The following is a 57,671-nucleotide window of genomic DNA, read 5'->3' on the forward strand; positions in this document are numbered from 1 at the left end:
CCGGGGCTACTGGCATTACTGGAGCCACTGGCGTTACTGGGACTACTGGCGCTACTGGTGTTACTGGGGCTACTGGTGTTACAGGAGCTACTGGTGTTACTGGGGCTACTGGTGCAACCGGGGCTACTGGTGTTACTGGTGTTACTGGCGCTACTGGCGCTACTGGCGCTACTGGTGTTACTGGCGCTACTGGTGTTACTGGCGCTACCGGGGCGACTGGCGCTACTGGCGCTACTGGTGCAACCGGGGCTACTGGCGTTACTGGAGCCACTGGCGTTACTGGGACTACTGGTGTAACTGGTTCTACTGGCGCTACCGGCGTTACTGGCGTTACTGGGGCTACTGGCGTTACGGGAACGACTGGGGCATTTGGAGCTACTGGAGCTACCGGCGCTACGGGGGTTACTGGCGCTACGGGTGTAACTGGTTCTACTGGCGCTACCGGCGTTACTGGAGCCACTGGCGTTACTGGTGTAACTGGGGCTACTGGCGTTACTGGGGCGACTGGGACTACTGGTGTAACCGGGGCTACTGGCGCAATTGGACCTACTGGGATGACTGGTACTACTGGGCCTGCATTTACTGAAGGGTTCTCTGCCTTTAAAAACTCGTTGACTGTTAGTGGATCTACTCCAATCACTAACTGGAGTGTCGCTTCACCATACTTTACAACACCTGCTTTCAATCCAACAACTGGTATATTCACTGTACCAACTACAGGTAGGTATTCCTTTGAAGCAACCATTAACTACTCCACTGCTGCGGCTATTACCGTTACTTTAGGAGCAGGAATAAACCCTTCATTTGCAATTAGACAAAATGCTACTACAAATTTAATTAGTGGCTTGTTCCCTGTACTAAACGTCAATGTGGCACTTGTATTAACATTACGCGCAGTTCTTGGAAATGGCACAATCACTTTAGCAGGAGAAGTGGATTTAAATGCTGGAGATACGATCGATTTGTTCTATGAAGCCAATGGATTGACCATCTCTCTTACACTAGGCGGCGCTAACTCTGGTGGTATTGTTTGGTCATGTCATCGAATTTCTTAGGGCTAGGACATTAATAAGCAATACAATTCTTAGAAGAAATAGCCAACCTCAAAATAGTGGTTGGCTATTTCTTTGACAATATAAAGGATGGTACAAACATTGATAATAAATGTTTGTACCATCTAATTTGTATTACTTGAAGATTTCCATTAATACTTCATTTGCAACCTGTTTACCTTGCTGCACACACTCTGGAATCGATATCCCTTCAAACGAGCTTCCTGCTAGCTTTACTGTTGGAAAATGTTCTTGTAGTTCCTGCTTGATACGAAGGACTTTCGCCTCGTGTCCAACTGTATATTGTGGCATCGCATTTTTCCAACGTGTTACAACAGTTGTAATAGGTTCGCCATCGATACCAATCGTTTTCTTTAAATCCTGAAGCACAGTTTTTTCAATCTCCGTATCCGATAAAGCCACAATCGCTTCGTCGCCCACTCGACCAATATAACTACGTAATAATACATAATCCTCTGGTGAAGTACCTGGCCATTTTCGATTCATCCAAGTACAAGAAGTAATCGAAAAATCACTATTTCTAGAGACATAAAAAGAAAGAGCATCTAAATCACCGAGCTGTTCCTTTTTAAAGGCCATTGTAACGGTAGCAATAGTCGCAGCCTTCATTGTCCCCAATTCATGTAATAGACTTAGCTTGCTAAACATTTTTTCAGCCATATTAAAAGGGGTAGCAATAATAACAGCATCCGCTTTGATATGCGAGAAATTATTGAGCATCACCTGAACTGAGCCATCCTTACCATGCTCTATTTCCTCTACTTTGACACCCTTCATCACGGTCCCCGGAAGTAGTGATTCTTCTATACTTTCGATGAGTGTTTCTAGGCCATTGCTAAAGGTTTGAAAGATTCCTTTATTTTCAGCTATCTGATGATTGCTTAAGAAATTCGTTCCTGACTTCTTCATACCAATCAGCAAACTACGATATTTTTGTTCTAAACTATAAAGCTGTGGGAATGTTGAACTCATACTTAATTGCTCAATATCCCCTGCAAATGTACCCGCTAGTAAGGGCTCTACTAGATTTTCCACAACCTCCGCACCAAATCTTCTTCTAAAAAACGCTCCTAATGGTTGATCGTCATCCTGTGTTGAACGGGGAATGAAAAAGTCCCCCGCCGCACGAACTTTACCACTAAGTGAAAACAAGCCTGACGTTATAAATGAAGAGATATGGGGTGTCTCTCCTGATAGGAGATGACTAGGTATTGGATATAACTGACTACCAACAGCAACATAGTTTGGCCCCGCATTACTTGTTAATAGTTTCTGTTCGATCCCGAGATCCTTTGCTAAAGCATTGACATAATTTTCACGATCAAAAAAAGATTCTGGCCCACGCTCAATAATAAAGCCATCTTTTCTTAGAGTTTGAATTTTTCCGCCAAGACGTAATGACGACTCGACAAGTACGATATCTAATGGCAATTCTTTTGTGCTTGCTTCTTTTTGCATATAGAACGCAGCTGTAAGGCCTGTAATGCCACCGCCTACGACAACTACCTTTCGTCTTTTCTGAGTCACCAACATCATCACTTTCTTTTCGCTTAGCTTAATTTTTTATGAATCGCCTCTACCATCGCCTCAATAAATAATGGGTGTGTATTTGGCATTGCTGGACGATAGTATTTTGCACCAAGTTCATCACAAACAACTTTACATTCAAAATCGTTGTCATACAACACTTCTAAATGCTCTGTTACAAAACCTACTGGTGTATAAACAAATGAACGGAAGCCTTTTTCTTCAAATAGCTCACGTGTTAAGTCTTGAACATCTGGACCAATCCAAGGCTCTGGTGTTTGGCCTGCTGATTGCCAGCCAACCTCTACATTTTTTAAACCTGTCGCAGCTTGAATAAGACGAGCTGTTTCAATAAGTTGATCTTCATATGGATCACCTAAGTTTTTAATTTTTTCAGGCAATGAATGTGCTGACACAATTAGACAAGCTGTTTCACGTTCTTCTTCTGACATTGCATTGAATGTCTCATTCACTTGTTGTTTCCAGTACTCAATGAATTTCGGCTCGTCATACCAAGATTCTACAGAAGTAATCTTTAAGCGACCTCCTGCTGCCTCTTCAGCACGACCATTATAAGACTTAATAGAGAAAGTAGAGAAATGAGGAGCTAAAACAATAGAAACCGCTTCTTTTATGCCCTCTGCTACCATTTGCTCAACTGCATCTTCTATAAATGGATGAATATGTTTTAAACCAATAAACAATTTATATTCTACAGCATCCTGTACTTCGTTCAAACGTGCACATAATGCTTCAGCTTGTGCTTCTGTTGCCGCAGCTAATGGAGATAAACCACCGATTGCTTCATAGCGGCTACGTAAATCTTCTAAATGCTCTGCAGAAGGTTTACGTCCATGACGAATATGCGTATAGTAAGGTTCAATATCTTCTTCTTTATAAGGTGTTCCGTATGCCATTACTAGTAAGCCTTTAACTTCTTTCATTACCCTTTTCACCTCTAAAATTGTTTTATGTTTTCATACATTATGTGATAAAAAGAAGCTGCCCAATCTTGATTATTGGACAGCTCCTTTTCTACATTGAAATTAAAATTTCCTATATAGAAAAGGACATATTATTCACATTTGATTGACTTCTATAAAGAACGAGCATGAATTTGTTGAGCACTATATTCATGAATAAGCGTTGTAAGACGTTTTAAGACATCCGGGTCAACCTCTGGGAAAACACCATGGCCTAGATTAAAGATATGACCTGGCATTTCTAGACCTTGATCGATAATATCTTTTGTTCGTTTTTCAATAATTGACCAATCTGCAAGTAATAGGGATGGATCTAAGTTTCCTTGTACAGGTTTTGTAATACCATTGGCACGCGCGTCTTTAATAGGTAAACGCCAGTCTAAGCCCACAACATCAATCGGTAAATCATTCCATTCTTTTGCCAAATGGCTAGCACCAACTCCAAATTGAATTAGTGGTACATTTTCTTTTTGCAACTCTGCAAAAATACGAGTCATAATCGGTTTAATGAATACACGGTAATCCTCTACATTTAAGGCTCCAACCCATGAGTCGAACACTTGGATAGCTTTTGCACCAGCTTTAATTTGAGCCGTTACATCTGCAATAATCATGTCAGCGAGTTTATCCATTAAAGCAAACCAAGCTTGAGGTTCTGATACCATAAATGACTTTGTTTTATTATAGTTTCTTGAAGGACCACCTTCAATCATGTAGCTTGCAAGTGTAAATGGGGCTCCAGCAAAGCCGATTAAAGGCACATTCAATTGCTCTTCTGCAAGTAACTTGATTGTCTCTAAAACAAATGGTGTATGCTCTTTGGCATTGAATTCACCTAATTTTTCTACATCTGCTACTGACCGAATAGGATTAGAAATAACAGGACCAACACCTGCCTTAATTTTCACATCTATCCCGATTCCAGGGAGAGGTGTGACAATATCTTTATATAAAATTGCAGCATCCACATTGTAATTCTCTACAGGTAGACGAGTGACATACGCACATAGCTCTGGTTGATGTGTAATTTCCTCTAAGGAATACTTTTCTTTAATTGCACGGTATTCTGGCTGAGAACGTCCTGCCTGACGCATATACCAAACAGGTGTATGTGCGGTCCTTTCTCCACGTGCAGCACGTAGAAGTGTATCATTAAAAGTTGTCATGAATAATTCCTTCCCCTCGTTAAATTCTTACTATAAAAAATCGCTTGTTTATTCCTTTATTATTGATATCCGTTTCCAATAGTAAACGCTTCCTCTGTTATTGTATAGTTTTCCTAGTGAAATGTCATAAAATTGTTCTTTCTCGACATATTCTTTTTGAACGGAGCGTTAGACTTACACCAGAAAGGGTATAATCACGCTATATTAGTAAGATTCATAAGGAGGATAAATTCATGTATATTTATTTAACTTCTGGTACTGGTGATTTTTTGGAGCAGGTAAAAAATAAGTATCCTAATGAGCATATGATTTTAATTCATGGGGAAGGAAACTCTGTACTGATACATGAAACCGAAGGAAAAACAGTATTTGCGACACCCCGTAAATTTGAAGTGCTGGATGCAGTAAATGATTTAGAGGAACGTGGTTTCTTTGTTTTCAATAATATTCCTGTAACAGATGAAGGACGGCCAGTTTTCGAGCACCGCTTTTTAGAACGATCACGCGCTATTGAAAATGAGCCTGGCTTTGTTGCATTTCGTTTATTACGTCCAATTAAGAGTGAGACTTATATTGTCATGACTCAATGGAATGGACCACATTCATTTGAAGCTTGGAAAAGCTCGAAAGCATTTGAATCAGCTCATGCTAAAACAGATGACTCAACTGCCGTACGCCAGCAAAATATCTTTTCAGCAGCTTCTTATGTCACAACTTACAATGCAATACCAAAAGAAGATATTGAGTAGCTAATATAAAAGCTCATTTTCCGAATGTTTGCATTGGAAAATGAGCTTTTCAATTTGTCAGCTATAGCCTCTTCATTTGGACATTTTGGCTGTTAATTCACTAATCACCAAAACTATAATAACGGCTATATAAAACATCGGCTGTGTAATGGCGCACAAACCTACAATAATGGCTTGAGTAATCATTGCTAAACGCACAATTTGCTTCACAGCTAGTTGACGAGCATGCTCTGGTAACGGATAGAGCATGTCCATTCGAAATTCGCCACTGGATAGCAAAGCTTGTTTTAACTGAATTGTTGTGGCAAAGCTTAGTGCACCCGCTACAATCCATGTAACGACAGGAATGTCTACAAAAGCTGCAATGATTGCTGAAATGGCCGTAAGACGAAGCCATAAATAGAAATGGTCATCTGTCCGGACAAAGGTACGAAACACCAAATACTTTTGAGCATTCCCCTTACCATACGGTACAAATCGATAAAGCCAGTCCATCCAGCTTCGACGTCGAATGCTACCGTGTAAATGAGGTACGTCTGTAAAATAATTGGCAAAACGATAGAAGCTCATCATACGATTTTGTTCAAGCTTGACAAAATGCTCATACGGCACAGGTTCGCCAGCTGATTTTTTACTAAAGACAATAATATATATAACACTAATAATTGTAGCTACTACTGCTAATAGCAACTGCGCATGGAGCGCCATATAAATAGCAGCCACAAAAATGACAGCTCGAATAAACCTGTCCACCCAAACCATTTGCCCTCGTTCACTATAACGATAGCTGAATTCTCCTCGAACACTTAGATATTTCAATACAATGGTAAGTAAAAAGATCGTCCATATTTCCACCGTGGATAATTCCGTCACGGCTTTTAATAATGGAATACTAACAATATAGACAATCGCTACAATCCACACCTGAGACCAAAACGTCCAAGCCAGCGCCTTGCTGAAGTACAGAGACATTTTTGATTCTAAAGGTAATAAGTATACTTGATCTGGCTCTCTCAACAATGTAGTTGGACGGCTAAAGGCCAATATCGCCCCAATGATAACAGCTATCACGATTTCTGCTGGAAAGTCTTTTTGAACAACTTTCAGCCATTCGCTATATTGATAGCCCCCTGCTCCTATTAGAAATACAAGTACAATGACTATATGCCCTGTAAATATAAATTGCATATATTTTTGTACTTCTCCTATATAATGCATGAAGCGAGAGGACCATACATCACGCAAGTTCTTCATGGTCCCTCTCCTTTGTCATAGCAATATAAAGGTCATCTAATGTTGCATACGGCATAGCAAATGATTGACGTAAATCAGCCATTGTTCCTTGTGCTCGAACTCTTCCTTCATGCAATAAGATAATGCGATCACAATGCTTTTCAGCTGTTGATAGAATATGTGTAGACATTAATATAGAAGCGCCTTCTTTTTTCTTTTCATCCATTTGATCTAATAACGATTGAATACCTAATGGGTCCAATCCCACAAAAGGTTCATCAATAATATATAGACTTGGATTCACTAAAAAGGCACACATAATCATAACTTTTTGACGCATTCCCTTTGAAAAATGTGAAGGGAACCAATTTAATCTTTTCTCCATTCGAAATTCTTTTAACAGTACATCAGAACGAGCATCGAGTGTTGCTTTGTCAATACCGTAAGCCATTGCAGTTAATTCTAAATGCTCTCTTAATGTTAGCTCATCGTATAATACAGGGGTTTCAGGAATATAGGAAAAGGCTGTACGATACTTGTCCGTATCTTCCTTTAATGTTACACCATTTAGACGTATGTCCCCTTCCTTTGGCAACATTGTTCCTATAATATGTTTAATCGTTGTACTTTTACCCGCTCCATTTAAGCCGATTAAGCCAACTAATTCACCTTTTCCAATCGTAAAAGATAGATCTCTAATAACAGGTTTTCTTGTATAACCACCTGTTACATGCTGTACCTCTAATACTGACATATTCTCACTCCTCTTCTTGTTTTATATTTTATCAAAAATTAGCAAATGATACAGGTTTGAGTATGATAGAATGTACTTACATATACGTTAAGGGGGAAATTCTTATGAGCGATTGCCTATTTTGCAAAATTATTGACGGATCAATTCCAAGCACAAAAATTTATGAAGACGATCATGTCTATGCATTCACGGACATTTCACCTGTTGCAAAAGGACACACACTATTAATTCCTAAGCATCACTGCCAGGATCTATTCGAAATGCCAGAGGAAGTAGCACGTCATTTATATGCTGTTGCACCAAAAATCGCGAATGCTATAAAAGCAGCGTTTCAGCCAATTGGTTTGAATACAATTAATAACAACGGTGCTGCTGCTGGACAAACTGTTTTCCACTACCACTTACATTTTATTCCGCGTTACGATGAAAAAGAAGGGCTAGGCTTAATTTGGCAAACACAAACATACGCACCAGAGCAGTTGGCAGAAGTAGCAGAAAGTATTAAAGCCAATCTATAAGCCATTTGTAATATATTAACATCTGAATGTTCAGAATGCTGTATTGCAAATTTTTAAAATTTAGCGTACAATCACAAATAAGTTTCGCTAGCGGTCAAGAGGACACGCTAGGAGACAAATAGATTAGCATAGTCGAGGAGAGATTCAAATGAATACAAAGAATTTAGTATTAATGGCACTGTTAGTAGGTGTCGGTGCTGCTCTTTACGTGGTTACACCAGGAATGGTGAATGGGATGAAGCCTGATTTTATGTTAACCATGATGTTTATTGGTATTTTATTATTCCCAACAGTGAAAGAAACGTTCCTACTTTCTCTTTCAACAGGGGTACTTTCAGGTTTATTTACAACATTCCCAGCAGGTCTTGTTCCAAATATTATTGATAAAGCTGTTACTGGTTTTGTATTTTTAGCTGCTTTACTCATTCTCAAAAAACTGGCAGGTCACTTCGCCGTATCTGCTGTATTAGTTGGTTTGGGAACGATTCTTTCAGGAACTGTCTTTTTAGCAGTTGCACTTTTTGTATTCAATGCAAATGTTGGTGCAACGTTTGCGATGCTATTTATTGGCGTTGTCCTTCCAGCTGTCGTATTTAACGTTGTTGCTTTTGCAGTGATATATCCAATTGTTTCAAAATTAGTGAAGCGCTCCAAGTTCAATACAGCTATTTCTCAAATATCATAAATAAACACTTAAATAATCCAAAGAAACTAAACTGTGATGGCCAAATCACTCGTTTAGTTTCTTTTTTCTTTTTGTATTTATGCATTTCATGGTTTAATAGTAAATAAACATGACTAGAAATGAGGTATCTAATATGAAAGCAAAACCATTTTTACTAGGACTAACAACAGGAATTATCGGCGGGACAATTGCTGTGCTTTTCTCAACGCCGCAATCTGGGCAACAGCTACGTGCTTCTGTTAGACAAAATGTTTACCAAACAAAAGGTATGCTCCTTGATGTAAAACAACAAGTAGGAACTGTAAAACAATCTGTTAATACACTAACAAATGAAGTAAAAAATAATATCCCACAAATAATAAATGATTTAAAGCAAACAATTACGACTTTTACTGAAGAAATCGAACCAACGAAAAATAATTTGCAACAAGAATTAGATGCTTTACAGAATTCGATAAGCGAAATCGAGAAAAACATTGCACAAATTACGGAAAACAAGAAAAAACCTCAAGAAAAAGTTAGCGACTAAAGTCCTTATTCACAGTCGGATAATCTATTTTTTTACCAAAAACTATTGCTATAATATTATTTTTTAACCACTTTTCAATTTTTTAATTTTTCTAACTTTAAACTTTTTTTCTTTACTGCTATAATATTTTTAAAAATGTGAAAGAAAGCAGTAGGTGATGGCTTTGTCAGAGGAATTATATACACAAAAAGAAGCGATGCTTTATAGTCAAAGAATCGCACAGTTATCAAAAGCGCTGTGGAAAGCGGTTGAAAAGGATTGGCAACAATGGATTAAACCTTATGATTTAAATATTAATGAACACCATATTTTATGGATTTCATACCATTTAAAAGGTGCTTCCATTTCTGATGTTGCGAAATTTGGCGTTATGCATGTTTCTACAGCATTTAATTTCTCCAAAAAATTAGAAGAGCGTGGCTTTCTTAAGTTTTCCAAGCGTGATGACGATAAACGTAATACGTATGTTGAGCTTACAGAAGCCGGCACAGAGCTCATTGTAGAGATGAATAAAAACTACCATAATACGTACCATTCTGTACTTGAAGGGTCATTAGCATTAAAAGATTTATACGGCCGTTTCCCTGATTTTTTAGATGTAATGGCTGTTATTCGCAATATCTATGGTGAGGATTTCATCGATATTTTCGAACGCTCTTTCCAACATTTCCGTGATTCCTTTGACACGCTAGAAGAACGCACACCTGTAAAAGGATAAGACGAAGCTTCAAACTGCACATAATTTTTCCTGCAATTATTTATAAGTTGAACAAAAATGAGTTATACTGTTCATTCAGGAATGAGTCATGTGAAGGAGGTATTTCAGAAATATTTCTGAAGTGCCTCCTTTTTCTTGCATTCTAACATAATTCAATTTACATTAAATAGGACACTTCCTATTTCGGAGTTGATAAAAAACCATGCATTGCTGGAAAATTTTAAATTTAGAACATCATTACGGTACTACGCGTATTATTATAATGGGTGTCATTACTTTTTTAGTGGTCTTTTCTGTTTCGTATGTAACGTTTAATTTATTCAATGAAGAGCATTATACAGATCGACTATTCTGGCTCTTTGTAATAGCTGTGCTAACACTTTATCCCATTCATAAATTTTTGCACTTTGTGGCTCTATTTGATTTACGCCAGCATTTAAAATTACGCGTACGTAGTCAGTTTTATATAATTCCTGTTTTACACATGCGAATTCGAGAGCCTTTATCTAAAAATCGATACATCTTAGCATTACTTACGCCTTTTATCGTTCTAAATACTAGTATTATAGTTGGAACATGGCTTTTACCAGCCTATACCCATTATGGGACATTGCTGTTAGCCTATCACTGTAGTCTATGTCTGATTGATATCCTTTACGTGAAATATCTATTGAATTCACCTAAAAATTCGCAAATAGAAGAAACACCTAAAGGCTATGAAATTTTAGTTCCACCGACCGTTCACTAAATTGCTTGTACTTGTTTTTTATTGACGTTCTTTGTTATGCTATTACTATTGAAAGAGGGGAGGAATAGACTTGCTATTAATGATTGTAGTTCTATTCTCGGTATTCTATTTATTTCAAATTAATCGCATGACCTATGCTCTATGCATGCGACGTGAAATTCCCGAAGAAAACCAACCAAAAATATTCCGAACTATAAATATACTTATTACTATCCTACTTGTCTCATTCTACATTGAAATTTTATATGCAGTATAGCAGAAAAATCCATTACGCCTCGGCGTAATGGAATCTAATTTTTTCTGGCTTTTTTTGAAAAGCTCCTTTCAAAAACATGTGACATCCGCGCCCGTCCGCACGCTCGAAGATAAGTCGAGCCCCCCATGCAACAACTTTTACTAATCAATTAAATTGTTTAGAATCTAAGGCATGCGGCGCGAATGCCTACATTGTCAAGAAAAGCTAAGAGTTAAAGCTCTTAGCTTTTCGCTGTTTTATTAATTAGTATAGGAACGCTGCACCAACGATAATTAATAAAATAAATAACACAACTAATAAAGCAAAGCCTGAGCCGTAGCCACCGCCACCGTATCCTCCGTTGCCCATAACTTCACCCCCTTTCTTTTCTATATCCTATGCGCTTCAAAATTTGAAATATAGGCAATACTCAAGGGGGAACCATTTTGTTTTTAAATCGTTTATGTTATAGTAAAAAATGGACGAAACCATGTTAGGAGAGAATATCCACTATGAAAAAGACAGTTTTATCTTTAACTCTAGCTGCATCTGTATTAGCGCTTGGTGCTTGTAGCGGCGGAGACAGCAAAGCAATCGTTACTTCTAAAGTGGGCGATATTTCAGTAGCTGATTTTAATGAAAAGGCAAAAGCTTTAACAGGCTCATATGTAATGCAGCAAATGGTGACTGAAAAAGTTTTAGCTGACAAATATGAAGTAACAGATAAAGAAATCAAAGAAGCTTATGACACTACTGCATCACAATTTGGTGATGGCTTTTCACAAGCGCTTGCTGAAAGTGGCTTAACTGAACAGGGCTTTAAAGATTCTTTACGTGTTCAACTTCTTCAAGAAAAAGCTTTAAAAGATCAAGCAATTAAAGAAGAAGATGTGAAAAAATACTACGAGCAAATGAAAACAGAACTAAATGGTCGTCATATTTTAGTAGCAGATGAAAAAACAGCAAAAGAAGTGATTGCAAAAATTAAGGGTGGCGCTAAGTTTGAGGACGTTGCAAAAGAGTACTCAACAGATACTGGCTCTGCTCAAAAAGGTGGAGAGCTTGGATGGTTCTCTGTAGGTTCAATGGTTGACGAGTTTAACGATGCTGCTTATGCTCTTGAATTAAATACATTAAGTGAACCAGTAAAATCTAGCTTTGGTTACCACGTAATTGAAATTACGGACAAGCGTGATGTAAAAGGCGTAGGTTCATTTAAAGACGAAGAAGAAAACATTCGTTCAACTATGTTAAGTAAACTGAACCAAACTGGCGAAGCTCAAACGATTCTTAAAGATATTGTTGCAAAGATGGCTAAAGATGCAGATGTAAAAACATCTGATAAAGATTTAAAAGAATCACTTAAATTCTTTACAACAACAAGTGAAGAACAAGCAAAAGCAGCTGAAGAAGCAGCTAAAAAGGCTGAAGAAAATGCGCCAAAAGAGGATTCCGAAGATAAAGCAAAAGATACTGACAAGGAATCTAAATAACTTAGAGACGAGTCTATACAAAAAAGAAGCACCTGATATATCAGATGCTTCTTTTTCTTCTCTATTTTACTTTAAATTGGCTAATTTCAGTTTGTAGGTCGTTTGACATTGTTTGAAGAACATTTGCAGCACTTGCTATTTCCTCATTAGAGGCACTTTGCTGCTCAATTGATAAAGCAATATGCTGTATGCCTGAAGATGTGCCATTCGCTATGCCAACGACTTCTTTTACAGCCTCATCTGTTTGACTTGTTTTCTCATTGACACGCAAGACAATATCCTTTACTTCCTTTGTACGATGACTTATCTGTTGCAAATCTACGACTATATTTTTAAAGGTATCGCCTGTCTGTTCAACAGATTCACGCCCTTCCTCCACAAACTGCGTCCCACTATTAATAGCATAAACAGCACTGGAGGTTTGGTTTAAAATATCATCCACCAATGTTCGAATATTATCTGCAGCTTTTCCAGATTCCTCTGCTAGCTTTCTTACTTCATCTGCCACTACTGCAAAGCCTTTTCCAGCCTCTCCTGCACGAGCTGCTTCAATAGATGCATTCAATGCAAGCAGGTTTGTTTGATCTGTAATACTTGTAATCAGCGCTACAATCGTACTAATTTCCTTTGATTTTTCACCTAAAGCATTCACAACTTCGGTTGATTGATGAACAGATTCATTAATGGTATTCATTTTCTCAATCGTTTGCTCAATTAACTGTAATCCTAAATCAGCCTTTTGGTTCGTTTCATTCGCTATTGAGGCCACTGCCTGTACAGCAGAAGATGCATGATCCATATCTTTAGTGATTAAATGTGCCGATTCAGATAATAAATCCATTTGCCTTAATTGTCCTTCTGCACTGGAGGCAATTTCCCCAATGGCACTGGAGATAGTTTCAACTGTTTGACTGCTTTGCTCGGTAATCGTTGTAAATTCCTTTGTAAAGGCTGATACATCTGTCGATGCTTTATTCGTCTTTTCAATGACCGTGCCAATTTGCTCTAACATATGATTAAATTCAGTCGATAATTGACCAATTTCATCTTTCAATCGATCATCAATGCGAACAGTTAAATCGCCATCAGCAGCCAGTGTCATAGCATTTAACACACGCTTTACACGCCTTAAGACGATATACCTTGTACATAACGAAATAATTACTGTGCCGATAAATAACGAAATAAATGTATTGATGACAACCCCTGCACTACCATTTAAATGCACTACTTTCTCGAATTGACGACTAACAAATTCTGAAATATGGGAGCTAATAAACAAGCTTATGCCAATTGCTAATATCATTTTGAAAATTAAACTTTTCCAAAACTTAATTTTCCGTGAAAAAAGTCCCTCTGTATCCATTACTTTTCCCCATTCCTATAATTTCTCTCTCTATTCTAAAATAAATATTCACATTGGTACAATAGTTAGGCACTATTAATAAATATATGAATACTTAGACTCAGAGAAATTAATAACGAATAGCTAGACAGCAATGTTAGTTTATGGGCTGATTTATACTGCTTTTTAAATAGTAGGCTTATAGAATGATCGATTATCCAGTGGGAAGAGTCTCTCTGTAAATTCACCCGGTGTCGTTTTTCCTAATGCTCTTGTTAACATATTCATCTTTGCATCAATGTTATCAATATAATGCAAGATTTCTGCTTCCTGAATCATCGGTTTTTTCGGGCTACCCCATTCTTCTTTCCCATGGTGAGACAATACCATATGCTGTAACAGCATGACTTCCTCACCTTCAATTTCAAGCTCACTAGCAATCTTAGCAATTTCATTCACCATAATCGTAATATGGCCTAATAAATTGCCCTCTACTGTATACATTGTGGCAACTGGTCCTGATAACTCTACAACCTTGCCTACATCATGTAAAATAATTCCCGCATATAATAAGTCACGATTTAGTGTTGGATATAGATCAGCAATGGCTTTACCTAGTTTAAGCATAGAGACCATATGATCTAATAAACCTGACGCGTAGTCATGATGATTTTTTGTCGCTGCTGGAAAAACTAAAATGGCCTCTTGGTGTTTTTTTATAGCCGCTCTAGTAATTCGTGAGATATTTGGGTTTTTAATATCAAAGAAAAATTGTGTTAATTCTTCATATAGTTGTTCTTTCGGTGTTGCAGAGGACGGCACTAAATCATGAATAGCGATTCCTTCCTCTGGCTTTGCAACACGAATAGATTTGATACGCAATTGATTCTTTCCTCTATAGTCATGAATCTCTCCGCCAACACGTACAATGGCTTCCGCATGGTACATCTTTTCATGATCCTCATTCGTGTCCCATAGCTTTGCCTCTATATCCCCACTTTTATCTTGTAATAATAGCGACATAAATGGCTTTCCAACGGTTGTAACACCTTTTGTCGCTTGTTTTATTAATAAAAATTGATCAACTGCTTCTCCAACTTGGAGCGTCGTAATCCCTTTCATGTTGACGCCACTCCCCTTTCATTTGCTAATGCTCCTATATCGACAATCTGATCTCTCTGCCAATATTTGAGCATTGTATCATGGCAAGTAAAATATAAAATTTGACGTTCATATCCTACTTCTTTCATTAATTGTACCATTTTGTCTGTGCGGTTTCGATCAAAATGGACAAAAGGATCGTCCATAATCATGGGAAATGGAGCTGCGCTCACTAGGGTTTTTGCTAGAGCCATTCGCAATGCAATATAAGCTTGCTCTTTGGTAGCCTGCGACAACTCCACCATTTGATAACGTATTCCTGCAGCATCCTGTGCTACAAAATAACCTTCCTCATGAATCGAAAGTTTGTCATAGTTTCCTTCTGTTAGTAAACGGAATATGGCATTTACCTCTGCAAGGACATGAGGTAATTTTTCTTCGCGAAGACGGAATAAAGTTTCATGAATAGCTGTTGCCACAGCTTTTTTAGTTGCCCATTGCTCTATTAACTGCTGCAATTCTGTTTTCTCCTGCTCAAACTGTTGAAGCAATTGACCATACTTTTCATCATTTAATAGCTGTTCTTTTTCCATTAGCAAAGCGGCACGTTGTTCAAGACATTGGTCAATTTCTAATTGCAATGACTGCTGCTCTTGTTGTAAAGCAAATATGCCCTCGTTAACAGTGTCCTCCATCAGATTTTTCTTCTGTTGAAGATCGAGTGAAGATAATTGAGCCTGAACAGTTTGCAATTCTGTCTCAATTTTTCTTCTCTGTTCAAATTGCTCATGCATTTCATAATAAGCCTGTTCATTTTGGATTTTTGCTTCACTGAATAGCTCGTACATTTCAGCTGTATAACGATCCATTCTTGATTGTCCACCTTCTATTTTTATTTGGATGTTGGCTAGCTGATCTTTTGCATGCTGTGCTTGCTGCTGATGCTGTTGTGCTTCAAGGTAGGCTGTTCGTAAATGCATATAAATTTCCTGTTCATCATAGGCTCCATCTAAAACCCGTTGAAGCTGCTCATAAATGTTGCTCTTTTCTACCTGTGTTTCTTGCAATAGACTTGAGGTACTGTTTCGTTTAGCTGCTAATTCTTGTACACCACGAATACGCATAAATAATTCGGGCATTAGCGTTCTAGCTATCGTTCCTTGTAAGCGATAACGCTTTAAAAAATGCTGGAGTGTCTGAGTGGCTTCTTCACTCTCTACCTCCGCTTGTTGAATTTTATATTCAAGAGAAGTGTATTGCTGCTCTTTTTCTTTCTGCTGTTCATTGATGTGTAACCAACGATCTTCATATCTTTGCTTCTTTAAAAGAACTGCTTGTACTGTCAATTCCTCCTGCTCTAACTCCCGTAGGAGGAAATTGTGCTCTTTATTAGTAGGTTCATCTGCTTGCTTAACATATCGAATAAACAAAAAGGTTAGCAATGATAAAACTGCTCCAATTAGGATTACAACTATGTTTTTTTCAAATACGCCATAAGCAAACGACATGAAACCAATCAGTAGTACAAGCCAGATAAAATAATGAGGCTGCTTCTGCTTACTGCGTTGCGATTTGGCAGCACGTAATTGCTCAAGCCTCCGCTTTTGTTGTGGCCACTGTGCTAAAATATGTTCTTCCTCGCTTGTTAATGACTCAAGCATTAGCTGCTGCTTCTGTTTGGCTATTGCATCTAACTCTTGGTGTACTTGATCGAGTGAACGTAGATAAAATTTTAGCTCCTCCTCGGCCTCCTCTAATTTACTTATTTGAAGCTGAAATTGTTGCTCCTGTTGGAGTGAAACTGTTTCGTTCAGAAGATTTTCTTGTGCCTCTTTGTCTGTTACACCTAGTAAACGAAACTGTGCTTCAATTTCTTGTTCGAGTAAAAAGAGATCATCCTGTAAATTTTGCTCCTTCACCATTAGCTGATGCCACGTTGCCTCTTTTTGCATAAGGTAAGCCATTTCATTAACCTTTTGCTCATCCACTGCTGCTATTAGTTTCTCCTGCAATGTTTGATGCTGCTCCTTTAATTGCATCAGTTGTTGACTTTCATGTAACAGACGATCCTTTATTTGTTCATAACGTCTAATACCCTCTGATGGAAACTGAACATGCTGATAATTGGTCATTGTTTGTTGCAAAGTCTGTTGCTGCTTGAGAAGAGGAAGCGCTTGCTTTTGAATAGTTAATTGCTGCCACTGTTGCTGTTGCTGTTTTTGCGTACCATATAGTTGTTCTAACTTTTGCTCGAGTAACTGTAATTGCTGTAATTTATCCTCAAAGGTTTGTATTTTTCCCTGTTCCTGTTTAATCGTCCGCTCCAGCTGCTTTAATTGCTCGATCTTTTGATTAATCAATGGCACTTTACCTGTCTTTTTAAACAACTCACTAGCCTCTTTATCCATTTTCTTTTCAAGGGTGGATAAATGCTGAATACCTGTTGTACCTGAGGCAAGTAGCAAATGAGTTAGCTCCTCTTCAGACATTTTTTCAATACCTTGTAGCTCATGCAGTGAAAAAGAAAAAATGGCTTCAAAGGATGCCCTAGAATAACCATATAAAAGCTTTCCTAACAGCTCCTCATGCCCCGTTGTACCATCCTCAAGATAGACAGTAACATCACCAACAGCTTTTCCTTTCACACGTTCAATTGTGCATTGACCATAAATTGGATGCAAAAGTGTCAGCTGACCCCCATATTTTGTCGAAATTTTCGGCTCATATTTGCGCTGTGTCTGCTGCCTTGTAGGGAAGCCAAAAAGCATTTGTAGTATAAACTGTTGAATCGTCGTTTTTCCTGCTTCATTTAAACCATAAAAAATAGTGACACCATCATTTAACGAAATGGAGATATTTTCATGCTTACCAAAGCCATAAATTTGGATTTTTTGAATTGTCAGCATGTAATCACGCCCTTTGAATTTCTTCTGCTAATAATGTCTGTGCACGATGCGTTAAGTTCTCAATATCCTTTTCACTAAGTGGCTCTATTAGCCTTGCCCCACCGGCATATTGGTACAAATCTTTTAAAATATCCTTCCATTCATTACTGTCCCACTGTTCCATTAAGCTCACAACGGATTGGGTAGTTGCGGTATGCTCATAAAATCTCGCGGCCTTTTGCAACACCATTTTTTGTACCCAACACATTGGCTCAATACCTTCCTCAGCCTCTCGAATAGTCTCTAACCATGCATCTACTGTTGCATGCTCAAATAAAGCTTCTGTTTGTTCGTCAATTTGTTGCAAATGAAGCTCTACTACTGATGCGCCAAACTTCTTTCTATTGGCTGTAATCGCTTCTGCACATCTCTTCAGCAATTCATTGGCGTGTACCACATCCGTACAATCCACCTCTATCGTGCTATAAACGACAGCAGAAGTAGAGATAAAATCAAGCTCAGTCGATGTTTTGGATAACGTCACATCATAAAAACCTTTCATTCCTTGTTCTTTACGATGTCGACTTTGAATATTGCCCGGATAAACAATGGGCGGGTTTTGGTGTAAAAGCTGTCGTTTATGAATATGGCCAAGCGCCCAATAATGATAGTTCTTTTCAAGTAACTGCTGTTTTGTAAAAGGGGCATACACATCATGTGTCGTATTGCCTGCCTCACTGCCATGTAGCATACCAATATGAAGGGCATGCTGATCATGCGCAGTTGGATAGCTTTCGATAACGGATTCCCTTAAATGACGTTCGGGATAACTAAAACCATATATATTCACTTGCTGACCACGTATTTTTAATTGAACTACACTCGTTTCAGCCGGTAATTCATAGACATTACTTGGTAAAGCAAAGCGTGTCCATGTGCCATTTAAATGATCATGATTTCCGTAGCTCACAATCACAGGGATATTGTGTTGAAAGAGCTTTTCCATTGCATCTTGAAATCTTCGTTGTGCTTGCAAGCTACGATTTTCACCATCATAAATATCCCCAACAATTAGTAAAAAATCAGGTTTTTCCTGAATCGCTTTAACGATAATTTTATCGAACGCTTCAAAAGTGCTTAACCGTATTTTCTTTAAAATGTGTTCGGGTAGACCAAATAAGCCCTTAAATGGACTATCTAAATGTAAATCTGCCATATGGAAAAAACGAATTGCTGACATCCAATCACCTCAAATAGTAGATAATTCTCTCTTTAGTGCAAACCAAAGTAATAATATGCTGATTAACCAATACCGAATATTTGTTCTATTTTATCATAATTCATGTTTGATGAAAAATGCTATTACGGAAAAAACAACATTGCCTCACTTTTTCCACAATTTTCGTAATTTATCAAAAAATCCACTAGTTTTACCGTGAAGTTTATAAATCTTCTATGTATAATAGAAATATATTCAAGTAAAAGGGTGGGGTCTGTATGGAGAATTATCGTTTTACAGCTTTTGAAAAAACAGGAGAAACATTATTTGATGAAACTTGGACTTTTGAAAATGATGAGGCTGCTAAACTAAATGGACAACAACAAATTGAAGAAAAAGGTGTTGCCGATAAAACTCATCGTCTTGTAAACGCTTCAGGTAAATTAATTTTATTCCATGTTTAGTGGCTAATAAAAGGCACGTAGTCAAGTGTTTGCTACGCGCCTTTTATTATTTTTATTTACCTACAAAGACAGGCGTTCTTTTCTCTACAAAAGCATGAATGCCCTCAATATGATCTGATGTTTTACGCATTGTAGACTGTCCCTCAGCCTCTAATGCTAAGATATTTTCTAGCTGTGGCATATTTTGTGCATGCAGAATTTTTTTCGTCGTAATCATGGAAGATATTGGGGATGCAAGCATTTTACCCACCAGCTGATCTGCCATTGCAAATACAGTGCCCTCAGGTGCAATATAATCAATTAATCCTGCATCTAATGCTTCTTTTGCTGTTAATACCTTCCCCTCCCATATCATTTGTTTTGCCTTAACAGTACCTACACGCTCCTTCATGAAGAAATGACCGCCACCATCTGGAATCAGTCCTATTCCAATGAAATTCATAGCAAGCTTACTATTTTCACAGGCTACAATAATATCTGCCCCTAGTGTTAGACTAAATCCTAAACCTGCTGAAGCTCCATGAACTGCTGCAATCACTATCATCGGTAGCTGATAATATGCCTTTACGATACGTGTCAGATAAACCATTGCCTCATCAATATTCAGCGGTTTGCTTTCATCTAGCATTGCTTTTATATCACCACCCGCAGAAAAGACCTTTCCTTCTCCACGAATAACAAGCACCTGAATATCTTTTTCCTGTTGTAGAGCTTCAAAGCATTCTGCTAGTTCACGCATCATAATACCATCCATAGCATTCATCGCCTGCGGACGATTCAACGTTAATGTTGCGCGACGTTCTAATTTTTCTAAAGTAATTGTTGAAAATTCCATCTCTATAACCCCCAAATATGAATAGTCATTCACTATATATAATTCGTGTTTTTTTAGAAAACTCCTTCTCTCTAAGCAAAAATGCTCCTTGTTATGCTATATTAAAGGACGAATATTGAGATAAAGGTGGTAACGTATTTTGACACAAAAAGACTATCGTGTATTACTTTATTATAAATATATTACGATTGAAGACCCTGAAGCTTTTGCAGAAGAGCATCTAGCACTGTGTAAAGAGATAGGGCTTCTTGGTCGCATTTTAGTAGGCTACGAAGGTATTAACGGAACTGTATCAGGTACCATTGAGCAAACAGATGCTTACATGAGCCATATGAAGGCTGATGCTCGTTTTAATGATATTATGTGGAAAATTGATGAGGTTGAAGGGCATACCTTTAGAAAAATGCATGTACGTCCTCGTAAGGAAATTGTTCACCTAGGCTTAGAACAGGATATCAATCCGTTAGAAATCACAGGTGATTATTTAACACCTAAAGAATTTATGGAACAGATGCAAGATGACAACACAGTAATCATCGATGCCCGTAATGACTATGAATATGATCTCGGTCATTTCCGAGGTGCTGTACGACCAGATATCGAAAACTTCCGTGACCTACCTGCTTGGATGGAGGCACATAAAGAAGATTTTGCAGATAAAAAGATCTTAACTTATTGTACAGGTGGTATTCGCTGCGAAAAATTCTCAGGTTGGCTAAAACGTGAGGGCTATGGTAAGAGCGTAGGTCAATTGCACGGCGGTATTGCTACATATGCGAAGGATCCTGAAGTAAAAGGTCAATTATGGGATGGTCAAATGTTTGTTTTTGACCGTCGTCGAAGTGTACCGATTAATCAGGTGGAGCATGTCATTGTTGGGAAGGATTATTTTACAGGGGAACCTTCTGAACGATATACAAACTGTGCAAACCCTGCGTGTCATAAATTAATGCTTTGTGAAGAAAAACACGAGGCATTTTACATGCGTAGCTGTTCAGATGATTGTCGCCGTGCCGAACGCAACTTTTTCGTGGAGGAAAATGGTTGGACAAAGGAACAAGTTGAAGCGCAAATTGCTAAGATTGCAGAGGTCCAACAATCAAATTGTTAATACTTAGAGAGATAATGCATTAAAGATAGTTTCCCTGTAGTTTGGGCAAGTAAGATCCCAAATCCATTCAATTTAATTCAGGGGATTATTTCATAGTCATTGCAGCTCAAAAAATTCAGCATAGTGATCATCAGTTCAAAAGAGCATCGTTTATCAAGACGATGCTCTTATTTATACACTTTATCCTTGTCCTAAATAACGTCCTACCTGGCGTCCACTAAATAAACACCCACCTACAAATGTCCCTTCTAAAGCGCGGTAGCCATGGACACCACCGCCACCGAAACCACTTACTTCACCAGCAGCATATAACCCAGGAATTGGCTGACCGTCCATACCTAAAACAGCACCATTTAAATTTGTTTGTAAGCCACCTAAAGTTTTCCTTGTTAGAATGTTTAAGCGAACAGCAATTAAAGGCCAATTTTTGGTATCTAAAATTTTATGTGGCTTGGCAACACGCACCCATTTATCGCCAATATAATTTCTTGCTCCATGAATAGCGTTTACTTGCAAATCCTTCGTAAACTTATTGTCCATTTCACGATCTCTTGCCAAGATTTGTTCTTTAATCTTCATGAAATCAAGTAGCTCATTCCCAGCAAGTTTATTCATTCCATCTACAAGTTCCTTTAGATCATGTGCAATCACAAAATCCTCTCCGTGATTTTTAAAAGCTTGGATCGGAGCCGGTGGGCCTGGTAAAATGCGTTTTAGAACATCGCTAATGCTTTTGTTTGTTAAATCTGGGTTTTGCTCTGAGCCAGATAAAGCAAATTCTTTCTCAATAATTTTTTCCGTTAAAATAAACCAGGAATAGTCATAACCAGTTTTTTGAATCGCCTCCAACGTACTGAGCGTATCAAACCCTGGAAAGTTGGGTGCATGAAAACGATTCCCCTCTGCATCAAACCACAGGGAGGAGGGACCAGGCAATATCCGAATCCCATGGTTAGGCCATATCGGATCCCAATTTTTTAACCCCTCTGTGTAATGCCACATACGATCACGATTAACAATGCGTCCCCCAGCGTGTTCCGTAATCTCTAGCATTCTTCCATCAACGTAAGCTGGCACACCACATACCATATTTTTAGGAGGTGTCCCTAATCGAGCAGGCCAATTTTTTCTTACTAAATCAAAATTTGCCCCAATACCTCCACTTGCCACAATCACAGCTTTAGCTTCGTAGGAAAATTCACCGATCCCTAATCTGGAACTTTTTTCACCTCGATTAATAAAGGTTTCAGCAAGCACCGTTCCGCTAATTCCTGTAATCTCCCCTTCTTGCTGGATAAATTCATCCACACGATGTCTTGGCTTGAAGTCAATAAATCCATCTTTTATAGCCTGTTTCACTTTATCTACAAATGGCTTTACAATGCCAGGGCCTGTTCCCCAGACAATGTGAAACCTTGGTACTGAATTGCCGTGTCCTCCTGCTAACGAACCTCCCCGCTCTGCCCATCCAACAACGGGGAAAAACTTTATTCCTTTTGACTTTAACCAGTCGTATTTTTCACCTGCAGCAAAATCGACATAGGCTCTTGCCCATTTATATGCCCAAGAATCCTCATCATCTAAACGATCAAAGCCTGCAGTTCCTTGCCAATCCTGCCATGCAAGCTCCTTACTATCTTTAATCCCAAGCCTTCGTTGCTCTGGAGAATTTACTAAAAATATTCCACCGAACGACCAATATGCCTGTCCCCCGATTGAATTTTCAGGCTCTTGATCTACTAAAAGAACTTTTTTCTTTGCATCGATTAATTCACAAGCTGCGACTAATCCTGCAAGTCCAGCACCGACTATTGCAACATCATACTTCATTCTTACACCCCCAAATCCATATCCTTAACTAACATTCTTCTCTCACAGTCTATTTACCTTCTACTATTCATATTTTTGTCTAAAATGTGACAAACAAAATCGTTCGCTTTCTCGGATCCACACCATCGACAATTAGCATAAAACCTCTATTTTATTCCATTTAATTCCCATATAATTTTTTATTCTAAAACTGCACAGAAACCTGATACTATCGGACTTTTCAAATAGCGTTAGCGCTTTCATTGTACTCCCCAAAAAGACGAACAATAAAATAATATAATACATAAATTGTTCGTAATTGGTTATTTTTCAGACTTTTGAAGTCAATATTTTTAAAGTTTTTAAGAAATATCGTTGACAAAGGTGAACAATAGGGATTATGATGTTAACAAATTTAATCACAAAAAATATAACGACGGAGACACACTAGTCGCAAGAAAATCCATAGAGAGCTGATGGTTGGTGCAAATCAGTGATTTCTACGATAATAGTTCCACTCCTGAATAGATAAGCCGAACAACTTAAAAGTAAGCTTATCCGTCTCATGCACGTTACGCATATAGCTAAGACTGCCAGAATAAATTTTCCAGCAGTGATTAAGGGTGGTACCGCGAACCAAAGTTTATACAGCCTTTCGCCCCTTACAACACAATAATTGTGTTTGTAAGGCGTGGAAGGCTTTTTATATTGTTTTCGATTTAGAAAGGAGATTGTTTGCATGCTGTAAGATGTTCGAATTTTACAAATTTCAGACTGTCGTAGATAAAGCCACTACCAACCAATAATGATAAAAAAGGAGCTAATTATAATGACTACTGCAACAAAAACAAGAACTATTAACGTATTTATCGCTGATCCACTAAGTGAGGATGGTATTTTCCCATTACGCCAGGAACAAGATTTAGATTTAAACATTATTGTAGACACAGGACTAGCACCTGAAGAATTAATAGCTAAAATCGCAGATGTAGATGTATTACTTGTTCGTTCTCAAACAACCGTAACACGTGAAGTGATTGAAGCAGCTAAAAGCTTAAAATTAATTGGTCGCGCTGGTGTTGGTGTCGATAATATTGACCTTGCTGCTGCTACAGAACACGGTATTATTGTGGTAAACGCACCAGACGGCAACACAAACTCAGCTGCCGAGCATACAATTGCGATGATGACTTCACTTGCCCGTCATATTCCACAAGCTTTTAATACATTAAAAAATGGGAAATGGGATCGCAAATCTTATGTTGGCGTGGAGCTAAAAAATAAAACTTTAGGTGTTGTAGGTTTTGGTCGAATCGGCGTTGAAGTAGCGTATCGCGCAAAAGGTCAACGTATGAATGTAATGGCATATGATCCTTTCCTAACTGATGAACGTGCCAAAGAATTAGGTGTAACAAAAGCAACGGTTGAAGAAATTTGTGCAGCTGCAGATTTCATTACAGTTCATACACCACTTCTACCTGAAACTCGCAACCTTATTAATAAAGATAAATTTGCGATGATGAAAGATGGCGTACGTATTATTAACTGTGCGCGTGGCGGCATTATCAATGAAGACGATTTATATGATGCAATCGTAGCAGGTAAAGTGGCTGGAGCAGCTCTTGATGTATTTGTTTCTGAACCAGCAACAGATCATAAGCTACTGACTTTACCACAAGTTATCGCAACGCCTCACTTAGGAGCATCTACAATCGAGGCACAGGAATCTGTAGCGGTTGATGTATCAAATGACATCATTAAATTTTACAAAACAGGTACTGTAACAAATCCAGTAAACATGCCATCTATACCAAAAGAGCTTCTTGCACAAGTTGAGCCTTTCTTTGAATTAGCTGAAAAGCTTGGTTCATTCCTATCACAAGTGACAACAGAGCCAGTCAAGGAAATCAACCTATCTTATGCTGGCGAAGTAGCAAACTATGACGTTCGTCCATTAACTTCAAATGCGTTAAAAGGTTTACTGTCTAAAAATCACGGTAATCATGTCAATGATGTGAATGCTCGTTACTTATCTGAACGTATTGGTATGAAAATTAATGAGCACAAAACAACAACAGCAAAAGGCTTTACAAGCTTAATTACTATTGAAATTATTACTGCTAACGAAACGCACACTGTAGCAGGTACACTATTAAACGGTTTAGGTGCACGTATTGTAAAAGTGGAGGACTATGTTGTAGACGTCATTCCACAAGGCCACCTACTTTACATTAAAAATACTGACAAACCAGGTGCAATTGGCCGTGTAGCAACAAAGCTTGCAGAAAAAGAAATCAATATCGCGACAATGCAGGTTGGTCGTGCACAGGTTGGTGGTACAGCGGTTATGATGCTAACGGTTGACAATGTTGTAACAGAAGAAGATTTAGTATTTGTGGCACAGCTTGAAAACATTGATGAAGTGAAAGCCATTACCCTATAATTATCAACAACAAGAAGCAGGGAGTCTCTACTCTCTGCTTTTTCTTTTTGGTAAAATGATACTTTTCTAAAGGTTCTTCGTCTTTAAAGAAAAGGAGGTGCACAGCTTGAACATAGAAGAAATATTTTACTTACATAATCACACCATTTTTAAATACTTATATTACTTACTAAATGACGAAAAATTAGCGGAGGATTATACACAGGAAACCTTTGTCCGTTATTTGAAACATCACCAAACAATTAAAGAAGGGGCTGATCTCGCTTGGTTACGCTGCACCGCGCGTAACCTTGCCTATGATCATTATCGTCGAAAAAGGATTATTCAATTTGTCCCTTTTTTACAACAGCATGAAGAACAAACGTCACCTTCTCCTCATCAATGGCTGATGCAACGGGAAGATGCCAGGATACTATATCTTGCAATTCGCAAACTAAAAATTACCTATCGCGATGTGATTATCCTGCGCAAAATAGAGGGACTATCCATCGAGGAAACCTCCAATATTCTTGGCTGGAATGAGGGGAAAGTAAAAAACACATTAAAACGAGCACTCGTCGCTTTAAAAAAAGAGCTAGGAGGTGAAATGGATGAAGTATGATAAGAAGACATGGCAACACTTAGATGATTTAATGCTATCTGATCAGCAGGAAAAAAAATTATTACGCAATATGACAGAGCCTTTAGTAATTAATAAACAAACGAGAAAAAATAAATGGAAAATCCCTTCTGTATCATTGCTATTTATAGTAGTTCTTGCTTTATTAGTTTTATCTTTTGTTCAACGTCCTACTAATTCTCCTATGACAACGGATTCGTCAAAAGCAATCCAACGAATCTATTTAAAGGAGAATATAAACAAGGAAACCTTTATAGCAAAGGATTCTTGCCTTTATGTTCCTCAGCAATGCTATGCTCATTCAAAGGCTATCATACAGCTACAAAAAAATTTGGACAACGCTTCTCCTGTAACAATATCCGCTAGTCAATGGAAAAATGGTACTATCTATGATATTTTGATTCTCTATAATGACCGTACACAAGAGAAATGGAAGGTCCTCAATAACAAGATTTTCTTCAATGTTGAAACCAAGCAAGCCTTTCTAATTGAAGAATCAATTGACTCTCTACGCTATTTTTATGATGAGAAGCGGTCGACGAAACTTATTATGGGGAATATTTTCATCCTACTTACGCATTTCATCCTATGGATTGCAAAAAAAAGAATGCCTTATACAGAACGTCGCTTTTTCGCTGCGACAGTTGAGCATGCCATTGCCAATGCCATCATGCTCGTGTTGTTTGGAGGTATTTCATTTGGTATCTATCTTGTGCACCATACTATTCATGCAACAATTATTTATGGCCTTTTCTCACTCTACTCCTTTATGCAAATCTATTATCGTAAAAAGGCTGGTGAACCTCAGGGCTACTTAATTGCTAGCGCTCTTGTTCAGCTTTGTATAGCGATAGCTTTTACATGTTTATACCTTAGACTGAATGTCTATTTTTAACAAAAAAATGTACTGACTCCATGAAGGATCAGTACATTTTTTATTATAGCCTATTTACAAGCTCCAACAACGCTGTCAAAGAGTCCACCTCATAGGTAGGTGTCACAGCCCCGTTGGCGATATTGCTTTCACGATTAATCCATACATTGCGCATTCCCACACGAGATGATCCTAAAATATCAGTATTAAGATTGTCGCCAACCATAATTGCCTCATCAGCTGTAATACCTGCCTTCTCCATTACATACTCAAAAATAGATGCGTCCGGCTTACCTTTACCAAAGTCACCTGAAATAATAATATGATCAAAATATGGTGCAATTTCTGGTGTGATTTCTAGCTTTAGGTTTTGCAAACTTGGTGCACCATTTGTAAGCAATACAAGCTGATATTTTCCTTTTAATTCATCTAACACTGCAAAAGTATCTTCGTATAAAAATGGAGCCACTTTACGCTCGGCTACAAAGCGCTCTCCTAGCTCTGCTCCAAACGCTGTATCCTCAATCCCAAGAGCAGCTAACCCTTTTGTCCAAGCCGCTGCACGATAGCTAGGAACAATTTCCTTCATTTTTTGGAAGGAATCCGTCGAGTCGTCAAATGTTCCCCAAAGACCTTCAAATGGATTGATACCAATTAAAACCGTATAATCATATGTTTCATAACCTTCGTATAAAGCACGTGCCTCTCGGCGAACAGCTTCCTCTAGCTCAGCAGGATTCACATTATGTACAGTTGCTGCATAGTCACATGTTTTTTCAAATGCTGTTTTGACTGATTTTTTATCCCATAGTAATGTATCATCTAAATCAAAAATAATAGTATTTATCGACATTTTGTCCGCTCCTAGCTCCCCGATTAATACTATTATTTTAGCATATTTTCAAAATATTTAGGATAACAAATTATACACATTTCCTCTAGCTAAAAACAAGCTGTGCATCAATTTCTCACAGCTTGTCATCTATTAATTATTTTTATTTCGTAAACGATTCATTAAACTCTGAATGTCTGCTTTTTTTTGTTGTGTTTCTTCTTGTAAAATTTCAATATGGTAAATACCATTTTTTTCTTCTATCTGAACACGATCACCTACTTGCACAGCCTTGTTTATGGCTGACTGCGAAATAATGAGCTGTTCCTCTTCTGCCGGAAACTTTAAAAAAACCGCATAGCCATCTTCAATACGGTCCAATGTGTATTTACTCAAGCTCACTTACAAGTTCCCCTTTCTCATTCCGTAATTGCGCAGCATCTCCATCGTTTAACCAAATTTGTTTAGTCGTCCATTTCAAATAATTTTGCCCTTCCCGCGCATTGGTTCCACTAGTAATATAAATTATTTTCCCTGGCTGTAAAGAGAGATTAGGGAAATTATAAACTTGATGCCCTTCAATTGAAATAAGCTGCCAACCTTTTAAAGATACTGCTTGTTGTCCACTATTTTTGATTCCTACTATTTCAGTAACTAGATCCTTGCTAACGATTTCAATAGCTGTTGTCGGTGCTACTTCTTTAGATGGTTTATTGCCCGTTTCCACTCTAGAAGTTTCCTTGCCATTCACCGCATAGTTTACCCCATCTGTGGACACCGTAATCGTTCCTAAATCTGCTGTGGCATAGATTTTGCTACCAATAGCCTGCAAACGATCCACTACTTCTGCATGGGGATGTCCATATTTATTATCTTCTCCATAACTTAATATCGTGACCTCTGGTTTTACAGCCTGAATGAATTCCTCCGAGCTACTTGTGTTAGAGCCATGATGTCCCGCTTTTAAAACGGTTGCTTTCACATCATACTGCAACATTTCCTTTTCTAATGCCACTCCCGCATCTCCCGTCAATAAAAAAGAGACATCCCCATAAGTCATTTTTAAGACAATAGAGGCATCGTTATTATCTGTAGCCTGTTCATTGGCATTTAAAACTTTCACATTTACATCCTTATCAAATACAATATCATCACCTATTTTTGGCACATGGTAAGGAATATTTTTTTCATCGATACGTGTCAGCATCTCTTCAAAGGTTTGCGATGTATGTACTTTTCCCGAATCATAAAATTGTTCAATCATCATGTTATCTAATACAGGAATAAGCCCCCCAATATGATCAGCATCTGGGTGTGTCGCTACCACAATATCAAGCTTATTTATTCCAAGTTCTTTTAAATAAGAAACAATCTGTTGTCCTGCGCCCTTCACTCCCCCATCTATAAGCATCGTTTTACCACTTGGTGATTCAATCAGTATAGAATCCCCCTGCCCTACATCAATAAAATGAACCTGCATTTCATGACCAGCTGTTACATGAATTTTCTCTGTCTTGACTGCCTCGGTACAGCCAGCTAATAAAAAAATACAAAGGAGTAATACTATTATTTTTTTCATCTACTAACTTCCTTTCTATTTTCCTATTATACAAAAAGAGAGCTAGCCATGGGCCGCTCTCCCTTTACTTTAAACAAAAATCCACCATAAAATCATCGTAATAATAATCGTCACAAGACCCTGTAACAACGTGGCCACCGTTTGCGCTTTATAGGCTTGTGTCACTTCCATGCCACTATACTGTGTAATTACCCAGAAGAAGCTATCATTCACATGGCTAACGGTCATTGCCCCTGCACCTATTGCCATCACCACTAATGCTAATGGTACCGCTCCCTCAATTCCCAGTGTCACAAGCATCGGGGCTACTAAAGTAGACGTAATCACAAGAGCTGTTGTGGAAGAACCTTGGGCTGTTTTCAATGCTGCTGCTACTATAAATGGCACTAGAAGGAATAATGTACCTGAGGCAAACATACCTAAATCCATTTCCTGAAGCATTTCTCCAACACCAGCATTTTTTATAACAGTTCCAAACGAACCACCAGCACCTGTTATAAGTAAAATAGGTGCTGCTTCTTTTAGACTTTCGCCAATCCAACCTGTTAATGTCGTTTCATTGATTTCAGGTAATAATAAAAAGGCAGCTGCTACACCTAAAAATAGTGCCACTGTTGGAGAACCTAAAAATTTAAAGATGGTATTGAAAGTCGATTCCGTATCCCCAACTAATGCTGCTATAGAACCCAGACCAATTAACACAATTGGCAGAACGATTGGTAAGAATGCTTTAAATGTTGAGGGCATTTTCCCAAAGGATTTAATGACCTCCTCATAATCTAATGCCTCAACCTCATCTTCAGGAACTCGAATTTTTGTCGCCACTTTTACTGACCATAGATAGCCTACAAATGTCGCTGGTATCGCTACTAGTAAACCAATGACAATGACTGTTCCTAAATAATCGGCTGCGCCAATATTTCCTGCTGCTGCAATCGGCCCTGGAGTTGGTGGTACTAATACATGTGTTGCAAATAAGCCAGTTGCTAAAGCTACTGCCATAGATGCAATCGTGACATTCGCTCGCTTTGCCAATGATTTTTGCAAGCTAGATAAAATAATAAAGCCTGAATCACAAAATACTGGTATGGATACGATATAGCCAATTAAAGACATCGCTAATTGCGGACGTTTAGGTCCTACAATTCGTAACACTACTTCCGCCATTCGATAAGCAGCACCTGATTTTTCTAATATTAAGCCTATGATAGTACCGGCGATAATAACTAAACCAATACTTGTCATCAAGCCTCCAAATCCAGTATTAATACTTTCCACTACTGTCAATAGTGGCATACCTGAAGCAATTCCAACAAAGAAAGCACTGATTAATAAAGCTAAAAATGGATGAAGCTTCAACTTAGCCGTCCCTAAGACAACAAATAATACCCCTATTAATATAATAATGAACAACATCTAGTCATCCCCCTTTTGTAAGTAACGCTCGATCATTCTTTTTGTTTTTAAGCGAATAAAGTGAGCAGGTTCTTGCATTGCCTGCTGCACATCAATCTCCTCATCCACCAATGACTCAACAACTGTAAAATACGCTTGTAATGCTGTATTTGCCTTTCTATCAATTCCTCCAGATAACAGCATCACCTCTACATGCGCTTGCTTTGCAGCCTTTGCTACACCTAATGGTGCCTTACCATGTAATGTTTGGAGATCCGATTTTCCTTCACCGGTGATCACTAACTGTGCTCCTGCTAAATGAGCCTGAAGCTGTACAGCATCCAGCACAAGGTCAATTCCTGCATGGAAGGTGCCTTTTAAAAAAGCGATTAATGCGCCCCCCATTCCCCCAGCGGCCCCCGCACCTTTATAGTCATGTAATCGTATAGTAAATTGAGCTTCAACAATATCTGCAAAATGCTTTAAACAACGATCAAATTCAGCGATTTGATGTTTTTGAACCCCTTTTTGTGGACCAAAAATAGCTGTTGCTCCTCGATCTCCAATGAGCGGATTATCCACATCACAGGCAATCGTAAATGTTGCTTCGGCTAATCTAGTATCTAGTAGACTCATATCTATGACATCTAATTGCATTAGGTTAGAAACACCTGCATCAAGTTCCAACCCCTCAGCTGTTAATAATCGCACACCTAATGCTTGTAACATACCAGTACCCGCATCATTTGTAGCACTTCCACCAATGCCAATAATAAATTTTCTAAAACCTTGATCAAGTGCGGCTTTAATTAATTGTCCTGTGCCATAAGATGTAGCAAGTTCAGGATTTTTCTCATTTTCTTGTAACAGCATAATACCAGATGCTTGAGCCATCTCTATTACACAGGTTTCTTGATCGCCCAGTACACCATATTGAGCCTGGATAGCTCTTCCCAATGGATCAAGCACAGTTGCTGAGCAATATCGACCATCTGTAGAGGCAATAAGTGATTGTAGTGTACCTTCACCACCATCTGCCACTGGTAATATAATTGTTTCAATAGAATGATCCACATCCAGGATTCCTTTTTGCATTGCTTTTGCTACTTCAACTGCTGATAGAGTACCCTTGTAGGAATCTGGACTAATGATAACTTTCATGTTCTACCTCCACTTATGTCGTCCATTGACATTTACGTAAATTTTCATATCCCCAAGTTAAGCGCTTACAATTTATTATAATGACAATAAATTCAGAAAACATTATAATAGGTGTACAATTTAACTGTCATATAACAGGCTGTTTTTTATGCGAGGTGTATAAACATGTTGACAAAAAAGTTAGCAGAAGATATCGTCCATCAAACGATGTTGCGCTTGCGTCACAATATTAATGTTATCAGCCCAAGTGGGGTCATTTTAGCTTCCGGAGATAAAATGAGGGTGGAAAATATTCATGAAGGGGCACTATATGTAACACAGACAAAAGAGACTTTAATTATAAATGAGGAAAATATAGCACTTTATCCAAACACAAAACCAGGCATCAATATGCCGATTATGTATCAAGATGAGGTTGTAGGTGTTATAGGTATTACAGGAAATTCAGAGGATATGCTTGAAATTGCTAATCTTGTGCAACTCACAACAGAGATTATGGCTCATCAAGCAATTGTTGAATCTAAAAGCGAATGGCAACGAAAGAATAACGATTACATATTCGAAGCACTCGTTCATGGGAGTAAGCTAGATGGAGCCTTAACTGAACGAATTCAGAAATTACCATTTACTCTTTCGAGCCCTTTTCAGGTGATTTTAGTAAGCTTAAATGAAGCATCTTACGCAGAAAATACAATACCCTTCTTTTTTGAGGATCTATTTTACAAACAGCCTATTCTTGCTGGTCATAGCCAATTACAGGAATACTATATCCTGCTAACAAATTGCGGGGAGCAAAATAGCCGTCCCATTATAAAAGCACTTCGCAAGCAGAAACAGAAACTACCATCCCTTCAAATTGGTGTAGGGCCCGTGGTACAGCATTTATCTCAGCTTCCCTATAGCTATCAAGGTGCCAGAACAGCTCTAAAATTTGCTGTAATCCATAATGAATTGACTTTTTTTGAAGATGTCGAGTTATTTTCTCTTTTTAAACCTCGTGATTCCGAGGAAGTACAAGCATTTTACCGTCGTATACTCAAAAACTTGGACGCTAAACAATTGGAAACATTACAATCGTTTTTTGACTGTAATTTACAGCTAAAGCATTGTGCTCAGCAATTGAATATTCATCGACATACACTTACGTATCGTTTGAATAAAATAAGGGAATTAACAGGCTATGATCCACAATACTTTGAGGATGCTGTTCTGCTAAAAATGGCCTGTACATTACGAACACTACAGACAATGAAGGCAATCTGAACACATCAGATTGCCTTTATTATTAAGCCTTATATAATTCATTTAAAAACTCAATTTTCTTTCCAATAGCCTCTTCAAAGGTCATGATATAGGCAGCAGGATCTTTCGGATTATGGAATTGTGTAATTCTCCCTGTTTCGGGATGAACAAATTTTGAGGATGCCCCACAGCCAATTCCTAAGATTGTCTGCACTTCTTCCATAATAACGATATTATAAATACTTTCTTCTCCTGCTTTACTATAGCCGACATTTTCTAAATTACCTAAAATATTTTTTTGACGATATAAATAGTATGGAACATAATCATTTTCTTTTGTCCAGATTTGTGCCATTTCCATCATTTCAGCAACCGTATCACGGTCGGCTACTTTGTATTTATCCTTATTACGTGTCATCTCTGACGCACGTTTAAATGATAGCGTATGAACAGTTAAAGACTCTGGCTGCATCTTTGCCGATTCCTCTAATGAATGCTGGAATTCTTCAATCCCTTCATTTGGTAGCCCAATAATGAGATCCATATTAATATTGTTCATACCTGATTCTCTTGCAAGCCAAAACTTATCAATGGTTTCCTGGACTGTGTGATGACGACCAATTGCTTTTAATGTTTCATCTGTATAAGATTGTGGATTTACACTAATACGATCAATACCCCATTTTTTTAGTACTTCTAATTTTTCTGGTGTGATGGTATCAGGTCTTCCTGCTTCAACTGTCACTTCTCGAATTGTTTCAGGATTAGGGAATGATTCATACATTGTTTGATATAAGGCGTCCATTTCATCGGCCTCGATGGAAGTCGGTGTACCACCACCCCAATAAATGGAGGTGATTTTCATATCATTGTCCTTCAGCCATTTGCCCATTTCACGCAATTCAATATGCAAGCCATCTAAAAAAGTCGTAACACGGCCTTGCTTACGATTACTACCAATCGCATAGGCTGGGAAAGTGCAATATGCACATTTGGTAGGACAGAATGGAATACCGATATAAACACTGATCTCTTGTCCAATGGCATCAAGATCAGGAATAGTCACTAGTTGTCGGTCCACAATTTCCTTCAATAGTGCAACTTTGTCCTTTGATAAGCGGAAATCCCGAATTAATAGATCAGCAATTTCTTGCTCACTCTTCCCTTCTTTTCTAAATTTATGATAGAGCTTTGTCGGGCGTACACCTGTTAAAATCCCCCATTGTTGATGCACTCCAGTATGCTGTTCAAGAACATCTAAAAATACATGAGACAATGCACGTTTTATACGAATATTTAGCTCACGATCTGTTGCTGGGGACTCATATTGAATACTGTACTCATTCGTGTATTGCTTACCATCTACAATCAAGTTTGCTTTTGTAGAAATGGAAAAGTCGTCCCCAGTCTGATAGTCAAATGAAGCAGACATGTCTGCTCCCATTGGTTCAACCTTCAGCTTGGAATCCTCAAAAAATAAATTCGCAATATGATTTAATACGCGAATCCAATCTTCAGGATATTTTTGATCTATGTGAATAATTTTCATTTCGTTTCGCTCTCTTCTTTTATATAATTGCAGATTTAAGTTTAACAAATTTCTATGACTATAAGCAAAATAACAATTAGAATCCGTAAAATAACAGAATATTCAGTTTAAATATAGACAAACAATTTTTTTGTCATTATAATTTTCAGAAAAGGTGGTGTCGAGATTGTTTATTTTAAAAAATGGCAATTACACATCTGTTTCGAGCTTTATTCATCAAGTAGAAGTAGCATTCCACCATTTTGATTTAGAACGATGTGACGAAAAAACATTATATGTCACGGTAAAACTTAAATACGGCACACATAAAGTACTTTGTGATTTTATTTACATTATTGATCAACAAGAAATCTATGGTGCTATTTCAATTAACAAGCATTATGAAAAGACCAGGGTATTTATTCAACAGCAGTTTCAGCAATTTTTATTGTATTCAGATGAAATGGTATTAGCTAAAAACTTCATGAACACAGTACCTTTTAAACAATGTCTTCAACAATTTGCGAAAAAATATCCAGCCCATATTTCCTCAAAGATCCATTACACTCTAGCAATGGCTGAGTAACTACAAATAAAAAATAGTATGCCAAACATTGCTGGCATACTATTTTTAGGTTGTTGAAAGATAATGTCACTATCAGAAAAGACCTTGTAACAAGGCGAGAGGTTGATTTCCATTCCGCCACCGTCCTTTCCAGGGGGCGTCCGATGAGCCGCTTATCCCTCTAGGAGTGACGCTGGCTCCTCTCCAATCAACCATGTGCAAAAGTGTCTTTTCCTTATTTTTTTATACTAGCCATAGTGAATAAAATAACCCATTATTTGTATGATTAGAGAATGGATATCTTATATTTAATGGAAAAAGTAATGGATTACACAACCTTTCAATAAAAAGTAGTGAAAATCCTTGCTAAAAAGATAACATTCTTTTGGATGGAAGTGGAAAGCTACTTGACTCTCGTGGGATAGCGAGACAGGTTCGCTACCCTCTAAACGGAGCAGTAGCAGAGGAAACGTCTTGGCACTCGCCACAGAAAAGCAAGTAGACTGCAACAAAAAACCATTCATCTTTCACAAAAATTTTATAGATTGTTTTGTTTTTACAATTATTTTAAATATTCGTCCACAAATTCAATAGGTACATATGTCTTTGTATCTTTCAATGTTGGTGCAACTGTTAGTGTACGTAATGCCTTATTATAGCCAAATGTTTTTTCACCGCGAGTAATTGTGTAAGACATATTCCCTTTTGAAAGGATTGCCCCCTTGCCTGTAGAATCCACTTTGAAGCCAAGCTTTTCAGCGATCACACGCAATGGCACCATTTTTGTACCAGCTACTTCATAAGAATCTGATGCGATAATATTATCAATTTCTTCATTTATTGGATTCTTAGTAGCTGAGGAATCATCGTCCAGTACAATTACTTTAGATGGTGTTGTTTGCGCTGGAATACTTTTAGTAGAGGCCGTATAGAAAACAACTAGATGCTTCTCTGCTAAATCTTTAGCGTCCACCTTTTCACCTTTTTCATTGAATAGCTCTGTTTCTTTCCCGATATTTAATTTTAAAATATCATACGTATTAGTTAAATCTTCAAAGAAATAATCCACTTCTACAAAGCCTGCTTTTTCTGTTTCAACGATGACAACCTCTGGATTGAATTGTGGTGGATATATATATTTTTGAGGTTTGTTAGCAAATGTATAAGCTACTATTTTATCCCCCTTTTGAAGCTCCACTTTCTTCCCAGTATTGTCGAACACAAGAGTATCTTTAGTCATTTCTAATACATTTGTTTGCTCGCCTTCTTTTACTGTGTAATATGTAATATTTTCCCCAACACGAACATCTTCCACAGTACCACGAGTATCATTAAAAATGTGTACGGGATCAATTTGTATTTGTGGTACCTCTGCTTCTGTCGATTGCTGCTCATTTGCTGAAGCTACCGGTACAAGGGCACTTCCAAATAATAATGCTGATATAGCTACAGGTGCTATTTTTTTCATGTTCATAAAATCTCTCCTTATTGTTTGGATTCAAAGGAGTAGTAGTTTTAAAATGGAAAAAGTTTCAGTGCAAGCAGAGGATTTTATAAGAAGAGGTGGCAGTAGATACTACCACCTCTTATTCGCTATTCTTTAACAATCTCGCTCAAACCAGTAATATCGATGCCATTTAAAGCTTGAGTAGCTAGGCGGTCTGCTTCAGAATTTTCCTTACGTGAGACAAGCTGGTATTCTGCTTGAATGTGAAGCTGCTCCAACTTAGCATCAATTTTATCTGCCCAACTTGCTAATTCCTTTTCCAATGCTGGCCATTCCCCATTTAGCTGATTGATGACCACTTGTGAATCTCCTATAATACGCACAGGCAAATGGTGGACATTTAAAAGTTCAAGCTCTACTAAGCCTAAATAAAGCGCTGCATACTCTGCCTCATTATTTGATTTCAATTCAGACGAAAAGGCATTTCTTCTTAATCGTAAAGGCTTACCATTTTGTTCGTAATAAATGGCGCAGCCTAGCCCTGCTTGCCTTGTCCCACGATCAAAACCTCCATCAAAATAGACCGTAATATTATGTGGCTCAGTATCAATTTCCTTTAAATAGGCTTTTAGCTCTTTAAGTGACCAATTTGTATCTTGCCGATCAATGCAATGTAGCGATTTTACTCTTCCCGTTCTTTCCATATCCTCTGCAAGTAATAGTGCTTGAGCTGCAGGCATTTCAGCGGAACGTAAAACGGTTGTTGCTCCTTTTGGTGTTTTATAGATCCATTCAATGATGACATGCATAGTCATAACCTCCAATACTCTTTAACTGGTACATAAAGCAAAAACGTGTACCGACCAATAGCGGATACACGTTTTCCTCTCACTTGTTATATGTGCAATTCCTAGAAAAATTATTCCCTTTTAAATTGCGATTATCACCTTTTATTGAATTCCTTCATATAAACCTTGGATAGGTTTTATTAAAATGCGATTTACTTCTTCGATTACTTTGCTTACCTTCATTTCTGCCTCCAGCATCGTTGAAATTTTTTCATTTTGCTGTGCAAGCTGTGCCGCTTTTTGTGCATAGACAAGCTCATCTTCCAAAATATCCTCACCAGCTAATTGCTTTTTCTGTAATTCGATTTGGATTTTACGGAAGTTTTTAAAGACATTTAATGCCTCTTCATCATTTTTAACAACTTCAACAGCAGCTTTTAACGCTTCAAATTCTGGAATCTTACGGAAAGTTGCTTCTAGCGCATTAATGTCATTATAAATATTAATCATTCATACAATCTCCTTTTAAATAAAGTAAACAATCAAGCCTTGCACAATCCCAATCAATCCACCAAGCACTGCACCTAATACAGTAATCATTTTAAACTCACGTTTAGAAATGCCTAATACAAGTTCCTCTAATTTCTCTACTGGGAATGAGTCTACCTGCTCTCGCACTACTTCTTGTAAGTTTAAACGTTTTAGTACATCCTCAAGTTTTTCCTCTGCCTTCACAAAAGCCTTTTCTATAACCTGTGGAATCACGGTATACTTTGCCCACTCATTTCCTTCAGGCCAATAATAAGAAATCGGTTGATTTAAACGTTCAGAGATTGCTAATTGTTCTTTCACGTACACTTGTAATTTCGATAAAATGGGGTCAAATTGAACATCTTGCAAAAAGTCCATAGCTGGTCGATCTTTGAATTTTTCCCATTCCTGTGAAAATATTTTTGTTAGTAATGTTGTTGTTCCTGGTGCTTGTAAAAACTTCACAAGCTCACGTTGAACTTTCCCAACTAGTGAAGTGGAATCACCTAAGAACATATTGATCATGCCGCCTAGAGATCCTTTGGATGATAAAAAGTCATCAATCATTGCCTTAATCGTCATTTCGCCTTCAGGTGATAAAAAATAATCCTCGCCTTTTTCTAAAATATGCTGAACCGCTACTGGAATTTTAGCATCAATCGTATTTTGGATATCCTCAGATAGCAATGTACGAATTGATTTTGTTGATAGTGTATTCTTTACTGACGAAAATTGTCCCTCTACAATTGCTTCAACCTTCTGCTCAATGGTAGCAGGCATATGCGAAAACCCGGCTAAGTTTAGCCAATCCTGAATTGTTTTGTCGTTTGTAAAGATTGTTTCTTCAACTTTTGTTTGTACAAAGTGCTCTACTTTGTCTTGAATATCCTTTGAGAAAAACTTTTTTCTAAATGTTTCGGGAGTTAGTAAATAATTTACTACTGTAAGACCCAGCTGTTTCGCTAATTCATCACGTCGTTTGGGTATAAGACCGGGTGTAAACGGTAATCGCCAATTTTTAATATATATCGCTTTATATGGGCGAAAAAGCATTTTAATGGCTAAGTGATTTGTAACGCCCCCAATTGCAGCCCCAATGAAAGCCATGAAAAGTAATGTCACTATAAAATTATCCATTAGTATCCTCTCATTTCAATTGTATTCAAGATTGGCGTTTTTTGTCGCCTTCTGCACCCATTATAGCAGAGCAATGATTTTCAACGAAAGAAATACCTCTTTAGAATTTCAATGTCATCCTATTTACTTCTATGAAAAGTGAATAGTTGCAAAAATACCGTTATACTTGAATAATATGACTACATACTATAGAAACGAGGTTTGATGATGATTCAACATTTCAGTTTTAAACCACTATTTGAAAACACGCAACTACCTGGTTGGACTATTTCATTTTTTTATCAACGAGAACGATACCAAGCGGAGTATTTAAAGGACGGTACGATTGAGTGGATAGGGGCCATTCCATCAGACGAGGAGGCTGTTAAAAAAATGATACATGAGCTTATGCTGTTTCATGTATACGATTAAAATCCGTAGTCAATTTTTCATTCTGAACCCGTATAAAAATACCTATATTTACTATAAATAGCACATCATTTAAGCTAATTATGTTGAATCATGTTGAAATTTGTATATTTTTCTTATACATTTATGATATCAGCTTAAGAGTAAATGTTTTTTATGCAGGGGGCCATTTCAATGAGTAAAGTCACACTTTCGGATGACTTAAATAGCTATAATTCAAAAGCATTAATTCGTGTAAAAGTAAAAGAATTTTTTTCAGAATTTTCCGCTAAAATATTCGAATTAGCGGATGAAGCGGGAGCTGTTAATAGTAAGAAATTCGAGGAACTTTCTGGCTATAAAAGCGACTTTTACAATGAGTATTGCAGTCAATTAAAGGGCTTTTTTGATTCTTCTACTAGCTCTTTCGGCAAGAAATCGATTAAAACGTTCTATTTAACGTATAATAATAAGAACTATGTTCTAACACAGCAAGGCATAACTGAAAAAGCACCTGTTTCTATCGCACCGTTTACAGGTGTGATACCTTTCAAGGAAACGGTCCATGATGTTGAAAAAGCGTGTTTAAAATTACGCTTCCAGCAAGAATAAATAGGGTAAACGTTTAGAAAGGGGGAGTCTCAATGAGCATTTGAGACTCCCCCTTTACTATAAAAAATAATTCATTTAAAAAAATCCGCAAGCTAAAGCACTCTTGAGATTTTTGACGTGTCGTATTATATGAGATGCAAAATGCTTCTTTCCCTAAACAAACTATCTTTGATCTTTTTAAAGTTAGCATATAGTACTGGTAAATACAATCTTTTGGTAGTTGAATCTAGCGACTTTTTTCGCAAATGCCTCTTAATAAACAAACGAAAAAATCGTTGTCAATATTTGTGTTTTTCTTTTAAATAATTTATGATTGAAACATCCAACAATTTTTTAAATCATAGGAGGTGTACACTTTGTTTACTTCCCTCATTCGGGCGGGAACAAAGGAATTATTTGGACGGAGACATATTGGAGATAACCATTAGGTTGGCGGCATTCGCCCTACTAATTATAATGACTGGATTTTTCGTTGCAACTGAATTTGCAATCGTAAAAGTGAGATCTACCCGCATTGATCAATTGCTCGCGGAAGGGCATAAAAAAGCGAAAAATGCAAAACGTGTTGTTTCAGATTTAGATGAGTACTTATCTGCCTGTCAGCTAGGTATTACCATCACTGCACTTGGTTTAGGTTGGTTAGGTGAACCTACATTTGAAATCATTTTGCACCCAGTGTTTGAATTTCTAAATTTGAATGGTAGTATTACATCTATCCTTTCATTCATACTTGCATTCTCAATCGTTACGTTTATGCATGTTGTTATTGGGGAATTGGCGCCAAAAACATTAGCCATCCAAAAAGCAGAATTTGTCACATTAAACTTTTCTGGCCCATTAATTATCTTCCACAATATTACGTATCCTATCATTAAGTTATTAAACGGCTCTGCCCGTGGTTTAACAGGTCTTTTCGGCTTAAAAATGATGTCAGAATCAGAAGTAGCTCACACAGAGGAAGAGTTGCGTATGATTTTGTCGGATAGTTTAAAAGGTGGAGAAATTAATAACTCAGAATATGAATATGTTAACAGTATTTTCGAGTTCTCAGATCGTCTTGCAAAAGAAATTATGGTTCCTCGAACTGAAATTGTCGGCATTGAAAAAGAGCTAACGATTAAAGAAGTTTTTGATTTAATGGGTGTTGAGCAATATACTCGTTATCCAATTCTGGATGGAGATAAAGATCATATTATTGGCTTAGTTAACATGAAGCATTTATTAACCGCTTACATTAAAGATTCTAAAAATGGTGATAAGCCAGTTATTGATTATATGCAACCTATTATTCGAGTGATGGAAACAACGCAAATTAACGATCTATTACTAAAAATTCAACGTGAGCGTATTCATATGGCCATTTTAATGGATGAATATGGCGGAACATCTGGTTTAGTGACGATTGAAGATATTATTGAGGAAATTGTCGGCGATATTCAAGATGAATTTGATGAAGACGAAATCCCGGAAGTACAAGAAATTGCAGAAAATCATTTTATTTTAGATGCGAAGATGCTTCTTGAAAATGTAAATGATATGCTTGGTACTGACATAGAAGATGATGATATTGATACTATCGGTGGTTGGTTCATGACGAAGCGTTTTGATGCGGTCGAAGGAGACAGTATTCAAGAGCAAGGTTTTGAATTTATCGCAAAAGAATTAGATGGTCACCATATTTTATACTTAGAAGTTCTGAAATTACCTAACAGTGATTTATCAAATGAATATGACGCAGTCATTGATTAAAATTGAATTGAATTGCCATACTCGTCGTGGTACTATTAGAAGCACGCTTGTAATCTAGGCTATAAATATGGTCTTTTCTTCACACCTTATAGAGGTGGGAGCAACGTCCGTAATAAATAGATGAAAACGACTCCCTTTTTAAAAGGGGGTCGTTTTCTAATGTCCGAAAGTTTTGCGAGGAGGAAACAAAATGGAGCTCTATACAAATTTACGTCAAGGGGAAAAAGGTGCATGGCTATCCATTGGTACATATCTAATCCTAAGCTCTGCTAAGCTAACAATAGGCTACATTGGTACATCTGAGGCACTGAAGGCAGATGGTTTAAACAACACCACTGATATCATTGCATCCATCGCGGTACTGATTGGTTTACGTATTGCCCAAAGACCACCTGATTCCAATCACCAATACGGACATTTACGTGCTGAGACTGTTGCTTCTTTAGTAGCATCGTTCATTATGCTTGTTGTTGGTCTCCAAGTATTAGTTAGTTCACTAAAAAGCTTGTGGGAGCCCACTGGTACAACACCTTCACTGTTAACGGCCTATGTAGCAATAGGTAGTGCAGTTGTGATGTATGTGGTTTACCGCTATAATTTAGCACTATCTAAAAAAATAAAAAGTGCCGCTGTTAAAGCAGCTGCCTTTGACAATCGCTCTGATGCACTTGTCAGTATAGGTACAGCCATTGGTATTTTTGGAGCCATTTTCGGCTTTCCGATCATTGATTCACTTACAGCTCTCATTGTTGCCTTTTTAATTATTAAAACAGCAGTAGAAATTTTTTGGGAAGCTGTTCAAAGTCTTACAGATGCATTTGATATTGATGAAGTTGAAACGTTATCGGTGTTAATCCGTAACGTGGACGGAGTGATAGAGCTTTTAGATTTTAAAGGACGTGCACATGGCAATATGTACTTCATCGACGTAACCGTTACAGTGGATCCTTATTTAAATGTCTTTGAAAGTCATCGCATAACCGAAGAAATCGAACATACCATTATGCGTGAAAATCGCTTTTGTCAGGTTCTTGTGCATATTGAGCCACATATAATTTCTCAATAAAACGAAGATAAGTCTCCTACCAATTGAATGGTAAGAGACTTTTTTTATTTAATAGCTATATAAATATCCACTTGCGATTCATGTGGATTAGCGCATCGTTCATCATACAGTTCAAAGTCGCCTGTATATGTTCGTTCAACTTTAGATTTTGCAAACCATGCCCAAATCTCTTGCCAGGTTTGGATGACAACTTCAGGCATCGTGCCTTTATCTGATGTAAATACTAGATACTTAGCTGCTGGAATCATTTTAACTACTAAATCAGTTGGAATGTCATCATTATTTACCTCTACTCCTAGTGTAAGAGTATAATTACCATTCACATCCGTCTCATAGTCTGAATACAAACCAAAGACATGACCATTTTTTCGTTCGGCTATTTGGCCCGCAATATTTTGCTGATAAAAGTGATCCCATAATTGTGGAATTTTAGCATGCTCTGTTATTTCATTTGCATTACTTGTTTGAGTTGAAATACCTACGATGTTAAATGCGGTTAATTCAACTACTTTTGGTTCCTTCCCCTCACTTTTTCTCCATCGCTTCAAACTTGGTAAAAAGGAAGTCAGCATATTACGTGCTTCGTTTTCCGGCATACCACCGTCCTTAAGATGTGGTACACAAATTTCGATCATTTCTTCTACTGTTAACTGGGGTTGTTTAAACTTGCCTCCCTCGTAACAATATATACAATACTCCAGACTTTTGTCTCCTTCTTTTTCAGTACCCAATAACGCCTCTTCTACTAAAGGCATACCACAGCTTTGACAATAGCTTTGCATCGTCATTCCACCTTTCACTTTATTTGTACTTACTATAGCAAAGGAAACCTGACAACTGTCTGTCATCAATTATCTAGATTTTTATATAATTGAACAATTTCTAAAGCTCGATTTTGGATTATATCTCTTATATAAGGTGGTTCCATAATTTTAATGCGATGCCCAAAGCTTAACAAGAAGCCATAAAGCCATTCATCTTCGGGTATAGATATATAAATCATGGATCGTTCATGGTCTATATGCTCTGCACCAAAGGATTCCTCCACCAATGTTGTAATGTCTTTATCAAAAGAAATGACTAAATCGACTACGTTTTGCGGTTGATGCCATTCTTTACCCCAAGGGAGTTCACTTAAATTCACTTCCTTACGCTCAAAGGTCGAATCAACTTGAAGCAAATGTTTCATTCTCGCAAGCTTAAATAAACGAAAGTCCTTTCTTAATGTACAATAGCCATACAAATACCATATCTTCCCTTTTTGAACAATTGTATGTGGTTCGACTATTCTGCTTGTTTGCTCACCATAAGTAGTAGAATAATGAAACCTTATACAACGCTTACTCTGTATTGCTGTCTTGAGCGTCGTAATATGCTCTTTAAAGAGAGCGTTTGGTCCCCATGGACTAAGATCCACGAATAGATGGTCCATCGATTGTTTTACATGATCATCCGCAATACTCGTTATTTTCTCAAGCACTGCTTCAGCGTGGGAATCTTCATAGGTAGTCAAAGCACTTTTAATCGCGATAGAAAGTGATGTGAGCTCATCCTTCGTCAACACTTGTTTATCAACACGATAGCCATCGATTAAACTAATGCCACCGTTTACGCCTTGCTGACTAATAACAGGTACACCAGCACAGCTCAGTGTTTCAATATCTCGATAAATTGTACGAATTGACACATTAAATAGCTCTGCTAATTCTTGTGCCTTAACTTTTTTTCGGTTGATTAAAATCATTGTCATTGTGAGAAGACGCTCTAATTTCATGGTAAAATCTCCTTTCATGCTATCCCATTATTCCTATATATACCTTCTATTTTAATTAACAACCTATCTTTTTAAGTATTTTTTAAGTACTTTTTGAGTATTTTTTAAGACAAATGTACTATAATAACGCCTAATTATTGTTACAACAATTATACTATTTTAACAATAAAAGAAAAAACAAGGCTTTTACTCCTATGCATCTTATATTCCCAATACTATGTTGTTTCATTTTTGTATAAGAATAGTTTGATTTTAACGCCTAAACAATTATTTCAATTCTCTTAACACAACATAAAAAACTTTTATCTTCTATATAATGAACGGCGAACTTTCTTTGAATGGATTTGACAAGATATGACAACACATATCAGGATTCATTGACTCTCACCCGTGAAAGAACTACCACATAAATTGCTTTTTTCTAGTATCAAATTTTTAATAGAAAAGTTGAGTGATTTTCACTTTTCTTGCCCTTCACTATATATAGGAAGCCTCTTCACCCAAAATGAACTAGAGTTTAATGTTTTTAATTTAATTGTATAAAGGAGAGTTTGATGTGATTCGAGCCGTTTTAATAGACAATGAACCTTTAGCTTTACACTATTTTCAAAATAAACTACATGCCTTTCAACAAATACAGGTGATTCAAACCTTTACAAGCGTAGAAGTATTTCTGAATGAACTGCCATCTATGGAGTTTGAGGCTATCTTTTTAGAGGTAAAACTTCAAGAATTATCAGGACTTGAGGTTGCTGATATTATCAAAACCGAGCGTCCACAAGTCAGTGTTATTTTCATTACCGCCTATCATGAATTTGCATTACAAGCCTATGAAATTGGCAGTCTCGACTATGTATTAAAGCCTATTAGTCATGCACGTTTAGAAAAAACAGTAGCACGTATTGAGCATGAATTTTCTATTCAGCAAATGCTTCAACAGGCTTCACAAACTGTATTAAATGTCCAATGCTTCAATCAATTTGCCGTCTATAGTAACAATAGTTTAGTGGCGTTTAAAACAGAAAAGACGAAAGAATTGTTTGCTTATTTTATTTTGCATCCAAATATACCAATTCATCGAGATTATTTAATTGAAATTCTATGGCCAGATTTAGATTATGTACGAGCCAAATCAAATCTTCATACAGCTCTATCTTATTTAAGGAAAACGCTAAATACAATTGGCTATGAAAATTGTATTGTCTTTTCAAATAAATACTATATCTTCGAAAAGCCAAATATTGTATGTGATTTATACGACTTTCAAAAACTTCATGAAGATTTTTCACGACTCGAAATCCCCTCTATTTCTTTGATTAATCAATGTCTTTCTATTTATAAGAATGGCTTATTTGTTTTTGATGATTATGAATGGGCAACTGCCTATAAAGATAAATTAATGAAATCATACATAGAGCTATTAGAAAAAGGGTTTCAAACAACGATTTTTTCAGATACGGAAAGAGCTATGGAATTTTTACATGCATTAATAGAATATGATCCCTATAATGAACAAAAGCTTGAGCACTATTTATATACGTTAATACAGGCAGGACTTCATGAACAGGCGCTCAAAATTTTCCAAACATATAAGCAAAAACTAGAGGAAGATTTAGCACTATCACCAAGCTCTACATTATTAGAGATATCCAAAAAATTATTTGCTCAACATAAATAATGTAAAAAACGGCGAGTGCTACTATGTGAGTAGAAGCTCGCCGTTTTTTTACATACCGCTACCCTCAGTTAGCCCGTGCTTAACAGCATACAGCGCTGCCTGGGTACGGTCTTGGACTTGTAGCTTTGTAAAAATATTCGAAATATGGGTTTTCACCGTTTTTTCTGTGACAAAGAGTGAGGATGCAATTTCCCGATTACTCTTTCCTTTTGTAAGCTCTGCTAGCACATCCTGCTCACGAGGTGTCAGCGGATTTAATAAATGAGGTGCATTCTGTGACTCCTGGCGATCCATTTCAAGCGTTGTCGTTGCTTCAGGATGCAAGGTGTTTTCGCCACGCATAATACGACGAATGGATAAAACCAATTCATCTGGCTCAATATCTTTTAACTGATAGCCTGCCGCTCCTGCCTCCATAGCTGGAATCACATGATCTCGATCAGAAAAGCTAGTAAGCATTAAAATTTCTATTTGCGGAAACTTCGCTTTGATGCGTCTCGTCGCCTGTATGCCATCCATTTCAGGCATTACTAAATCCATTAAGATAATATCTGGTTGGATGCTTTCAGCTAGTGCTACAGCCTCGTGCCCATTTTTTGCCTCTCCAACAACTTCAATATCCTTTTGTGTCTTTAAGAAAAACAGTAGTCCTCTACGCACCACGTGATGATCGTCTGCAATTAATACACGTATCATGTCCTCTCCCCCTTAATATGGCAAGCGGATTAGCAACTCCGTACCTTTACCAATTTCACTTACCCAGTCGGCAGTTCCACCCACTGATTTTGCACGATCCTTAATAGATTGTAAGCCCATTGAAAGCAACTTTGTATTGTTGTCAATGACAAAGCCTCGTCCCTCATCACGAATAACCAACAAAATATCTGTCGATGTAACAGTAATATACAATGCTGCCTCTAATACACCTGCATGGCGACGTACATTATTTAACGCCTCTTGAGCTACGCGAAATAATGTTTCTTCAATACGTGAGGGAAATTGCAATACGCCTGAAACTGTTACATGTAGTTTTAAGCCAAGCATTTCGGCATAAACTTTAATGGCCTCAAGCAAACCATTTTCTAACCCTTTAGGCCGCAATTGCCAAATTAGCGCACGCATCTCTGTAAGTGCGTCTTGTGTTAAATGCTGAATCTCTTTAAACGTTTCTTTCACTTCACAATCATCCGTCATTTCAATACCAGCTCTGGCAGTTAACGTAACTGAGAATAGTAGTTGATTGACTGAATCGTGTAAATCACGAGCTAGACGATTACGCTCCTTCACAAGTGCCATTTCCTGCTCCTGTTTTGTCAGTAAAATTCGCTTAATAGCTGAACCCATCTGAAAGGCAACTGATTCTAATAAAGCAAGCTCCTCCTCTGAAAAGCGCACTGTATCCTTAGATGCGACATTTAATACCCCAAAACGTTCTTGTCCAGATTGAAGAGGTACTGTCGCATGATGTGTGATTCCTTCATGATCCCCAACATTAGCGGCTATGGCACTTTCGATACGCTGACACTCGATAATATTGGAGGCTTTTTTTAGCTCTTCATTACGATAACGCGATACACACCAACAACCACCCTTTTTTAAATAATGGCAATTGTTATATTCCAATGCCTCTGGTAAATTTTCATGGACAACAAGTTCTGAGCGCCCCTTTGCATCAATAAAAAAAATCCAGCCTGTTTCAAAATTTGTGCCATTTAAAAATTTGATGAGTGCACCCTTTAGCATTGTGACAATTTCAGTTTCTTCATTTAATAGTTCAGCAATTTCTTTTAAAATACTGATATTGGAATGCTCATTCTCCCTCACGAAAACACCTCTTCTTTAGCATTACTATTGTTAATGATACCATTAAGCTATTGAAGGCGTCTGCTTCCACCGTTCATACTTTAGACTGAAATTCATCGCATACCTTATTTTGTGTAAGTTGATTTACATATAAAACTAGAACCACTATAATCGAACAAGGACATGGTTTTATGAAGGGAAGATTGGAAATGTCTAAAAAAGAGGAAAATGGCTTATTATTTATTTGGATTGTTTCTGCTATAGCAACATTAGGTTCATTATATTTTTCTGAAATTCGTCTTTATGAACCTTGTAAATTATGTTGGATTCAACGTATTTTTATGTATCCAATTGTTATTATGACGACAGTAGCATTTATTCAAAAAAATGCGCGTATTGCTGTCACAACAGCTGTCTTTTCTGTGATTGGCGGCTGTATTTCACTTTACCATTATGGAATTCAAAAGCTTAGCTTTTTAGCTGAAAATGCCCCTTCCTGTGGCGCAGTTTCCTGTACAGGACAATACATTAACTGGTTAGGCTTTATTACTATTCCGTTTTTAGCATTAACTGCATTTATTTTAATCGCAGGGGCAAGCTTTTATTTAATAAAAGCTGCTAAAGCTGCAAAATAATCGAAAGACCGTGTTCTACCTTTGGAATACGGTTTTTTCTACGGAGGAAGATCTATGTTTCATTATGAAATCGCTGAAGATAACTTAAGTGTGGAAGAATTGCTACGTAACCAATGGCGACTTGGTAAAAAGCTCGTACATGAATTGCGTATGGCCAAAGCCATCACATTGGCAAATGATGAGCTGATTCAATGGAATACACCTTTACAAGCTGGAACAATAATCAAATTTACGTTTCCTGTTCCAACATCTAGCTACAAACCAACACCTGTATGTGCTATTGATGTAGTCTATGAGGACGACCATTGTTTAATCGTATCAAAGCCAAAAGGTATGGCAACACATCCTAATGATGCTCGAGATACACATACATGTATGAACCATGTCATGGCACATATCAAAGAACAAGGTGGCATTTATGCTGAACATGTTCATCGTCTTGATAAAGGGACACAGGGCTTATTGCTAGTAGCAAAGCACCCTTTAGCAAAGTCCATTTTCGATCGAATGATTGAGGAAAAAACCATTATTCGTACGTATGCAGCAGAGGTGCAAGGTAATTTACGAACGTCTTCTGGAACGATTGCTGAACCAATTGGCAAAGACCGACACCATGCCACAAGACGTGTTGTGTCCAAAACTGGACAGCATGCTGTAACACACTATGAAGTGGTGGCGCGTTACAAAAATTCCTGTGTTGTTCATCTCATACTTGAGACTGGGCGAACACATCAGATTCGTGTGCATTTAGCCTATATCGGCCATCCAATTATTGGGGATACAATGTATGGTGCACGAGAAACTGCAAGTGATGACTACGAACTGCATGCCATTCAATTAGAATTTGACCATCCATTTTTAAATAAACGTATTATCGTCAAGGACGAGCAATAAGAAAAATCCCGCCTCTATTGGAGAGCGGGATTTAATCATTTTTTAAAAATCAAATTTAAAATGATCAGGATCTTGTCCAAATCGTTGGTTACGATTTAATGTTGCCATTTTCTTCATTTGTTCTTGTGTTAATTCAAAATCAAAAATTTGTGCATTTTCCTCAATTCGGCTCGGTGTTACAGATTTTGGAATAACGAGTGTATCATTTTGTAAATGCCAACGCAGTACTACTTGAGCAGGGGTTTTATTGATTTCTTTCCCAATTTCAATAATAGTAGGATCGGCAAGTACGCCACCACGCCCTAGTGGAGACCATGCAGTAACAGCAATTTGGTGTTCACTACAAAATTCGCTTAATGGCTGCTGCTGTAAATAGGGATGTATCTCCACTTGATTGACCATTGGCGCAGTATTTGCCTTTGCCAATATTTTTTCTAAATGATGCTCATGATGATTCGATACTCCTGTTGCGCGAATTAACTTTTCATCGTAAAGGCGTTCAATAGCTCGATATGTTTCTTCAAATGTTTCAGGGACAGCCCAATGAGTTAAATATAAATCTAAGTAATCCATATTTAAATTCTTTAGCGAAACCTCAAAGGCACGTAATGTTGCATCATATCCTTGGTCATTATTCCATACTTTTGTTGTAACAAAAATATCTTCACGACGAATGCCTGAATGCCGAATAGCTTCTCCTACTTCTACCTCATTACCATATAAGGAAGCTGTATCAATAGCTCGATAACCGTATTGAAGAGCTTTATCAATAGCCTGTAATGTTTCCTCACGTTCTGTCATTTTGTAAACACCTAAGCCAAAACGAGGCATTTCTACACCATTTGATAATGTTTTCGTTGATTGTAAATTCAAAAAGCACAACCCCTTTCTTTTCCTAGTACCATTATACAAAAAATTGGATTTAAGAAAAATAAAGCGGCTAGTTAATACTATTTTTTCTTCTGTTCAACATCTTCCAATTGAATTGGATCAGCGATGCGCTCATCCTCTGCAAGCTCTAGCCCATCACGTAAATGCTCCATCTGCTTGCCCAAATCTTTTAATTCCTTCATATCTCTCACCATTGTCCCATTTTCAATATTTGGCACCTTTTTTTCCATACTGATCACCTCACTTTTAGTTTTCCCGATATCAAGCTGTTTGAACCATTTCTGACATATTTTATTCTGCTATGTCGTTTCATTTTTTATGTAGATAGGCTATACTAAAAAGAGATTTCTTTATAACATGAGGAGGGTTACTTCCATGAAATTATTATTAATCATTGGTGTAACAGTTGCTTTCTTAACAGCTATTTTCACTGCTGGATACGAAGGCGACTACAAAGCTGACAAATAATATCTCAAGAAAATCACTAAGCTTTTAGAAAAGCTTAGTGATTTTCTTTTTTTGTGGAACAATAGAAATACTTGACTTTCCTTTATTTTTAAAATAAACTAACTTACATAAAGTAACTTAATGAAAAAAGATAACTATCTGGAGGAATTCTAAATGCATTTTCATGAAAAACCTAACACGTATGTAACGAATGTTGAGATTAAAGTGAGTGATTTACAACGCTCTCTAACCTTTTATCAAGAAATTATTGGCTTTAACGTGTTACACCAAGATTCACATAAAGCTATGTTAACTGCCGATGGTGAAACAGCTCTATTAACTATTGTTCAGCCTAAAACCGTGGAAGATAAGCTTAGCATGACGACAGGACTTTATCATTTCGCCCTATTATTACCTAGTCGACGTGACTTAGCTAATGTCATTTCTCATTTTCAAGAAAAAGGTGTGTACCTTGGGGCTTCTGACCATGCTGTAAGTGAAGCACTCTATTTAAATGATCCTGATCATAATGGAATCGAGATTTATGCCGATCGTCCTGAAAGTGAATGGGCATGGCATAACAATCAGGTGCATATGGTGACAGAACCACTCAATATTCGTTCTATTTTAGAAGAGGGAGATGGAAACTGGCTTGGTCTACCTGCTGGCACAGTAATGGGCCATATTCATTTATCGGTCTCTAACTTGGCTGAAGCAGAGCAATTTTATACAAAGGGATTAGGATATGATATTGTCACACGCTACGGGTCCCAAGCATTATTTATTTCTACAGGCCGTTACCATCATCATATCGGTTTAAATACTTGGCACTCAGAGAATGCACCAAGGCTTGGAAAAAATCAAGTTGGCTTAAAAACGTTCTCATTGCGTTTAGATAACGAAGAACAAGCGGCAACGATGAAAAATAATCTTCGTGGTATAGGCGCACCAGTTACAGAAATCATCGGAGGGTTTCAAACAGAGGATCCTGCGGGGAATGTTGTGTTATTAAAGTTTTAGTATAAAAAAGCAGTTCTCTCAGCGGAGAACTGCTTTTTAATGTAAACCTGGATATCCTTGTTGACGTAATGCCTCATAAATAACAATCGCAGCCGTATTGGACAGATTAAGTGAACGCACATGATCACTTTGTGGAATACGTAAACACATATCTCGGCGTTCATAAGCAAAGTCCTTCGGCAGACCCGTAGTTTCTTTTCCAAACATAAAATAAATATCACGATCTTGATCACTAAAATCATTTTTCGTAAATGGCTCATCACTGTATGTTTCGATTAAATAAACATCTCCATTTTTAGAGTACGCTATAAAATCCTCAAGTGAATCATGATAGACAATATTTACACTATGCCAATAATCTAAGCCCGCCCGTTTCAGCATTTTATCATCCGTTGAAAAACCTAGCGGACGAATTAAATGGAGCGATGTATTAGTACCCGCACAGGTACGGGCAATATTCCCCGTATTAGCTGGTATTTCTGGTTGATATAAAACGATATGCAATGGCATAACGACACACTTCCCTTATTAAAAAATTCTTTAAGTTGGCTCTTTAAAAAGTTAACGAAGGCTTATTCTTTTGGAGCGGCTCCGCTCTCAATCAAGGAACTCCAAGCAATTGATTTCATCCCTTCATTAGTTAGTCATTTGCTTCTACATCCAATGTTACTTAAAAAACTGCAAACCTTTATAAATTTCACTTAGCACTTCTTCGTCCTGCTCTGTAGCTTCTGCTTCATGTAAGGCAGTTTGTGCTGTATCCCCGCCAATCTTACCTAAAGCCCATGCTGCTGTGCCTCGAATGACAGGACGGTCATCTTTATGAAGTAGAGCAATCAAATCTGGTATGGCGGCTTCCTCTTTAAAATGAGCTAGTGCCAAGATGGCATTACGCTGAATAGGCTTTTTCCCACGCCATGAGCCTGAAACATGTCCAAACTTTGCCTTAAATTCTCGATTAGAAATCGTTAAAAGCGGTGTCAATAATGGTTTGGCTAGCTCTGGATCTGGCACAAATTCTTCATGTATCCAATTAATTTTTCCTTTATTTTTAGGACATACTGTCTGGCATGTATCACAGCCATAGAGTCGATTACCGATATGACTACGAAACTCATCTGGTAATGTTCCCTTCGTTTGAGTTAGAAAAGCAATACAGCGCTGTGCATCCAATTGTCCACCTTGAATTAATGCTCCTGTTGGACAAACATCCAAGCACAGGCGACAATCTCCACATTCATCCTCCATTGGCTTATCTGGCGCAAATGGAATATTTGTAATAAGCTCTCCTAAATACACATAGGAACCAAATTCAGGCGTTATAATTGAGCAATTTTTTCCGCTCCACCCAATGCCTGCTCGTTCAGCTACCGCACGATCTACCAGTGCTCCTGTATCAACCATTGATTCAATACGTACACCTTCGACTTGTTTCTCAAGCCAAGCAGATAATAGCTTTAATCGCTCACGTAATGCTGTATGATAATCGACACCCCATGAAGCACGGCAGAAAATTCCACGTCGCGCACCCTTTTTACCAATTGGTGCATTTTGCATACGTGAAGGGTAAGCAACAGCTATTGCTATAATGCTCTCTGCTTCATCTAGTAATTGAAGGGGTTCTGTACGCTTTTCAATATCACTTTCTTCAAATCCTGATTGATAGCCGAGCTCCTGCTGGCGACGCAATCTGTTTTTTAATTCTGTAAAGGGAGCTGCAGTTGTAAAACCTATTTTATCAACACCAATGGACATCGCATATGCCACAAAATCACGTTGTAGGTCGTGTATGTTCATTTTATTTCCAACTCCTTACATGGTACAATATTAGAAATAGATAAAGTAGGTGATGTTCATTGGAAATTTCCATTAACCAAACTCTATTAACGCAACATCCCGAGCTAAAAATCGGCATTATTCATTATACCAAAATTGTTGTAGCGGAATCCCCTCAAATGATTAAAGGGCGTATGCAATTGTATCAAGAAAATCTCTTTCTTGAAATGCAAGAACTTCCTGTCACACAGCGTGAGGGTATTGCGGAATGGCGCCAAGTCTGGAAAAAGCTTGGTGCTGATCCAAATCGTTATCGCCACTCTGCAGAAAGCTTAATGCGTCGAATTAGTAAGCAAAACTATTTAACACCAATTCATTCGGGTGTTGATTTAAATAATTTCTTTTCTCTTCAATATGAAATGCCTATTGGGCTATATGATGTCGCTCAAATCAAAGGTTTTGTAGAAATTGATCTTGGTCATGACGAAATTGGTTATGAAGGTTTGAATGGGCGCTTTAACACATTAGCAAATATTCTCTACAGTCGTGATAAGGTAGGAGCATTTGGCTCACCATTTGTTGATTCTAAACGCACAGCTGTCACAGAGGAAACAACTGATGCGTTACATATTTTTTATTTCCGCCCTTCCTTTACAAATGACAAAGCGAACGAACTGCTTGCGTCAGCTGGGAAAATGTTTAATCAAATTCATGGCGGACATTATCAAATAGCCCTTTTATCAAATGATGTACCATCTATAACACTATAAAAAGGACGTGTTTTCGTGATTAATCTTGCAGAAGCTGTTAAACTAAAAAGTATTTTAGGAAAGAAAACTCAGGAGCTAGTAAGCGAACTACATCGTAGCGCCTTTGTAACAGTTGAAAAGGGACAAGCTCCTAAAACAAGTAATCGAGCACTCTCCCTTATTGAAGCTGACTTAGCACAAGTTCGTCTAGATACTCGTACATTAGACCGCCTCGTTTACGAAGCAAACATCCAAAACACAGTAGACTTTAAAGGGCAAAAGCTAGCACTAGTAGAAGCCATCGAACTAGCAACACAACTCCGTGCCGAGGCTGATTTGTGTAAAGATTTCAGTATGCGAGAAAAAGAGAGTGTAAGATTTGGCTATGGCGAAAATACAATGTTATATGAAATCGCTTTGTATGAGCCAGATGAATACCGAGAACGAGCAACGCAACTCGAAAAGGATGCACATAAACTATCCAATCTTATCAATTCAAAAAATTACAGTATTCAAATTAATTTTGACGATTCCCGCTATTTCTAGACTCGGGGCGGTGAGACTCCAAACCGAGTTGGATGTGCTGTTTTCAAATCTAGCTTTTTTAGCTAATTAGTTAAAAACCAATAACAAGTTACCTGTTACTGTATGACCGATGACTAATGACCAACTATAAGCAATGGCCATACTCAAAACAACTTGATTCCATTTGAAAACGCCATCCAAGGCTCTCCTACATTTATGTATGGAGAGCTTTTTTATTTACTCAAAGAATAATTTGGATGACTAGTTTGCCCCATTCAAGGACAAAATGGAAGTATCTATAGGAAAGGGGTCATACTATGACACAGCAAAATGATTCAACACATGAGCAAGATATGACATTGACCAATCGACAGGGACATCCCATTACAAACAATCAAAATTTAAGAACAGTTGGTAATCGCGGTCCTGCAACACTTGAAAATTATGATTTTCTAGAGAAGATGAGCCACTTTGACAGAGAGAGAGTTCCAGAACGGGTTGTGCATGCTCGTGGTGCTGGAGCACATGGGTATTTTGAATCCTATGGTGTTGTTGGCAAAGAACCCATTTCTAAATATACACGCGCAAAAGTCTTTCAGGAAAAAGGGAAGAAAACGCCTGTCTTTGTGCGCTTTTCAACTGTTATCCATGGTGGTCACTCTCCAGAAACATTACGTGATCCCCGTGGTTTTGCAGTAAAGTTTTATACAGAGGATGGCAACTGGGATTTGGTGGGCAATAATTTAAAAATTTTCTTTATCCGCGATGCGCTGAAATTTCCAGACATGATTCATGCTTTTAAGCCTGATCCCATTACTAATATTCAAAACGTTGAACGTTTCTTTGATTTTTGTGCTAGCTCACCAGAAACCTTCCATATGGTAACATTCGTGTACTCTCCATGGGGAATTCCTGCAAATTATCGTATGATGCAGGGTTCTGGGGTTAATACGTACAAGTGGGTGAATAGTGAAGGCAAGGCAGTCCTTGTCAAATATCATTGGGAACCGCTTCAAGGAATTAAAAATTTAACACAAAAAGAAGCAGAAGAAATCCAACAGAAGAATTTCAATCATGCTACACAAGATTTATATGATGCCATCGAACGTAAAGACTTTCCTGAATGGGAGCTACATGTTCAAATTATGGAGGATGGTCCACACCCTGAGCTTGATTTTGATCCATTGGATGATACAAAGCTTTGGCCTAACGATCAATTCCCATGGTATCCAGTGGGCAAAATGGTATTAAACAAAAACCCTGAAGATTATTTTGCTGAGGTAGAACAGGCTACTTTCGGCACAGGGGTACTTGTCGATGGTTTAGACTTCTCTGATGATAAAATGTTGCAAGGTCGTACTTTCTCTTATTCAGATACACAACGCCATCGTGTAGGTGCCAACTACTTACAGCTTCCAATTAATGCACCGAAAAAACGTGTAGCAACCAATCAACATGGCGGGCAGATGATGTATAAGCGTGATTTGGCACCTGGCCAAAATCCACATATTAATTATGAGCCATCCATGCTGAATGGATTAAAGGAAGCAACGCAGGCTGGTAAAGAATATACACCATTTGTTGAAGGAAACCTTGTTCGTGAATCGATTGATCGTCAAAGTAATACCAAACAGGCTGGTGAAACTTATCGTAACTTTGAACAGTGGGAGCGCGATGAACTTCTTGAAAATTTAATACGTGATCTATCGGTCTGTCATGAGGACATTCAAAACGCCATGATTGCTTTAGCAGAAGAAGCCGATGAAGAATATGGTCGCTTACTGAAGGAAGGTTTGCACAACGCTCAAAAAGACTCCTCGGCATCAAAACCACTTGGCAATATCAATGGTGATCAAGCACCTCAAGATGCAGTGAAGAAAGGACACGATGCCGAGCCTTATTAACGAAGCTAAAAAAGATGATCCAGGGGGCATCCCTGAGCCGCTTCACTCATTTCCGTTCGCTCCAGGGTCTCACCTGCGACGCTAAATCTCCTAGGAGTGACGCTGGCTCCGCTCCAATCAACCATTCTGCAAAGGTCTTTACTTTTTCATAGATCAAATAGCCCATTATCTGTATTTAGACCTCTCGTGGGATATGAGACAGGCGAGCCTCTAAACGGAGCGATAGCGGAGGAAGCAGCTCGGCGCTCACACAGGAAAGCAAGTAGTCTGCAATTGAAATCCATTTCTACCTTTCAATTGACTGTTTTGTTTTTCAACACTAAGAAAAGACATTACATTTTTTGTAATGTCTTTTGTTTATTGTTCATAAGCCTTATACCAATGATAAGGTTGAATTTCCTTTAATGATTTAAATACCAATTCACCATCTGCATTCGTAA

General features: G+C 37.7%; 57 protein-coding genes, 1 pseudogene and 1 other annotated feature (1 of these 59 running past the window's edge). Of the genes and pseudogenes, 27 read left to right on the forward strand and 31 right to left on the reverse strand.

The features are described 5' to 3' along the window. Positions 1-1,055, forward strand: a pseudogene (locus CD31_RS03635) (collagen-like protein); the annotation flags it as partial. A 132-nt stretch (positions 1,056-1,187) separates the two neighbouring features. Here CD31_RS03635 and hemY read toward each other — a convergent pair. The 3 genes from hemY to hemE form a co-directional block, all read right to left on the reverse strand. Beyond that, positions 1,188-2,609, reverse strand: coding sequence for a protoporphyrinogen oxidase (gene hemY, locus CD31_RS03640; RefSeq protein WP_036075839.1), 1,422 nt, complete (start codon positions 2,607-2,609; stop codon positions 1,188-1,190). A gap of 14 nt (positions 2,610-2,623) precedes the next feature. Continuing rightward, complete coding sequence (gene hemH, locus CD31_RS03645; RefSeq protein ID WP_036075840.1) at positions 2,624-3,544, reverse strand: ferrochelatase; 921 nt, start codon at positions 3,542-3,544, stop codon at positions 2,624-2,626. 152 nt (positions 3,545-3,696) lie between these two features. Next, complete coding sequence (gene hemE, locus CD31_RS03650) at positions 3,697-4,749, reverse strand: uroporphyrinogen decarboxylase (protein WP_016994888.1); 1,053 nt, start codon at positions 4,747-4,749, stop codon at positions 3,697-3,699. Positions 4,750-4,982: 233 nt separating this feature from the next. Here hemE and CD31_RS03655 point away from each other — a divergent pair, with 233 nt between their 5' ends. Beyond that, entirely contained in the window at positions 4,983-5,498 is a 516-nt protein-coding gene (locus CD31_RS03655) for an antibiotic biosynthesis monooxygenase family protein (RefSeq protein ID WP_016994889.1), read from the forward strand. 72 nt (positions 5,499-5,570) lie between these two features. On the opposite strand, the gene CD31_RS03660 is transcribed toward CD31_RS03655, so the two are convergent. Together CD31_RS03660 and CD31_RS03665 are read right to left on the reverse strand one after the other, a co-directional pair. Continuing rightward, positions 5,571-6,752, reverse strand: coding sequence for an ABC transporter permease (locus CD31_RS03660; protein ID WP_036075842.1), 1,182 nt, complete (start codon positions 6,750-6,752; stop codon positions 5,571-5,573). Then, positions 6,736-7,485, reverse strand: a complete 750-nt coding sequence (locus CD31_RS03665; RefSeq protein WP_036075843.1) for an ABC transporter ATP-binding protein — start codon at positions 7,483-7,485, stop codon at positions 6,736-6,738. The genes CD31_RS03660 and CD31_RS03665 overlap by 17 nt, the downstream gene beginning before the upstream one ends. Before the next feature lie 104 nt (positions 7,486-7,589). Here CD31_RS03665 and CD31_RS03670 point away from each other — a divergent pair, with 104 nt between their 5' ends. The 6 genes from CD31_RS03670 to CD31_RS23755 all read left to right on the forward strand — a co-directional run bounded on the left by CD31_RS03670 (position 7,590) and on the right by CD31_RS23755 (position 10,939). Beyond that, a complete protein-coding gene (locus CD31_RS03670; RefSeq protein WP_016994891.1) occupies positions 7,590-8,003 on the forward strand; it encodes an HIT family protein in 414 nt (137 codons plus the stop codon). Between the two features lie 148 nt (positions 8,004-8,151). Continuing rightward, positions 8,152-8,688 carry a tryptophan transporter gene (locus tag CD31_RS03675; RefSeq protein WP_016994892.1) on the forward strand — a complete coding sequence of 179 codons (537 nt, stop codon included), beginning with the start codon at positions 8,152-8,154 and terminating at the stop codon, positions 8,686-8,688. Positions 8,689-8,821: 133 nt separating this feature from the next. Next, the gene (locus CD31_RS03680; protein ID WP_016994893.1) at positions 8,822-9,217 is read left to right on the forward strand and encodes a YtxH domain-containing protein; all 396 of its coding nucleotides are present in this window, start codon (positions 8,822-8,824) and stop codon (positions 9,215-9,217) included. Positions 9,218-9,374: 157 nt separating this feature from the next. Beyond that, complete coding sequence (locus CD31_RS03685; RefSeq protein WP_016992097.1) at positions 9,375-9,935, forward strand: HTH-type transcriptional regulator Hpr; 561 nt, start codon at positions 9,375-9,377, stop codon at positions 9,933-9,935. Between the two features lie 202 nt (positions 9,936-10,137). Next, complete coding sequence (locus tag CD31_RS03690) at positions 10,138-10,683, forward strand: DUF3267 domain-containing protein (protein WP_036075845.1); 546 nt, start codon at positions 10,138-10,140, stop codon at positions 10,681-10,683. A 70-nt stretch (positions 10,684-10,753) separates the two neighbouring features. Next, positions 10,754-10,939 carry a hypothetical protein gene (locus CD31_RS23755; protein ID WP_008173337.1) on the forward strand — a complete coding sequence of 62 codons (186 nt, stop codon included), beginning with the start codon at positions 10,754-10,756 and terminating at the stop codon, positions 10,937-10,939. A 243-nt stretch (positions 10,940-11,182) separates the two neighbouring features. On the opposite strand, the gene CD31_RS22840 is transcribed toward CD31_RS23755, so the two are convergent. Beyond that, positions 11,183-11,287: a YjcZ family sporulation protein gene (locus CD31_RS22840; RefSeq protein ID WP_004230765.1), complete on the reverse strand. Its 105-nt coding sequence runs from the start codon at positions 11,285-11,287 to the stop codon at positions 11,183-11,185. 143 nt (positions 11,288-11,430) lie between these two features. Between CD31_RS22840 and CD31_RS03695 the strand changes: the two genes are divergently transcribed. Next, positions 11,431-12,411 carry a peptidylprolyl isomerase gene (locus tag CD31_RS03695; protein ID WP_016992099.1) on the forward strand — a complete coding sequence of 327 codons (981 nt, stop codon included), beginning with the start codon at positions 11,431-11,433 and terminating at the stop codon, positions 12,409-12,411. A gap of 61 nt (positions 12,412-12,472) precedes the next feature. On the opposite strand, the gene CD31_RS03700 is transcribed toward CD31_RS03695, so the two are convergent. From CD31_RS03700 to CD31_RS03715, 4 genes are all read right to left on the reverse strand, one after another. Then, positions 12,473-13,777 (reverse strand): methyl-accepting chemotaxis protein, encoded by a 1,305-nt coding sequence (locus CD31_RS03700; RefSeq protein WP_036075847.1) that lies wholly within the window; start codon positions 13,775-13,777, stop codon positions 12,473-12,475. Between the two features lie 165 nt (positions 13,778-13,942). Next, positions 13,943-14,878 carry a 3'-5' exoribonuclease YhaM gene (gene yhaM, locus CD31_RS03705; protein WP_036075849.1) on the reverse strand — a complete coding sequence of 312 codons (936 nt, stop codon included), beginning with the start codon at positions 14,876-14,878 and terminating at the stop codon, positions 13,943-13,945. Next, on the reverse strand, positions 14,875-17,763 hold the full coding sequence (locus CD31_RS03710; RefSeq protein WP_036075851.1) for an ATP-binding protein: 2,889 nt from the start codon (positions 17,761-17,763) through the stop codon (positions 14,875-14,877). Before CD31_RS03710 ends, yhaM begins: the two co-directional genes overlap by 4 nt. A 4-nt stretch (positions 17,764-17,767) precedes the next feature. Further along, a complete protein-coding gene (locus tag CD31_RS03715) occupies positions 17,768-18,982 on the reverse strand; it encodes a metallophosphoesterase family protein (protein ID WP_016992104.1) in 1,215 nt (404 codons plus the stop codon). A 257-nt stretch (positions 18,983-19,239) separates the two neighbouring features. On the opposite strand from CD31_RS03715, the gene CD31_RS03720 reads away from it, so the two are divergent. Continuing rightward, positions 19,240-19,425, forward strand: coding sequence for a YhzD family protein (locus CD31_RS03720; RefSeq protein ID WP_036075853.1), 186 nt, complete (start codon positions 19,240-19,242; stop codon positions 19,423-19,425). Positions 19,426-19,477: 52 nt separating this feature from the next. On the opposite strand, the gene CD31_RS03725 is transcribed toward CD31_RS03720, so the two are convergent. Further along, positions 19,478-20,260 carry an enoyl-CoA hydratase gene (locus CD31_RS03725; RefSeq protein WP_036075854.1) on the reverse strand — a complete coding sequence of 261 codons (783 nt, stop codon included), beginning with the start codon at positions 20,258-20,260 and terminating at the stop codon, positions 19,478-19,480. A gap of 139 nt (positions 20,261-20,399) precedes the next feature. Between CD31_RS03725 and trhO the strand changes: the two genes are divergently transcribed. Continuing rightward, positions 20,400-21,371, forward strand: coding sequence for an oxygen-dependent tRNA uridine(34) hydroxylase TrhO (trhO, locus tag CD31_RS03730; RefSeq protein WP_036075855.1), 972 nt, complete (start codon positions 20,400-20,402; stop codon positions 21,369-21,371). A gap of 180 nt (positions 21,372-21,551) precedes the next feature. On the opposite strand, the gene CD31_RS03735 is transcribed toward trhO, so the two are convergent. Continuing rightward, positions 21,552-23,201 carry an FAD-binding dehydrogenase gene (locus tag CD31_RS03735; RefSeq protein WP_036075857.1) on the reverse strand — a complete coding sequence of 550 codons (1,650 nt, stop codon included), beginning with the start codon at positions 23,199-23,201 and terminating at the stop codon, positions 21,552-21,554. A gap of 403 nt (positions 23,202-23,604) precedes the next feature. Next, positions 23,605-23,846 (forward strand) — a binding site (T-box leader). A 163-nt stretch (positions 23,847-24,009) separates the two neighbouring features. Between CD31_RS03735 and serA the strand changes: the two genes are divergently transcribed. From serA to CD31_RS03750, 3 genes are all read left to right on the forward strand, one after another. After that, positions 24,010-25,623 carry a phosphoglycerate dehydrogenase gene (serA, locus tag CD31_RS03740; protein WP_036075859.1) on the forward strand — a complete coding sequence of 538 codons (1,614 nt, stop codon included), beginning with the start codon at positions 24,010-24,012 and terminating at the stop codon, positions 25,621-25,623. A gap of 106 nt (positions 25,624-25,729) precedes the next feature. Then, complete coding sequence (locus tag CD31_RS03745; protein WP_036075861.1) at positions 25,730-26,224, forward strand: RNA polymerase sigma factor; 495 nt, start codon at positions 25,730-25,732, stop codon at positions 26,222-26,224. After that, the gene (locus CD31_RS03750) at positions 26,214-27,137 is read left to right on the forward strand and encodes a hypothetical protein (RefSeq protein WP_036075862.1); all 924 of its coding nucleotides are present in this window, start codon (positions 26,214-26,216) and stop codon (positions 27,135-27,137) included. Before CD31_RS03745 ends, CD31_RS03750 begins: the two co-directional genes overlap by 11 nt. 43 nt (positions 27,138-27,180) lie before the next feature. Here the strand turns inward: CD31_RS03750 and CD31_RS03755 are convergent, their stop codons facing one another. The 5 genes from CD31_RS03755 to CD31_RS03775 all read right to left on the reverse strand — a co-directional run bounded on the left by CD31_RS03755 (position 27,181) and on the right by CD31_RS03775 (position 32,083). Then, positions 27,181-27,969, reverse strand: a complete 789-nt coding sequence (locus tag CD31_RS03755) for an HAD family hydrolase (RefSeq protein ID WP_016992114.1) — start codon at positions 27,967-27,969, stop codon at positions 27,181-27,183. A gap of 132 nt (positions 27,970-28,101) precedes the next feature. Continuing rightward, positions 28,102-28,350, reverse strand: coding sequence for a DUF3006 domain-containing protein (locus CD31_RS03760; protein WP_036075864.1), 249 nt, complete (start codon positions 28,348-28,350; stop codon positions 28,102-28,104). Further along, entirely contained in the window at positions 28,337-29,527 is a 1,191-nt protein-coding gene (locus tag CD31_RS03765; protein WP_036075867.1) for an MBL fold metallo-hydrolase, read from the reverse strand. Before CD31_RS03765 ends, CD31_RS03760 begins: the two co-directional genes overlap by 14 nt. 69 nt (positions 29,528-29,596) lie before the next feature. Further along, a complete protein-coding gene (locus CD31_RS03770) occupies positions 29,597-30,943 on the reverse strand; it encodes a GntP family permease (RefSeq protein WP_036075870.1) in 1,347 nt (448 codons plus the stop codon). Beyond that, positions 30,944-32,083, reverse strand: coding sequence for a glycerate kinase (locus tag CD31_RS03775; protein WP_036075872.1), 1,140 nt, complete (start codon positions 32,081-32,083; stop codon positions 30,944-30,946). Positions 32,084-32,248: 165 nt separating this feature from the next. Between CD31_RS03775 and CD31_RS03780 the strand changes: the two genes are divergently transcribed. Further along, positions 32,249-33,346 carry a CdaR family transcriptional regulator gene (locus CD31_RS03780; RefSeq protein ID WP_036075873.1) on the forward strand — a complete coding sequence of 366 codons (1,098 nt, stop codon included), beginning with the start codon at positions 32,249-32,251 and terminating at the stop codon, positions 33,344-33,346. A 22-nt stretch (positions 33,347-33,368) separates the two neighbouring features. Here CD31_RS03780 and CD31_RS03785 read toward each other — a convergent pair whose 3' ends face one another. Beyond that, positions 33,369-34,874 carry a coproporphyrinogen III oxidase gene (locus tag CD31_RS03785; RefSeq protein WP_036075876.1) on the reverse strand — a complete coding sequence of 502 codons (1,506 nt, stop codon included), beginning with the start codon at positions 34,872-34,874 and terminating at the stop codon, positions 33,369-33,371. Between the two features lie 157 nt (positions 34,875-35,031). Between CD31_RS03785 and CD31_RS03790 the strand changes: the two genes are divergently transcribed. Then, positions 35,032-35,439, forward strand: a complete 408-nt coding sequence (locus CD31_RS03790) for a hypothetical protein (protein ID WP_244905094.1) — start codon at positions 35,032-35,034, stop codon at positions 35,437-35,439. Between the two features lie 541 nt (positions 35,440-35,980). On the opposite strand, the gene CD31_RS03795 is transcribed toward CD31_RS03790, so the two are convergent. The 4 genes from CD31_RS03795 to CD31_RS03810 all read right to left on the reverse strand — a co-directional run bounded on the left by CD31_RS03795 (position 35,981) and on the right by CD31_RS03810 (position 39,321). Continuing rightward, positions 35,981-36,892: a stalk domain-containing protein gene (locus CD31_RS03795; RefSeq protein ID WP_052125316.1), complete on the reverse strand. Its 912-nt coding sequence runs from the start codon at positions 36,890-36,892 to the stop codon at positions 35,981-35,983. 119 nt (positions 36,893-37,011) lie between these two features. After that, positions 37,012-37,674, reverse strand: coding sequence for a ribonuclease H family protein (locus CD31_RS03800; RefSeq protein WP_036075878.1), 663 nt, complete (start codon positions 37,672-37,674; stop codon positions 37,012-37,014). Positions 37,675-37,815: 141 nt separating this feature from the next. Beyond that, complete coding sequence (locus tag CD31_RS03805) at positions 37,816-38,163, reverse strand: YlbF family regulator (RefSeq protein ID WP_004230811.1); 348 nt, start codon at positions 38,161-38,163, stop codon at positions 37,816-37,818. Between the two features lie 15 nt (positions 38,164-38,178). Next, the gene (locus CD31_RS03810; protein WP_016992126.1) at positions 38,179-39,321 is read right to left on the reverse strand and encodes a DUF445 domain-containing protein; all 1,143 of its coding nucleotides are present in this window, start codon (positions 39,319-39,321) and stop codon (positions 38,179-38,181) included. 207 nt (positions 39,322-39,528) lie between these two features. Here CD31_RS03810 and CD31_RS03815 point away from each other — a divergent pair, with 207 nt between their 5' ends. From CD31_RS03815 to CD31_RS03830, 4 genes are all read left to right on the forward strand, one after another. After that, complete coding sequence (locus tag CD31_RS03815; protein ID WP_016992127.1) at positions 39,529-39,732, forward strand: YheE family protein; 204 nt, start codon at positions 39,529-39,531, stop codon at positions 39,730-39,732. Between the two features lie 171 nt (positions 39,733-39,903). Continuing rightward, positions 39,904-40,320, forward strand: coding sequence for a hypothetical protein (locus CD31_RS03820; protein ID WP_016992128.1), 417 nt, complete (start codon positions 39,904-39,906; stop codon positions 40,318-40,320). 429 nt (positions 40,321-40,749) lie between these two features. Then, on the forward strand, positions 40,750-42,069 hold the full coding sequence (locus CD31_RS03825; protein ID WP_016992129.1) for a hemolysin family protein: 1,320 nt from the start codon (positions 40,750-40,752) through the stop codon (positions 42,067-42,069). 190 nt (positions 42,070-42,259) lie between these two features. After that, on the forward strand, positions 42,260-43,135 hold the full coding sequence (locus CD31_RS03830; protein ID WP_036075881.1) for a cation diffusion facilitator family transporter: 876 nt from the start codon (positions 42,260-42,262) through the stop codon (positions 43,133-43,135). 44 nt (positions 43,136-43,179) lie between these two features. Here CD31_RS03830 and CD31_RS03835 read toward each other — a convergent pair whose 3' ends face one another. Together CD31_RS03835 and CD31_RS03840 are read right to left on the reverse strand one after the other, a co-directional pair. Next, positions 43,180-43,917, reverse strand: coding sequence for an effector binding domain-containing protein (locus tag CD31_RS03835; RefSeq protein ID WP_036075882.1), 738 nt, complete (start codon positions 43,915-43,917; stop codon positions 43,180-43,182). A gap of 65 nt (positions 43,918-43,982) precedes the next feature. Then, complete coding sequence (locus tag CD31_RS03840; protein WP_036075883.1) at positions 43,983-44,909, reverse strand: helix-turn-helix transcriptional regulator; 927 nt, start codon at positions 44,907-44,909, stop codon at positions 43,983-43,985. A 556-nt stretch (positions 44,910-45,465) separates the two neighbouring features. Here CD31_RS03840 and CD31_RS03845 point away from each other — a divergent pair. Continuing rightward, positions 45,466-46,587 carry a response regulator gene (locus tag CD31_RS03845; RefSeq protein ID WP_016992132.1) on the forward strand — a complete coding sequence of 374 codons (1,122 nt, stop codon included), beginning with the start codon at positions 45,466-45,468 and terminating at the stop codon, positions 46,585-46,587. A 48-nt stretch (positions 46,588-46,635) separates the two neighbouring features. On the opposite strand, the gene CD31_RS03850 is transcribed toward CD31_RS03845, so the two are convergent. Further along, complete coding sequence (locus tag CD31_RS03850; protein WP_016992133.1) at positions 46,636-47,283, reverse strand: response regulator; 648 nt, start codon at positions 47,281-47,283, stop codon at positions 46,636-46,638. A 12-nt stretch (positions 47,284-47,295) separates the two neighbouring features. Then, positions 47,296-48,411, reverse strand: coding sequence for a GAF domain-containing sensor histidine kinase (locus tag CD31_RS03855; protein WP_036075884.1), 1,116 nt, complete (start codon positions 48,409-48,411; stop codon positions 47,296-47,298). A 188-nt stretch (positions 48,412-48,599) separates the two neighbouring features. Between CD31_RS03855 and CD31_RS03860 the strand changes: the two genes are divergently transcribed. Beyond that, entirely contained in the window at positions 48,600-49,025 is a 426-nt protein-coding gene (locus tag CD31_RS03860; RefSeq protein WP_036075885.1) for a disulfide formation protein C, read from the forward strand. 54 nt (positions 49,026-49,079) lie between these two features. Next, positions 49,080-49,919: an RluA family pseudouridine synthase gene (locus CD31_RS03865; RefSeq protein ID WP_016992135.1), complete on the forward strand. Its 840-nt coding sequence runs from the start codon at positions 49,080-49,082 to the stop codon at positions 49,917-49,919. Between the two features lie 42 nt (positions 49,920-49,961). Here the strand turns inward: CD31_RS03865 and CD31_RS03870 are convergent, their stop codons facing one another. Together CD31_RS03870 and CD31_RS23475 are read right to left on the reverse strand one after the other, a co-directional pair. Then, complete coding sequence (locus CD31_RS03870) at positions 49,962-50,792, reverse strand: aldo/keto reductase (RefSeq protein ID WP_016992136.1); 831 nt, start codon at positions 50,790-50,792, stop codon at positions 49,962-49,964. Positions 50,793-50,869: 77 nt separating this feature from the next. Beyond that, a complete protein-coding gene (locus CD31_RS23475; protein ID WP_004230831.1) occupies positions 50,870-51,040 on the reverse strand; it encodes a hypothetical protein in 171 nt (56 codons plus the stop codon). Between the two features lie 391 nt (positions 51,041-51,431). Between CD31_RS23475 and CD31_RS03875 the strand changes: the two genes are divergently transcribed. Continuing rightward, positions 51,432-52,277 (forward strand): VOC family protein, encoded by an 846-nt coding sequence (locus tag CD31_RS03875; RefSeq protein ID WP_036075886.1) that lies wholly within the window; start codon positions 51,432-51,434, stop codon positions 52,275-52,277. Positions 52,278-52,313: 36 nt separating this feature from the next. Here the strand turns inward: CD31_RS03875 and trmL are convergent, their stop codons facing one another. Both trmL and queG read right to left on the reverse strand, forming a co-directional pair. Beyond that, positions 52,314-52,787 carry a tRNA (uridine(34)/cytosine(34)/5-carboxymethylaminomethyluridine(34)-2'-O)-methyltransferase TrmL gene (trmL, locus tag CD31_RS03880; RefSeq protein WP_016993721.1) on the reverse strand — a complete coding sequence of 158 codons (474 nt, stop codon included), beginning with the start codon at positions 52,785-52,787 and terminating at the stop codon, positions 52,314-52,316. 156 nt (positions 52,788-52,943) lie between these two features. Next, the gene (gene queG, locus CD31_RS03885) at positions 52,944-54,074 is read right to left on the reverse strand and encodes a tRNA epoxyqueuosine(34) reductase QueG (protein ID WP_036075888.1); all 1,131 of its coding nucleotides are present in this window, start codon (positions 54,072-54,074) and stop codon (positions 52,944-52,946) included. Positions 54,075-54,133: 59 nt separating this feature from the next. On the opposite strand from queG, the gene CD31_RS03890 reads away from it, so the two are divergent. From CD31_RS03890 to CD31_RS03900, 3 genes are all read left to right on the forward strand, one after another. After that, positions 54,134-54,823 (forward strand): B3/B4 domain-containing protein, encoded by a 690-nt coding sequence (locus tag CD31_RS03890; RefSeq protein WP_036075890.1) that lies wholly within the window; start codon positions 54,134-54,136, stop codon positions 54,821-54,823. Between the two features lie 15 nt (positions 54,824-54,838). After that, complete coding sequence (locus tag CD31_RS03895) at positions 54,839-55,348, forward strand: hypothetical protein (RefSeq protein ID WP_036075892.1); 510 nt, start codon at positions 54,839-54,841, stop codon at positions 55,346-55,348. A 296-nt stretch (positions 55,349-55,644) separates the two neighbouring features. After that, the gene (locus CD31_RS03900; RefSeq protein WP_036075893.1) at positions 55,645-57,231 is read left to right on the forward strand and encodes a catalase; all 1,587 of its coding nucleotides are present in this window, start codon (positions 55,645-55,647) and stop codon (positions 57,229-57,231) included. A 357-nt stretch (positions 57,232-57,588) separates the two neighbouring features. On the opposite strand, the gene CD31_RS03905 is transcribed toward CD31_RS03900, so the two are convergent. Continuing rightward, positions 57,589-57,671: the 3' end of a cytidine deaminase gene (locus tag CD31_RS03905; RefSeq protein WP_036075894.1), read on the reverse strand. The gene runs 319 nt beyond the window's last position; the window shows 83 of its 402 coding nt (coding positions 320-402); the start codon falls outside the window, past its right edge; it ends in the stop codon at positions 57,589-57,591.

The organism is Lysinibacillus boronitolerans JCM 21713 = 10a = NBRC 103108 (assembly GCF_000772935.1).
Lineage (GTDB): Bacteria > Bacillota > Bacilli > Bacillales_A > Planococcaceae > Lysinibacillus > Lysinibacillus boronitolerans.

Coding starts and splice junctions, on each gene's coding strand:
- hemE (WP_016994888.1), bottom strand. CDS start 4,749: ATGACAACTTTTAATGATACACTTCTACGTGCTGCACGTGGAGAAAGG.
- CD31_RS03725 (WP_036075854.1), bottom strand. CDS start 20,260: ATGGAATTTTCAACAATTACTTTAGAAAAATTAGAACGTCGCGCAACA.
- CD31_RS23475 (WP_004230831.1), bottom strand. CDS start 51,040: ATGGAAAAAAAGGTGCCAAATATTGAAAATGGGACAATGGTGAGAGAT.
- yhaM (WP_036075849.1), bottom strand. CDS start 14,878: ATGAAAGGGATTACGACGCTCCAAGTTGGAGAAGCAGTTGATCAATTT.
- CD31_RS03685 (WP_016992097.1), top strand. CDS start 9,375: ATGGCTTTGTCAGAGGAATTATATACACAAAAAGAAGCGATGCTTTAT.
- CD31_RS03795 (WP_052125316.1), bottom strand. CDS start 36,892: ATGAACATGAAAAAAATAGCACCTGTAGCTATATCAGCATTATTATTT.
- CD31_RS03835 (WP_036075882.1), bottom strand. CDS start 43,917: ATGCAAAGCTATTGTCAAAGCTGTGGTATGCCTTTAGTAGAAGAGGCG.
- CD31_RS03815 (WP_016992127.1), top strand. CDS start 39,529: ATGATTCAACATTTCAGTTTTAAACCACTATTTGAAAACACGCAACTA.
- CD31_RS03715 (WP_016992104.1), bottom strand. CDS start 18,982: ATGTCAGCAATTCGTTTTTTCCATATGGCAGATTTACATTTAGATAGT.
- CD31_RS03765 (WP_036075867.1), bottom strand. CDS start 29,527: ATGAAAAAAATAATAGTATTACTCCTTTGTATTTTTTTATTAGCTGGC.
- CD31_RS03700 (WP_036075847.1), bottom strand. CDS start 13,777: ATGGATACAGAGGGACTTTTTTCACGGAAAATTAAGTTTTGGAAAAGT.
- CD31_RS03675 (WP_016994892.1), top strand. CDS start 8,152: ATGAATACAAAGAATTTAGTATTAATGGCACTGTTAGTAGGTGTCGGT.
- CD31_RS03775 (WP_036075872.1), bottom strand. CDS start 32,083: ATGAAAGTTATCATTAGTCCAGATTCCTACAAGGGTACTCTATCAGCA.
- CD31_RS03670 (WP_016994891.1), top strand. CDS start 7,590: ATGAGCGATTGCCTATTTTGCAAAATTATTGACGGATCAATTCCAAGC.
- CD31_RS03785 (WP_036075876.1), bottom strand. CDS start 34,874: ATGAAAATTATTCACATAGATCAAAAATATCCTGAAGATTGGATTCGC.
- CD31_RS03755 (WP_016992114.1), bottom strand. CDS start 27,969: ATGTCGATAAATACTATTATTTTTGATTTAGATGATACATTACTATGG.
- CD31_RS03660 (WP_036075842.1), bottom strand. CDS start 6,752: ATGAAGAACTTGCGTGATGTATGGTCCTCTCGCTTCATGCATTATATA.
- CD31_RS03810 (WP_016992126.1), bottom strand. CDS start 39,321: ATGGATAATTTTATAGTGACATTACTTTTCATGGCTTTCATTGGGGCT.
- CD31_RS03805 (WP_004230811.1), bottom strand. CDS start 38,163: ATGATTAATATTTATAATGACATTAATGCGCTAGAAGCAACTTTCCGT.
- CD31_RS03655 (WP_016994889.1), top strand. CDS start 4,983: ATGTATATTTATTTAACTTCTGGTACTGGTGATTTTTTGGAGCAGGTA.
- CD31_RS03695 (WP_016992099.1), top strand. CDS start 11,431: ATGAAAAAGACAGTTTTATCTTTAACTCTAGCTGCATCTGTATTAGCG.
- CD31_RS03690 (WP_036075845.1), top strand. CDS start 10,138: ATGCATTGCTGGAAAATTTTAAATTTAGAACATCATTACGGTACTACG.
- trmL (WP_016993721.1), bottom strand. CDS start 52,787: ATGCCATTGCATATCGTTTTATATCAACCAGAAATACCAGCTAATACG.
- CD31_RS03735 (WP_036075857.1), bottom strand. CDS start 23,201: ATGAAGTATGATGTTGCAATAGTCGGTGCTGGACTTGCAGGATTAGTC.
- CD31_RS03840 (WP_036075883.1), bottom strand. CDS start 44,909: ATGAAATTAGAGCGTCTTCTCACAATGACAATGATTTTAATCAACCGA.
- hemH (WP_036075840.1), bottom strand. CDS start 3,544: ATGAAAGAAGTTAAAGGCTTACTAGTAATGGCATACGGAACACCTTAT.
- CD31_RS03680 (WP_016994893.1), top strand. CDS start 8,822: ATGAAAGCAAAACCATTTTTACTAGGACTAACAACAGGAATTATCGGC.
- CD31_RS03860 (WP_036075885.1), top strand. CDS start 48,600: ATGTCTAAAAAAGAGGAAAATGGCTTATTATTTATTTGGATTGTTTCT.
- CD31_RS03710 (WP_036075851.1), bottom strand. CDS start 17,763: ATGCTGACAATTCAAAAAATCCAAATTTATGGCTTTGGTAAGCATGAA.
- serA (WP_036075859.1), top strand. CDS start 24,010: ATGACTACTGCAACAAAAACAAGAACTATTAACGTATTTATCGCTGAT.
- hemY (WP_036075839.1), bottom strand. CDS start 2,609: ATGATGTTGGTGACTCAGAAAAGACGAAAGGTAGTTGTCGTAGGCGGT.
- CD31_RS03900 (WP_036075893.1), top strand. CDS start 55,645: ATGACACAGCAAAATGATTCAACACATGAGCAAGATATGACATTGACC.
- CD31_RS03780 (WP_036075873.1), top strand. CDS start 32,249: ATGTTGACAAAAAAGTTAGCAGAAGATATCGTCCATCAAACGATGTTG.
- CD31_RS03875 (WP_036075886.1), top strand. CDS start 51,432: ATGCATTTTCATGAAAAACCTAACACGTATGTAACGAATGTTGAGATT.
- CD31_RS03720 (WP_036075853.1), top strand. CDS start 19,240: ATGGAGAATTATCGTTTTACAGCTTTTGAAAAAACAGGAGAAACATTA.
- CD31_RS22840 (WP_004230765.1), bottom strand. CDS start 11,287: ATGGGCAACGGAGGATACGGTGGCGGTGGCTACGGCTCAGGCTTTGCT.
- CD31_RS03770 (WP_036075870.1), bottom strand. CDS start 30,943: ATGTTGTTCATTATTATATTAATAGGGGTATTATTTGTTGTCTTAGGG.
- queG (WP_036075888.1), bottom strand. CDS start 54,074: ATGAACATACACGACCTACAACGTGATTTTGTGGCATATGCGATGTCC.
- CD31_RS03820 (WP_016992128.1), top strand. CDS start 39,904: ATGAGTAAAGTCACACTTTCGGATGACTTAAATAGCTATAATTCAAAA.
- CD31_RS03850 (WP_016992133.1), bottom strand. CDS start 47,283: ATGATACGTGTATTAATTGCAGACGATCATCACGTGGTGCGTAGAGGA.
- CD31_RS03750 (WP_036075862.1), top strand. CDS start 26,214: ATGAAGTATGATAAGAAGACATGGCAACACTTAGATGATTTAATGCTA.
- CD31_RS03830 (WP_036075881.1), top strand. CDS start 42,260: ATGGAGCTCTATACAAATTTACGTCAAGGGGAAAAAGGTGCATGGCTA.
- CD31_RS03865 (WP_016992135.1), top strand. CDS start 49,080: ATGTTTCATTATGAAATCGCTGAAGATAACTTAAGTGTGGAAGAATTG.
- CD31_RS03665 (WP_036075843.1), bottom strand. CDS start 7,485: ATGTCAGTATTAGAGGTACAGCATGTAACAGGTGGTTATACAAGAAAA.
- CD31_RS03800 (WP_036075878.1), bottom strand. CDS start 37,674: ATGCATGTCATCATTGAATGGATCTATAAAACACCAAAAGGAGCAACA.